The sequence below is a fragment of the Bordetella sp. genome, assembly GCF_051960075.1.
GTDB lineage: Bacteria > Pseudomonadota > Gammaproteobacteria > Burkholderiales > Burkholderiaceae_B > Bordetella.
In genome coordinates, this window is record NZ_JBQCER010000059.1 from 1 (window position 1) to 52,812 (window position 52,812).

The window sequence follows — 52,812 nt, forward strand, 5'->3', positions numbered from 1 at the left end:
CACCGGTACACCGGCTTCACCTTCCTTCAGCGCGGCAACGATCTGGCTTTCTGTAAATCTGGTTTTCTTCAAGGGAGACTCCTAACGGGGGAGGCTCCGAATATTCTACTGACGACTGTCTACCGCACGGGGAAGCTTACGCATGCATCAGACGTTCGACCGTACAGCGGGCCACCACAACACCCTCGCGGTTCAGCTGCCGCCAGACCTTGTCCGCGCCGTACACCCGCAGGTTCTCCTGCCAAACCCGATGGACCTGGGGCTTGAGATGGTCATCGCGTTGGGCGCGAGCGCTGCGCAGCGACGGATCACGCTGGCGGGCAGCATGGCGCCGGTAAGCGGACGGGGCAACCTGCAACACCTTGCAGATCGGCTCGACCCCGTAAGCATCGCGGTGCCGGTCGATATAGGCGTTTACAGTTTGAACTTGCGGTCGAGCTCCGCCTGCGCGAAAAAAGCGCTGGCCGTGCGCAGGATATCGTTGGCCCGGCGCAGCTCTTTGTTCTCTCGCTGCAACCGTTTGAGTTCGTCGCGTTCGCTGGTCGTCAGCCCTTCGCGCTTGCCACTGTCGATCTCTTGGCGCTTGACCCAGGTCAGCAGGGTCTGCGATGAACAACCAATCTTCGGCGCGATTGACTCGACCGCCAGCCACAGCGATGGGTAGTCCGTACGGTGCTCCTGCACCAGGCGCACCGCTCGTTCACGCACTTCCGGGGAAAACTTGTTCGCATTGTTCTTGCTCATGGCTCCATTCTCTCAAGAGTTGGAGCCTCCGCAAAACCCGGGGCGGTTCACCGCATTAGCAAGGATGACATGCCGGCCTGAAGAACTCAGAACATCCGATCCCCTTGGAAGTAGATCTCGCCTTGGAACCGAAGCACTTCGATTGAACTGGTTGAACTTGATCGAGGAAGCACTTCGTCGAACGCCTTGATGATCGCGAACGAAGCACGCTCGAGCGATTCTGCTGAGGAGTCATAAAGCCTGGGCGTCCATGCAGCCGTTACGATCGCAATGCGTTCGAAAGTGCCTTGCTGCCAAGAAAGCGACGTCTTGATCGAACCTTCTGATATTGCGTTCAACTCTTGGCTAAGTCTTTCGAGACGTTCTGCATGATCAATCTGAGCATTGCCATTCACGTGAAGCCGCTGCACGATAACTCGGCGGTCGCTCAGGTCAAGCGGTAGTCCCGTTCTTGCATCGGGGCCCGATATAAGCCATTGGCTCGGTGCTTCTTGAAAAGCGTCCATCAGCTCGCCTTCCAAACGCTTTCCAATGACGGGATCGCCATGCTTACCCGGTAGCCGCTCAATCAGATCGGACTCTGCCAACCTTGTTTGCACACTACCGTGTTCAAGTTCGCGCCAATTTCGGGCTTGAGAGAATAGGCCAATACTCGGCTCGAATAGCGTAGTGCAGATTGCACCCGAAACCCAGCCGTTCTCACTCTCGTCGGACTTCTCGAGTGGACGAAACGCCAGGTCTAATGCGCTCAACAGACTCTGTAGCACATCGATATCCGAAGTCATACACCGCCACGGCATGAACTGCGCTCGGGCGTGCTCTCGCAGGGTCTGTGGATTCGCAGCATCTGCAGGACTCGAACAGGTCCCTGCTATTAGTTGAACGGCGATGTCACTCTCGAGAGAAACGTAGAAATACCCATCCCAACTGCGAGCCCGTCGACCAATTTGGCGCATGTATGCGTCAGGCGCTCGGAATGCGTAATCATGATCATGAACTAAACGACCACCAACGTATGCATAGCTCTGCCACCCAGTGAGATTACGCTGCAAGATGGAGGAATTTCTTGACTCTGCTTCCACACTATAATGAAGCGGCCCGCACACGAACGATAACCACTCTGAATCTTCTAGTTGGGCATCCTCGAATGAGTTCTCAACCGCCATCACCATACGCTCTGTGAAGGTTCCAAGTTCGGTATGGGGTGCTCGAAACTCCAATCCGTGCAACACACGTGAATCGAGTGATCGAAGACTCGCTGTCCAAGAGGGCATGTCGTCACGATGAAACACTCTAGGCTCGACTGTCATTGAAGATCCGATGACAACTGGCGTATAACCGACGGAATCCCGATAAGAGAGATTTCGATACCGGGGCATCAGTAGCGGAAGGACGGTTCGTTCCAGCTTTTCGGACTGAATCCGGAACAGCTTTGTATAAAAGCCAGATAGTTGAGCCGCGATAGCATCCCTGCCGTCAACAAGGCAGTTCTTGACTGGCACGCTAAGTGTCAGCGACTTCCTGGCTAAACCGCTCAGTCGCGCTCTGACAGCGTCCGTAGCGTTCACCCAGTACGCTATTCCATCGGTATCATCATAGACAACCAAGAGTACCGGGAAGTACGCAAGCAGCCATTCTCGACAAAGAGAGTCGGCGATGCTAACGCTAAAATCTCCCGATGATTTCCTGCGGACATGTTTGGCGGCGTCCGCAGAGGACTTTACCTGGCACCGGAAATAGATCGGTGTCCGCTGGTGATCTGCGAATACATGGCACTCCAGATCCTCACCGTAGTCGCTTTGGCAGATGTTCGCAGTCCACCCCCACTTTTTGAAGGCAAGAGCCACCGTCGCCTGCCCTATATCACCAATAACGTGGCTTTGTGGGCGCATTCTATTTTCCTGAACTCGAGTCCAGCCGTCGACGCAGCGGAGAAGCATCTTCCGATGGAATTATGGTTGAGCTGAAAGCGCTTCTGAACGTTCTTCGGTTCATGGTGCTTCTTCTAGGTTGAAAACGTAGCAATCCATAGAATAGAAGCATGCCCGCCTATCAGATACTCAACATTACTGTAGACCAGCCGCTTTGAGTTCTCGAGCAAAGTCCTCGAATCTGCAGTGTCGATATGCAGAGACCAGTCGTTCAACAGCAGCTCGCGCCAAGCGAGCCAATTCTCGCCGATTTCTGCGCAACAGCGTTACCAAAGCTCGATCGTCCAATTGACGATGTGCTCCAATCGTGTCAGTTATGGCGTTGACCGCATTAGCAGCATAATTGGCGATCTCGCTCGCACGTCTGCGTTCAACTCCGGAAAGAGTGTCGAGCTTACACGTTTCGATCACAGCTTTGCCTCTCGCGTGCTGTTTATTATTCCCTATTGCTTCAAACAGCATTCCCTCGCGTATTCGGATGTGTTGGGAGTATTTGTGCAGATATGGGTGTACCCATAGGTAATCGTCGATACCCTGTGGATACGAATCTTCTGCTGTCAGCGCAGAGAGAAGAAGGTTGTGGTCGCCCTTATTTCGATTGCAACGCTTGCAAGTGGCCACAAGGTTCAGACGCTCGTATGTGAATCGAGCATAGTCCGACAAACCTTTGGCCAAGATGTGATCTATTTCGTGGTGCCCAAGCTCCACTGAAATGATACGTCGACAATAAGCACATGCGTTTCGCTGGGTCCTAAGCAACCGCGCTCGCAACCGGGTACGCACCTCAGCTAATGTTGGTTTCACCCAGTCGGTACTCTTCTTTTTCTTGGTGTACTTGACAACGGCGACGGCATCTAATCCGGTCCATACACATACAGGAAGCTTGTCGTAGCCTATAGTCACTCTGCAACCCTGCTCACGCGGCAAATTGAACTTATTACCTGTCGCGCCACATCGTCTTCCGGAAGCGAATTGAGCAGTGGCATCAACCGCTTCGCAACCCTTCGCAACGACAAAATGTTCTGGTCAACCCCCTCAGTGATCAACTTCATCGCCGTCTCGATCTCTGAAACGACTCCGGGGGAACGCGTACTGGGGAGGTCGAAAATATCTTCCAGGACATCGGTCACCTGCCATCCCGTGGGAACTTCAAGAGGTGCGGCGGCCACACTACCATCATCAGCAAATTGAAGGCCAACCAAATCGGCCTTCTTGACGTCGAGGCTGCTGACAATTAGCGGCGAATGCGTAGCGATAACTACATGACACCCTTTACAGTGAGAAATCGCTCGATGAAGTTCGGTAAGGTACTCTCGCTGCCAGGCAGGATGTAGTGCATTCTCTGGCTCATCGATCAAGAGCAACGTGCGGTCTCTCACCGCTAGAGCGGCAGTAGTCAACGATGAAAACAAGCCCCACTGACCCGCGCTAAAGGCGTCGGGTTGAATTGGAGGCAAACCTGAAGCCAGAAATTCAACGCCTTCTAACCCAACAAATCCAACAGTCAATCCAAAATGAATTGCCCGAGGATCAATCCCAGATATCCCTAAAAGTTCAGATGATCTCAGATCGATTTCAATTTCGACTCCACGACTACTCTTTTGGGTGACGAGTAGATCGAAAAGTCGTTTTGATTCACTCATGAGAAATCGATCTTTCTGGGCTTCCTCAATAAATTTAGACCAGCGCAACGATCGACTCATCGAATATAAGTTAGTACCTGCGGCCGTCATGAGCGTATCAAATGACAAAGTCCGTGCCGGCCGAGCAGGACCGGGATCTCGAGGTCGGCCTTGTAGCCGCATCTTTATTGCAGATGGAACCGATGTTTTTTTCGACAGTTTGTCGATAAATTTTCCGACTGATGCCGGAGTAGAAACCGCCTGTAGATATTCTGATAGCAATGACTGAATGCTTTGAGAACGACTGACGATGTTCCGACCAGTTCGAGGGCCAACATAAGCGTATTGGAATGTATCGTACTTCGTAACGATACGGCCTCCACCAAAACCCGACTTGGAAGGAAACCGATCAGTCGCTGCAGAAGAAATCGCAACAACCCGGTCTGGCACCACATACCATTTCGCATCACAGCTCAAACTCTGATTCTTAGTAGATCTCACTTCCGAATTGGATTGCGAAAATAAGACGTCCTCAAGAAGCCCTCGCAGAATTGAACTCTTTTGAGTTCCGTTTATACCTAGAAGGACAGAGACACGGTTCTTTTGGCGTCCGCGAGCAAGTTGAATCGGTTGAGATGAATAAAATGGAAGCGAGAACGAACGCAGAAGTGCCATTTAAAAATCCTCTATCTGCTAGCCAGACCAACCGGACTGTTGACCTTAAACCAGAATTAGCCCGAATTCGTAATAGAGATCACTATGCTTCCTAGAGTTCAAGACATCTATCTTCACGAACTTCACAAAAATCAATAGTTTGTCAAAGATTATCCTTATTTTTCCAATATTAATAATCTCCGAAATGTCTATCGCAGCATCTATCACACGACTGCCCACACGCTCAGTCTCGCCCCAAACATGCATTCCCAGCCCCAACGAATAATCGAACTCTATCTCTGTAACCTGCAGCGAATCTAACCCTAATTCGCTATCTCTCTTGCGGGAGAGCAACTCAAATCCAAGGGGTGGCAGCGTCCAGAACAGCATCAATCACCTCAGCCACACCAGCAGCGGCACGCCCCTCCAACACGACACCCATCTCCATCGAGTGCTCGAGGGAGGCTTCCGTTACGTTCGATGATCCGAGGTAGGCCGCACTACGATCGCACAGTACTGCCTTAGCATGAAAGGTCTCCCGCCCACCACTCATGCGTGGAATCGAGTAATTGAATACCCGAATGCCCTGTGTCTTTAACCATGTCGAAATAACATCGAACCCGAACGGATAGTCCTTCCGCGTGTTGTCTTCCAGACTGCGAAGAATCAAGATGCACTCGACCCTCGGAGACACATATGACAACAGCTCCTGTAGCCAGGCCGCACCAACACTGTCAAAAAAAGGCGTCATAACGACCACACGGCGCTGGGCCGCTCGAACCATACCGTGGAAGGCGTGCTCAGTGGGCTCCAGATCGGCAATTCGCCAACCCAGTGCCGATAGCTTTTGCTCCAGCACACTAGGCCGCGGTGGCTTGGTGAGCACAACTTGCACCACAGTCGCATCGCGGTGTACGGACGATCGATAATGCTCGACGGCATGAAGGGCAAAGGCTATGCGTTGGAAACGCGCATGCGCCCCGCTGCGCGGTTTGAACCCGACCAGCGTCGGTTCAATGAGCCCTAGTCCGACTGACCGCTCGAGCAAACTTTGTGTTGCGCTTTCTTCGGTCACACCCAATTGAGCCGCATCGACGAGCGAACGAGCGGACTGCACGGAGTCGGTGGGCAAGCCCGCCCAAGCCTCCAGCAACGCCGCCGCAAGGCCCGCCTTCTCAGCCAGACCCGCCAAGATTTTTTGTTCGAACGCGGTTAGTTTTTGGGTAGACATTGCTCACTGACTTACGGTTTAACCATATCAAGGTAGCCGCGAATCGGCACACCTCGTTTGTCGAGACGAGGCCGACCACCGATAGACCGCAGAACTGACCGCGAAAGGAGTTTGTTGCCAGCAATGCAAGTTGTCTCCGGCATCATCACGCAGTCAGGGCATGCACCACCACGCTCCGTGCACAGAGAGCCCGTGCCGCACTGCGTTGCCTTGGAGCCAAGCATCGCTGTCAACATCGCCGTACCAGCATTGCGCCAAAGCGCAGACAGATTGCCCAGATCCATAGTCGTGCCGTTGCGGTATACGACAAAGGCTAGGTCAGCAGGGAAGATGTACTCACCCAGTGACCCCGGATCCAGCCCGGAGTACTCCGACACATGCTTCATCAGCACATGTGAAAAGCTGTGCAACAGGGTATACAGGTAAAAGTAAACTGGAGGTGTCGTCGTCTCGGGCAAGCTATCCAAGAACGGACTCATTGGCTGCGCCGCGCCTAGCAAGCCAGCGCCAATCTTCTCACCCACATTCAGAGTGAACATGTCCGGGCACTTCAAGCTGCACAGCCATTTAAGAACGAGTTCTTCTTTGAGCCTCACATATAGGGCCTCATTCCCCTGCTGCACGACGTAGACGGGGTACCGTGTACTGTCGTTTTGCTTCACTGGCGGAAACAGATTAAGGCGAACCGGCATGTCCATACCCCGCTTTTCTCGCAGGATGGGGGTCGATTCCATGCGTGAGTAGCCGAAGCTGAAGCGACACAGGTCGAACTCTCGGATAATACCCATGTCCTCAATACCAAGTTTGTCTAGCAACGCGCCCGTTGCATCCTGCACCTGGTCTGTTTTGTCCTTATTCTCTGGCGCCAGATCTTCATCCAACCGAGTGAAAGACACGTACGGTTTCTTCCCATTAGTCCGCGTCTCCACATCCAGGCGCGTACTCTTGAGCGCTGCGTGCTCGACAGCCAAGCGGAAAGGGTCGAACTTGGATGCGAACATCGATTGTCTGTTCTGAAGATTCGAGACAACAGACACTGGAACGTCCACCTTGGGCAGCAGAATCTCTCGCCGACGGAGATCATCTAGAATCCGTTGCCGACTGTTGTATGCCATCTCAACGGTTCCCTTGAGCATCGTTCGCATCGGCTCATCGAGTCCCTCAAGCTTATTAATCTGCTCCACAGCGGTTAGGTAGTCCGCCAGATCTTTGGCGCACTCCGACTTGCCCTCACATGCCTTCTGTACGTCCTCGACCGTAATGGACTGAGCGGAAAACCCATATTGTTTGGCAACGAAGTCCTTAAGTTCTGCCTCCCGCCCGGGCCGTAGTCTGGTTAGTAGCTGCTGGCTGCCATCCTTGAAATCGATGAATAGATCCGACTTGACGTAGTACGCGCTCGACGCGCGATAGGGTGTCGCCTGCATCCGCACTTCTGTCAGCCGGTCTGGGCCCATGGCCGGTCCAAGAATGCGCAAAGTGTCCCTGTCGTTCTGCAACCACTTAGGCGACAACGGTTTGTCACAGGCAGCGCACTCGAAGAACCAATCGCCGATGCTAGACGAGCGCCGATTAAGTTTGAATTGAGAGCTTCCACAGACACAGTTGTCATAGCGTTTGACAACCTTGGCATCGTGATCGCTCCAGTGCCATTGTCCCGGAAAGGCAGCTTCCCAGCGACCGGACCAGTGCACAAAGATGACATCGAGTTGCTCCCAATCGCACTGGCCCTTCTTCTTTAGATTGGGACAGTTGTCGGGGGTCAAATTCTCGATGTTTCTGTCCAACTCAGCGAGGGTTTCATAGTCCTCGAACATTCCACAAGTACGGCAAACGAACGTTAGAGGTGCCGGGGTGTACTCCATGTGTGAAGGCCGACACAGATAGAAGCGGTCCTGGCCCGGTAGCTGGAACCCCATCCTGGTTGGATCTAGCAAGGCCTGGTCGACGCACTGGGCCGGCAGAATCCGCGGTTTTGTCGCATCACCGTCACGCGCGGACGAAGCGGTGTTGAACCAGGCGCGCCCGAGTTCGTTCATCCGCTCGAACACCAAGTCCATGGTCGACTCCGACAGCGGGATCGGCTCACCAGCCGAAGAGCGAGCGATGCATGCTCCCATCCCACCCTCGAAGGTGAAGAAGCTCTCTGGAGCGTAGGCCGTCGAAAGTTGGTTGCGAGAGCGGTTCATTGTTTTTGCTTTTGCCATCTTATTTCTCCCTCAGCTCCGTGCTTCCGTAGCGTTATCCGTCGAATCGATGTCAGCGCCGGATCCTCGTCGGATGAAGGTCATTGCTCGAGCGGTCATTCCATCAGCCACACGTCTGTAAGACGCATCAACGCTCGACTCATGGATAAGACCGGGCTGATCCACATCACGTAGCGACGTCATTGGCCGCAGCAGACTATTGCGCGTCGCGAAAAACTGGACCAAGTGCGTATGATTCACCAACCGATCGACGCCCAAGACCTGCTGGTAGTGGGTGAGCTGCCCTTTAAGCAGTGAGCGGTAGTAGCTCCTCCCTTCGGGGGACGGAGAGAAGGACAGACCGAGTGCCTTTTCCATGAATGTCTCGGTGGTCCTCATATTCGCCGGTACTCCAAGAAAGTCGCGCACATCGGACGCCATAGAAAATGTAGGGCTATTGCGTTTTTTATCGTCATCCGATGCGCACAGACGTTCGATGGCGTTCATGCCACAGACGTACTCCTGGAAAAAGCTCGGCATCACCCGAACCAGCGCCTTTTCGGCCCACCTGTCAACAGCCGCCGGCAAAATCATCCGCTCCAGGAACCGATGGAAAATGTCGTGCACCTCCAGCACGAACCGGTCTCGATAGCGTTGTGGAACGGGCACCAGCAACGAGAAGCCAACGTGCGTACGTCCCACGCGCGACGATGCCTGGATGTACTCTGCAATGTCCGATGGGATGCCCGCAAAGAACATCGAATTGAACTCTTCCACGTCAACACCGTGCGAGATAGCGGAAGTGGCAATTACCGAGCGCAGAGTTTCGTTAAGCTCTGGGAATGGTTTGTTGACGCCAACACGGGTTTCGGCCCGCCGGACGATGTCCTGGATGTCGGCAGCGGATACCGCCCCAGAAATTAGCTCTGAGTTTAGGGACTGATTGACGTATCCTTCGGCCTGGTGAAGTTTCTCGAACTGAACCTTTTCAGTATCGATAACCTGGTCTCCCCCCTTTTTGTTGGTAACGTAGGTCAGAGCGATGCGGTGAAGATCCACTAGTGTTAGCAATGTCGCAGCATCTGCCTCCGTCAGGAGCCGGACGAACTGCGTTTGCAAAGGCCCAGGCGACGTCCATCGAATTAGCTCGCTACGGGCCGCTTCCTCGTTGGTCGGGTCCTCGCTGCGTAAGCGCTCATATAAACCGGTGAGCATGAGATGGTAGTGCCCGAGCACCGAAGCCATCGCCACGGTGTGGCGATGGCCGTTAGTCAGGATCGAGGCATAGACACGCGCCCAGTGGCTGCGCAGTTCCACGTCGCCTACGGGGATGGCAGCACGTTCGATATCACTTGGCGAGGCATCTGGTTGAAGGGGCGTCGCGTAGAACGAATCGTAGAGGGTCGGCCCCGGATACGGAAACTGGACCGTGTTGTCACGCTGATAGATGTTGCGCATCTGGCGCTGTGGCTCGCTAACCGTGGCCGACGCGGCAATTACCTTGATTTTTCGACGGACGGTTGACTCGGGCTCATACGAGAGGTGGCCCTTCAGCAACGGCGAGAGTTCGTCGAGAGCTGCTTCCAGCGCAGATTCGAACAGGCCCGAGAACGTCCCCAGTGACTCGTCCAACAAGTGGGCCTCGTCCTGAATTAGCAGTGAAGGGAACGGGTCGAAGAATCTCTTTTCACCTGAAACGAACGAGGGAAACAGCGCACGAGTGCCCGCGCCTGGATGACCATCCCAGTCCTTGGGCTTCATCGGCACGTACAGGCGCTCACTATCGTTCTCGACCAATGGTGCAAATCCGAACATGCCAAAGAACTTGCGAATGGTCCCCTGCGACTGACCAATGGCGGCGAGCTTGTCCACGGTGCCCAGCAGAACGGACGGGGCCAGGCCGTAAATGTCTTCATCTACGATGTAGAAGGGCAAAGGTGTCGGCTTAGCGAATCGGGCGTTCCAGGAACACTTTTCCTTCGATGCGCTGCAGTAATGCCCCATCGCGTTGGCACCGGCGCCCGAGTGGCGACGAAGTGCCAGCAGACTGCCGTCCTTGTTGCCACAGAACGGGCACGACGACAGCTTCAACCAGCGCTCACGAGCACTCTTGTAAGGCTGGATATCCTTGTGCTTGGATTCTGCACTCAGGGCGACTTCGTTATCAGTAGGTACTTCTGTGTAGCCATCCTCAGAATGCCAGTTTGGTGTATTACTGCCACCCACCCAGAACCCAAGCGAGAACGGTTCGCCTGAATGTCCGCGCGTGTGTCGAACCTCCTCAGCCGCACCCATCGTCGCGAAAGTGCGGCGCGCTTGCTGTAGGGTAAGAAGACGCAACGGATAACGCATTAGCGCCGACACGCCCCTGTTCTTGCCCCGGAGGCGGTCGAAGAAGAGCACGAATGCAAGCAAACCCAGGAAAGCCTCAGACTTCCCACCGCCAGTCGAGAAGTACAGCAGCGTCACGGCATTGGCGTGCTTGGCAACGTCGGGCGTGTAGAAACTGTGGAACTCTGGGATGCGCGTCGCGAAAGCTGGAATAGACGCTAGGATGAAGGCTAGCTGGAATAGCCGCCACTCATCATAGCCTTTCGACTTGGCCACCTTGGCCATGGCTGTGTTCATCGACACCCAGGCTTCGAACGGGATGCCAAGCGGCGACTTCTGCACGCCAGGACCGCTCCAATTCGCGCGGGACGTCTCGAGAATGTCCAAGCCGCAGCGGATAGCACCCAGTTCACTGCGCCAGGCCGCGAGATCCAAGTGAAGTTTTTCCTTCTCAACCGCCAGTTTCTCTGCTGCACTCGGGCCGTCGATGCCTTGGTCCACGGGATGCTTTTCAACCCTGGTCAACCATGCCTCATAGGCCACAATGAGGGGTTCCAGGCCAGCCAGGCAATCAGGCTGGGACAACTTCTCGATGTTGCGCTCAACGGCGCCGTCGGTCGGGATGATTCGGGGCAGCACGTAGCGTGGAGCCCAAGTGGTAGTCAGCCGGTGCTGCGCTCCGTCGACAGTCAGAATAATGCCCCCGTTGAACCCTAGCGCTGGGTACTTGAGGTACTGGTTGTACCGGTAGGACGGCTTGACGCGGTCCAAGCACAGGAACTGGTGGTCAGCTGCAGGAACAGCCACAGTTACCGAAACCTGGAAAAATGAGGGTTCCAATTCCTTGAAGTTAGACTTCGTGAGCGGATCGGTCCAATTTTCCAAAGCCACATGAATCGTCATGCGGGTTGCGTCAACAGGGTCAGGCACTGCCTGAATCACCCAGCGTAGGTCAAGTTTGGGGAGGATGACGGCAAGGTTCGAAGCACGTACCCGTTCCAGGTAACCCTTCCAGTCTCGCACGTCGGACGGCCGAACTCGTGTGCGCCTATACCCCCAGAGCTTTCCACCGATTTCAGGATCCGTATTAGCCGCCCAGTCGACGAGCTGCTTAGTGACGGCTTCGTTCAGCACATCTGTCGCCTTCTTGGCGTCTACCTCGGCTGTGACCGGGGTGAACTCCAGGGAAGGTAGGGTGAGTTCGAGCCGAAGCCACTTCGGCGGAGGAGGAACATCTTCAGCCAGGCCATCAGGTGTAGCCCCTCTAACGGTGACCTCTTGGACTGGACGAATCTCTCCCTCCTCGCCGCCTTCGCCGCTCTCATCTTCGGCATTCTCGTCACCGGCCTCCTCCTCTGTTGGAGCACGGTCTAACTTGTTGTCAAACGGCAAGCCCATCGACTCGTATGCGCCCTTGCGGGCCTCATAGCTTTTCGCGGCCCACTCTGGATGCGTCTTACCACCGGGCAGCTCGGCAACAAGCTTCGCTAGCGCATCCTTGACCTTACTGCGAATGTTGGCACGAGCCTCACGCGTCAAGGGAAATGTAGCTTCCAGCCTCCCCCCAGGCTTCACCTCATCCTCAGTCGGCAGAATGCGGACGTATACCGCTCCTGTCAGGGACACGCTCAGTTTAGTATCTGTGACATCTGAGCGAATCTGAAAATCCATACCGTGCGCACTAATGCGGATGGGGTCTGCCTCCTCGTCGCCACCACGTTCGTCGACCGGCATCGGCACGATGAACTCCGACATCAACACTCCACTGGGCTTAGCCCCGTAAATGACTTTATAGAAGTCACCTCGACCAGCGAGTCGTGCCGACAGCCCGTTAAGCAGACTATCTACCACGGCTTCCTTATAAACCGGATGAATGTCACGGGGATTCTTACTGCGAATAGGCATTTTTCTCTCCCTTCTTGCTTGTGGTCACGCGCACCTGTGGTGGCACAATGTGCTCGACGCGATAGACGCAGCGTAGCGCCTCCTGCTGCAGTTCCCGGATAACGTTCTCGGGAACCTTGCGATAGGTCGCAGCACTCTCGGGTTGAAAGAGAATTTCGGCATATCGGGCAACCAACTCCCGCCCGAGATACTGATTCAGACGCCGCGCGTTGCGCACAAAACACCAGTTCTGCTCGGCTGTCTCATCACTCATACCTAAGGCCTTGCAGAAGACCTTAAAGTACTTGGCATATTTTGATGCATGAGGTCGCGTGTCATCTTTTGCCTGCAGAGCCAACCAGTAATACACACGACCCGGCCGGCAATCTGTGGCCTTAGGATCCAGCTCAACCATCTTGGCATGAATTTCTCGCGCCAGCGCCGATCGCTTCCTTGACTTGAACATCAATAAGCAACGCCGTTGAACATCGTCGTGGTACAGCTTGAGTAATATCCGCCCAGAATCCACTACCGAACTGATACCGTCGCCATTCAGCTGCAATGACGACTCCAACTTGGCGCGCAGCTCGTCGCTCATATCAAAAATAAATTCACCGGGCTGGAATTCACTAGCGGCAGCACGACGGAACGGAGGATCTTCATCGGGTACGTAACGATAGACCCAACCAGAGGCATATACCCGGCCACCACCCTCCAGTTCGAATTTGTAGTACGCCTGCTCGCCATTCTGACCATTGTCATCGAACTTGAAAGTCAGAGGCATCTCACGGAGTTTGTTGATGACCAGCGGGTTCGGAACCTCTGCGAGGCGCCGCTCTATCTCCTGAGCCAGTAGACCGATACGTCCGCGGTAGGCCTTAAACGCATCGACCTCCTTCATGCTAATGAGAGTCGTCAGCGCGGATTCGGCCTGACGATAGGCAACTAGCACCGCAGTACCGTGCGGGACTTCCGGATGCGTCATAAGGATACGTAGCACGTCGGAGGTAATACCAACGAAGGTGAAATGCCTTCCTTTCCGGTCGCCAGCGAGCGTCTTAGCGACTGCTGAGAGCGTGTGCCATTCAATACGCTCTTCGGCAGCGACCCAATCTTCTCCCAGCTTTCGCTGCAAAAAGCGATGCGCCAACCGCACATATCGATTGCTCGGCAGCACTAGCGAAATATCCTGCCTACCGACGACGGCGTGTTTGCGAACTTCAGCTAGCATGCGTGACGCCATCGGCGTGGCATCGTTCCAGTCATCGATAAGCTGTTCCGCTCGTGAGATCGAACCGTCAACAGCATCGCGCACTTGGTTCAACGCGCCTGAGTCAAGCGCTGCGGTGAGTTTGAGTTTTACAGGAGTCCAGGCATTCTTCTGGTTGCCGTAATCGCTTTCACCGGTTTCCGCTGTCGCCGCGGTTAAGTCAGCATATCCCGCTGGCATATTCGACAGCCGTAAGACGTACATGCAGGCCTCGAGCAGAGCCTGGTAAGCAGAACTCTCTTCGCCACCTGCCGCCGCAGTCAGACGCTGGAATGCCAACGCAAGCTGGGACGCATCCCGGTCGACGATGCCCACACTAAAGTTCGAGTTGCTGCGTTGAGCGGGCTGCCAATCCGTCGCTACCGGGTGAGCCGAAAGTAGCGCCTCTTCGGATTCAGCGGCCCATACCCTCGTTGAGAGCGCACTCACAGAATTACGAAGTTGCGACCGCAAGATGAAAAAGGTCTTTGGGTCGTCAGTCACGATGACGGCCCCCGTTTCGGAAAAGCCATTTTCTCGTGCAAATGACAGGAAGTCGGGGATTCGTTTGACCGCGGCGTAGTTTGTACTCATCGCGGTATCCGTTGCATCCAGCAGCACAACCTCCGGATGACCATTACCCTTCAATGCTTGAGTGGCCAAGGCTGTCCGCCACGACTCCCTCTTCGCCGTGTGGTGCAGCACCATGAGAGCACCCGGCGCCTTGTCGGGGATGTCCCACTCGAGACTGACCTTCTTGCGCAAGTCGCGTCGATGCGCCAAACGTTCAACCTTCGCGAGGGTGCGTTCTAGCGGGCTAGACGCCGTCGTGGTCCACACTCGCTTGGCAGAATCAAAAATAAATGTCGGAACGAGTTCCGCTAGAGAGGGACTCGGGCTTTCCGGCGTGTGTTGCGTGAGGTCATTCAATGCCGACAAAGCAGCGAGGAACGCCGGTGATTCTGTACACGATTCCGGTTCAGTGATGCCGTTCGCCTGCTGCACCCACAGCGTCCGATAGAAATCGCTAAGTGTCTTGCGATTAGCGAGCACGCCATACAGCGACGCACGGCAGGAATAGGTACCTGGATAGAGCAAAGTGCGAAGACCACGCAGATCCCTGGCGAAAACACGCTCGAAGTTGGCCAGCGCGTGCAACAGCGGCAGTGTCGTTATCTTCGCCGGCCAGACCAGGCACAGCGTCACGCCTCCCTGGTCGGCGGCCGCGAGTACTGTGCTCACGAGATCCTTTGTCCACGGCTGCATGACCACTTTCTCGTTCGCGGTCCGTGATTGGTAAGTTATGTGAGCATCGCCGGCACGAGCTTGCGCCCACGGCCGCAGCGGACGCACTGGAGCCGGCGGCTGGGGAGAGGATGACGGCACTGCACGTGATTTGGCCGTTGGCAGCTTCCCTCCTACAGGCTTAGCGGCATACTTACGAGCCCGTTCGGCTTGTTTTTCGCGCGCCTTCGCTTGATCTGTTAGGCGGTCTTCCAGTGATTTGAATTGAGGCATTAGAAAGTCCGAACAGTTGCTTGCCTTGTCTATTCATCTCTTGGAAACGAACCCGAATGCTTGGTTTACTGCTTCATCCATCGATTTCCCCTTAGCAAGGCTTTCTCGAAGTTTCTTTGGATCAGGCAGTGCAAGCTGATTGAGTTCAAACGCCGAAACGTTGGTAGCCCCAGAAATGCACCGGAAGTATCGGTCGATTGCGTGCTGGCCTAGAAGCTTCGCCAGCTTAGTGGGAGGCAAGATCGGTTTATCACTGACAGCCTCAATAATGACAACATGGTTTTCGCCAATGAACCCGCCATATGTCTCAAAGACGCCAGGCGACACAGCGGCCACCACAAGGCGTCGAGGCTGGTCGTTGGACGTCACCCGCTGCACGACCACGCATGGCGACATAACTACAGATGTGTGCTTCTTGTCGCCGAGGTCGACGAAGCGATGCTCGCCATCGTAGGAGGATGTGTCCTCCAATCTAACGATGCCACCCGGGGTAATATCCCGCGACCACATGAGTGGCATCGCTGTGTGCGCCTTGACCTTTCTGGCATCCTGAAGCGACTCGAACTTGGGCCGCTTATCGCGATTCCAAACGTATGACCCGATACGAACCCGGTAGCCATAGTCGGACAGCCGGAATCGTGACAAGGCGGCAGTCTTAAGTAGATCGATGTCCTCGACAGACCGCGGAATAGGCCACACGAAGCCGGCGTTCGGCAAGGTGCATTCACCGACGCTTGTGTATTTTCCTGTTCCCGAAACGACAGAGACATTGGCCTGTACCTGAGTACGCTCCTCTTCAGCACGGCGACACAGTACCGTCAAAGCCGTCTCTTGCTCGACGTCAATGAACACACCCTGACGTTCGCTGACCATACCAATATGTTCAATGTCGGTGTTGCGGATGAGAAACTTGCGCAGCCGTCCGAAGTACTGCCCAGACAAGAAACTGGTCGGGGTAACCAGTGCGGCTCGTCCTCCAACCCGAAGCAAGCGAACACAGAGAGTGATAAAAAGACAGTAGAGATTCGGCTGCGCCTCAATGACATCAACGTAAGTGTCGCGCAACGGCTCCAGCTCCACGGCAGTCATCTTGCGGTACGGCGGATTGCAGACGACGACATCTACCGTACCGAGTCGAGCGGGCGGATTGGTGAGAGAGTTGGCCATGTGGATGCTGAATGATGGAACGTAGCCCGTCTTCTGGATTTCCACGTGCAGGGCCATGCACAGGAAGTGCTTAGACAACTCGCATAGTGTCTTATCCAGGTCGCAACCGTAGAGATGTTTCTCAATGTGCTTAAGAGTCTTAAGCGCTGTGAATCCACTATCCGCTAGCACCGTTCGCATGCGTAGCGCAATTGGGGCCAAGAAGGCTGCGCCGCCACAGGCCGGGTCCACAAAGGACTGACTACCGAAGTCGACACCCTGCTCAGCAAGGTCGGCAAGCAGTCCCTCAGTAAGCGACGCCGGCGTAAAGAACATCGCCAGCTTCTTCCGATAGCCCTCATCGGCCAGAATGGCATAGGAGGAACTCAGCCAGTACGTCGCATCGAGAAAGCTCAGTTGGCCCAGAATCACCACGAAGGCCGATAACTGTGGCTCGTTGGCGAGGATCTTTGAATAAGGGAGGGACGGCTTCGGCAGCGCAGGGAATGCTGCCTTACACCAAAGACGAAGCACCGTCCCGACGAGCGCCGACGCGTCACACCCGCACTTCTCGGCGACTTGGCCGAGGGCCCGAATGTGTCGCGTAATGGACAGTTTTGACAACGACGCCATCAAACTTAGTTCCTACTCCCATTTACTACTGTATTCGTCTCATCAATTGACAACCTTGCCGTCATGCCTCCCTCCCGAGCCGCGGCTTTGTAGGCTCTTTCGTGAGAAAGCAAAATTGTTTATCACCGAATTATGCCGAGTTTATGGTCGATCTTGTTGCATAAAAACTCATCAACCTAGAATTACTTAGCTAAAGCGAGAGAATATTTTTACTCCTAACACCAAATCAACTTCGTACTGAATCCCGGGGCATATCATCTCGATTGAAGATTTGCTCATACACGTACTCCCGGTACTCGGCGTCACACATACCAAGCCACGTCTCAAATCTCCGTTCTTCTTCAAGCGCTTCTTCAATGAGCTCCGGTTCAAACCCCTCCAAGTTTGAACCTGCAATGAGTTCCTTATTGCAAGTTGGGCATGGAGTTACCAGGATTTAGTGGACAGGGGTAGCATCCAACCAGTGACTGAGGATGGCGGCCATGTCTCAAACCAAGGCTCCCAGCAAAATAAGACAGGCATACAAGTTCATTGAATCGCATAGCGACGAATTCAATGTGACGACCATGTGCCGAGTTCTCGGTGTTCAGCGAACAGGCTACTACGCATGGCTTAATCATCCAGTATCTGACCGGGCACAGGAAGATGCTCGGCTTCTAAAGCTGATCCGGGCATCCTTCACCGCCAGTCATGGCATCTATGGTGCCCCGAGAATCCTGCAAGACTTGCGTGAATGTGGAGAGACATGCAGCAAGCACCGGGTTGCACGTCTGATGCGAGAGAACGGTTTACGTGCACTGCACGGATACCGCATACGCCATATCCCGGTCTCCAAGCCGCCGGCGCTGATTCCTAACCTACTGCAACGGCAATTCACGGTGTCGAGACCGAACGAAGCCTGGGTAACAGACATCACCTACATCCGGACTTGGCAAGGCTGGCTTTATCTGGTCGTAGTAATGGATTTATTTTCAAGAAAGATCGTTGGCTGGGCTGTCCGGCCAACCATTCACCGCGAACTGGTGCTTGATGCTATTGCCAAAGCAGTATGAAGCCGCCGCCCTCGAAATACCTTGATCCACTCAGATCAGGGCACGCAGTACGGTAGCGATGCTTGGCGGCGTTTCTGCAAGGCCAATCATCTAGAGCCGAGCATGAGCAGGCGAGGGAATTGTTGGGATAACGCAGTGGCGGAGTCTTTTTTTAGCAGTTTGAAGAAGGAGCGCATCAAGAAGCGCATCTATGCCGACCGTGAAACCGCCACGCTTGACCTGGTCGAATACATTGATAATTTCTACAATCCTGTACGGTGACACAGCCATCTTGGCGGTGTCAGTCCGAACGAATTTGAAGCCGCTCATCGCAAGCGGAAATCAGGTGTCCACTAAATCCTGGTAACTCCACACCTGAAGATTCAATATGTCACCAGTTTCAATTGAGCTGACCAAAATTCCAACTAGGCTGACTTTCGACAACTCGGGGATTTCGACTAGGCTGACTTTCGATAACAATCCAATTTGTAACAGTCCAGCATTCCCCCTCTTGAACCTCCCCGCCCCGCCCCTATAATTAGCACTCGTCACCGGTGAGTGCTAACACCTCCTTCCGCCTCCTGGCTCCAGGAACCTCGGCCTCCCGTGTCACCAACACCCAATCCATTGGTTTTTTACTGAGTTAGGAGTTCCAAATGGCCCTGCGTCCCCTGCACGATCGCGTGATCGTGAAACGCCTGGACAACGAGCGCAAGACTGCCTCGGGCATCGTCATTCCCGATAGCGCCGCTGAAAAACCCGACCAAGGCGAAGTGCTGGCCGTCGGCCCCGGCAAGAGAACCGAAGACGGCAAGGTCCTGCCGGTCGACCTGAAGGTTGGCGACAAGGTGCTGTTCGGCAAGTATGCCGGCCAGAGCGTCAAGGTCGATGGCGACGAAGTGCTCGTCATCCGCGAGGACGAAATCCTCGCCGTGATCCAGTAATTCCGCTTTAACCCGAATTCAAGAAGGAAGCTGAAAAATGGCTGCCAAGCAAGTTCTGTTCGGCGATGACGCCCGCGTGCGCATCGTCCGCGGCGTGAATGTCCTCGCCAACGCCGTCAAGACCACCCTCGGCCCCAAGGGCCGCAACGTCGTGCTCGAGCGCTCGTTCGGCGCCCCGACCGTCACCAAGGACGGCGTGTCCGTCGCCAAGGAAATCGAACTGAAAGACAAGTTCGAGAACATCGGCGCCCAGCTGGTCAAGGACGTTGCGTCCAAGACCTCCGACAACGCCGGTGACGGCACCACCACCGCCACCGTGCTGGCCCAGGCCATCGTTCAGGAAGGCCTGAAGTACGTTGCCGCCGGTTTCAACCCCATCGATCTGAAGCGCGGCATCGACAAGGCGGTCACCGCCGCTGTCGCCGAACTGCAAAAGATCTCCAAGCCGGTCACCACCAGCAAGGAAATCGCCCAGGTCGGCTCGATCTCGGCCAACAGCGACAGCTCGATCGGCCAGATCATCGCTGACGCGATGGACAAGGTCGGCAAGGAAGGCGTCATCACCGTCGAAGACGGCAAGTCGCTGGAAAACGAGCTGGACGTCGTCGAAGGCATGCAATTCGACCGCGGCTACCTGTCGCCCTACTTCATCAACAACCCCGACAAGCAAGTCGCCACGCTGGACAGCCCCTATGTCCTGATCTACGACAAGAAGATCAGCAACATCCGCGACCTGCTGCCCGTGCTGGAGCAAGTGGCCAAGTCGAGCCGTCCGGTGCTGATCATCGCCGAAGACGTCGAAGGCGAAGCCCTGGCGACCCTGGTGGTGAACAACATCCGCGGCATCCTCAAGACCACCGCCGTCAAGGCGCCTGGCTTCGGCGATCGCCGCAAGGCCATGCTCGAAGACATCGCCATCCTGACCGGCGGCACCGTGATCTCGGAAGAGACCGGCCTGTCGCTCGAGAAGGCGACCCTGGCTGAACTGGGCCAGGCCAAGACCATCGAAGTGGCCAAGGAAAACACCACGATCATCGACGGTGCCGGCGACAGCCGCAACATCGAAGCACGCGTCAAGCAGATCCGCGTGCAGATCGAGGAAGCCACCTCCGACTACGACCGCGAAAAGCTGCAAGAACGCGTGGCCAAGCTGGCCGGCGGTGTTGCCGTGATCCGCGTCGGTGCTGCCACCGAAGTCGAAATGAAGGAAAAGAAGGCCCGCGTCGAAGACGCCCTGCACGCCACGCGCGCTGCGGTGGAAGAAGGCGTGGTGGCTGGCGGCGGTGTTGCGCTGCTGCGCGCCAAGCAAGCCATCACCGGCCTGCAAGGCGACACCCCCGACCAGAACGCCGGCATCAAGCTGATCCTGCGCGCTGTCGAAGAGCCCCTGCGCACCATCGTCGCCAACGCTGGCGAAGAAGCCAGCGTTGTGGTGAACAACGTGCTCAACGGCAAGGGCAACTACGGCTACAACGCCGCGACCGGCCAGTACGTCGATATGGTCGAGCAAGGCGTGCTGGACCCGACCAAGGTCACCCGCACCGCCCTGCAAAACGCCGCCTCCGTCGCCAGCCTGCTGCTGACGGCCGAAGCTGCCGTGGTCGAGCTGGTCGAAGACAAGCCCGCTGCCCCCGCCATGCCCGGCGGCGGCATGGGCGGCATGGGCGGCATGGACTTCTAATCGAGTCCAACCGCCGTGCCGGGGCAGGCGTGCAGCCTGCCCCGTCCAAACAAAACCCTCGGGTTGTGAACCTCACGACCGAGGGTTTTTTCATGGGCGCGCGATTTGCGTTCGACCTCGATGCGTCGCAGCGCAAGCCCCTACAATAGGCACAACGTCAGACTTCCGGAACCGTCCATGTCCGTCACGTCGCACTTTCGCCTCCCCCGCCCTTCCGAACTCGGCGGAATGATGGCCGACTGCGCGCGCGAATGGGTGCGCCACCGCGCCGCCAGCAAAGGGGCAGCGCTGGCGCTGTACATGGTGTTTTCGCTGGCCCCCATGCTGATTCTGGTGATCGCGGTGGCCGGCTTCTTTTTAGGCGAGGCGGCGGTGCGGTCCGAGCTGTTCGAGCAGGTGCGCGGCATCATGGGGCAGCGCGGCGCGGACGTCATTCAAACCGTGCTGGCCAGCGCCCACGAATCCAACAACGGCTGGATCGCCGCCCTGCTGTCGATCTGCGTGCTGCTGTTTTCCGCCACCACGGCCTTCACCGAGCTCAAGGCCAGCCTGGATGAGCTGTGGGAGGTGAAATACAAGGCCAAGAGCGCCCTGCACGGCATGGTGCAAAGCCGGATGGCTTCGTTCGGCCTGGTGCTGGTGCTGGCGATATTCCTGCTGCTGTCCCTGGCGCTGAACGGGGCGCTGGGCGCGGCGCAGCGCTATTACGGCCATGTATGGAGCCAGGAAACCCTGGTGCTGATCGCCCGCTGGCTGTCCAATATTTTCTCGTTCGGCCTGGTCACGGCGCTTTTTGCCGTGGTGTTCAAGCTGCTGCCCAGCCTGCAGATCGCCTGGGTGGACGTGATTCCCGGCGCCGTCGTCACCGCCGCGCTGTTTCTGGTGGGCAAGTGGGGCATCGGCTTCTACCTGAGCCAGGGCGGCGCCGTATCGGCCTACGGCGCGGCGGGCTCGCTGATCGCGCTCATGCTGTGGATCTACTACTCGGCGCAGATCTTTTTCTTCGGTGCGGTGTTTACGCGCCAATTCGCTTTGCGCTTCAGCCGGCCCTTCCGCGAGCAATACGGCCCGCAGGCTGCCGCGCAACCCTGACCCTTCCATCCCCGCGTGGGCAGGCGCCGCGCACCGAATGATTCGAGGAAAGCACATGGATTCCCCCACCTCATCCGGCACGCCCCGCATTGTGATCGTGGGCGGCGGCGCGGGCGGACTGGAACTGGCCGCGCGGCTCGGCCAGACGCTGGGCCAGAGCAAGGTCACGCTGGTCGACAGCCGCCCCTTCCATATCTGGAAGCCGTCGCTGCACGAGGTGGCCGCCGGCACGCTGGACATCCACCAGGAAGGCCTGTCTTATCTGATGCTGGCGCATATGCGCGGCTTTACCTTCGCGCGCGGCGAGCTCCTGGCCGTGGACCGCGAGCGGCGCATGATCCGCATCGGCAAGGTCGTCGATGCCGCGGGGCAGACCATCTTGCCCGAGCGCGAGCTGCATTACGACACCCTGGTGCTGGCACTGGGCAGCATCTCCAACTTCTTCAACACGCCTGGCGCGGCGGAATATGCCGTCACGCTGGACTCCACCGACGCGGCCGAGGCCTTTCGCCTGACCATGCTCAAGAACATGGCCCAGGTCGACCAGGCCCGAGCCAGCGACCCGCAGGCGCATCTGAGGCTGGTCATCGTGGGCGGCGGCGCCACCGGGGTGGAGCTTGCCGTGGAGCTGCGCGAGGCCAGCCATGTGATCAGCGCCTATGGGCTCAGGAACTTCGAACCCGAGCGGGACCTGGCGATCACGCTGGTCGAAGGCGCGCCGCGCATTCTGTCGCCCCTGTCGGAGAAGATCTCGCGCGCCGCCCATGCCCGTCTGGCCAGACTGGGCATTCAGGTCGAGACGCAATGCCGGGTGGCGCAGATCACGCCCAGCGAAGTGCATACGGCCGACGGGCGCACTTTTCCCGCCGATCTGTGCGTATGGGCCGCCGGCATCCAGGGGCCGCCCGTGCTGGCAAGCCTCGGCCTGCCGCTGAACCGCCTGGGCCAGCTCGAGGTCAACGCGCGGCTGGAAACCCCCGACCCGCACATCCTGGCCCTGGGCGACTGCTGCGCGGCGCCGTGGGCAGAAGGCAAGAACGTGCCCGCCCGCGCGCAGGCCGCGCACCAGCAGGCCGACTACCTGGCCGGCAAGATCCTGGCGCGCGTTCAGGGCGAGGACGAGGGCGAGAGCGAAGACAGCGGCGAGCCTTATGTGTACCGCGACAATGGCTCCCTGGTGTCGCTGGGCCGGGAGGCCGGCGTGGGCAGCCTGATGGGCAAGCTCAGCGGACGGGGGCTTTTCGTAAGCGGTACACTGGCGCGCTGGATGTACATGAGCCTGCACCTGATGCACCACCGTGCCGTGCTCGGTTTCTGGCGCACGGCCGCCCTGGCGCTGGCGCGCCTACTGATGCGGCGCACGCAGCCCCGCGTCAAGCTGCACTAAGCCTTTCCCGATGACCTTCCTGAAAAAACTCCAAAACGCCTGGGCCGCCAGCGACTCGCTGCTGCAAGTGGGCCTGGATCCCGATCCGCAGCGCTTTCCCGCCGAACTGCGGGGCAGGTCCGATGCGATTTTCGAATTCTGCCGCGGCATTGTCGACGCCACGGCGCCCTATGCCAGCAGCTTCAAGCCGCAGATCGCCTACTTTGCCGCGCACCGCGGCGAAGAACAGCTCGAAGCGCTGTGCGACCACATCCGCACCGCCTACCCCCACATACCGCTGGTGCTCGACGCCAAGCGCGGCGACATCGGCTCCACCGCCGAGAACTATGCGCGTGAGGCCTACGAACGCTATGGCGCCGACGCGGTGACGGTCAACCCGTACATGGGCCTGGATTCGGTCGAACCCTATCTGGCCTGGAAAGACCGCGGCATCGTCGTGCTGTGCCGCACGTCCAACCCCGGCGGCTCGGACCTGCAGTTTCTGAAGATGGCCGACGGCCAGCCGCTGTACCTGCACGTGGCCGGCCTTGTGGCCGACACGTGGAATAAAGCGGGGCAATGCGGCCTGGTGGTGGGCGCCACCTTCCCCAACGAACTGGCGGCGGTGCGCGAGCGGGTCGGCGACGCGGTGCCCCTGCTGGTGCCCGGCATCGGCGCGCAGGGCGGCGACGTCGCCGCCACGGTGCGTTCCGGCCGCGACAGTGCGGGCACGGGCATGATGATCAACTCGTCGCGCGCCATCATCTATGCCAGCCAGGGCGACGATTGGCGCGACGCGGCGGCGGCGGCGGCGAAAGGCCGGCGCGACGCGATCAACGCGGTACGCTGACCGGGCCGCGGCCCGGCATCAGCTGCGCCGCGTCGGCGCACCCAGCATATCGAGCACGCCGCGCAACGCGAACTCCACCGCGCCGTGACGCACCTGCGCGCGGTCGCCCGGAAAAATATGCGTGGCGCCGCGCGTGACGATGCCGCCGTGCGTACGCAGCGCAAAACCGAAGCACACCATGCCCACCGGCTTGCCCGGCGTGGCGCCACCCGGACCGGCGATGCCGGTGGTGGAAACCGCCACCTGGGCGCGCGCGACGGCCAGCAGCACGCCGCCGGCCATCTCCAGGGCCACCGGTTCGCTCACCGCGCCGTAGTGCGCCAATACGTCCTCGGACACGTCCAGCTCCTGCGACTTGGCCTCGTTGCTGTAGGTGACGTAGCCGCGCTCGAACCAGTCGCTGGACCCGGCCACCGACGTGACGGCGCCGGCCAGCAGGCCGCCGGTGCAGGATTCGGCCGTGCCCAGCATCAGCTTCTGCTCCAGCAGGACGGCGCCCAGGCGCTCGGCCAGGCCTTGTATGGTGGGCAGAACCAGCGTGGCGGGGGTACTCATGAACGACTCTCCTGTGGCTGCGGGGCGTCCTGCTGCGGGCAGGATGCTCAAGCAATGAAGCCAAAACGCACGGCCAGCGCCATCACCAGCAGGGTGTAGGCCGCGGCCAGGATGTCGTCCCACATCACACCCAGGCCGCCTTTCAGGCGCGCGTCGAAATAGCGGATGGGCGGCGGCTTGACCGTATCGAAGATGCGGAACAGCACAAAGGCCAAGGCCTGCGCGCCCAGCGTGGGCGGCACCAGCCACAGCACGATCCAGAAGGCCACCATTTCGTCCCAGACCATGCCCACATGGTCGGGCTCGTCCAGTTCGTCGCCGGCGCGCGAGCAGGCCCAGCAGCCGTAGGCAAAGAACAGCAGCAGCAATATGCCCATGGCGCGGTCGGACACGATGTGCGGCGCGAACAGCCGCCACAGGGGCCAGGCCAGCAGCGTGCCCCAGGTGCCCGATCCGGGCCGCAGCAGGCCGCTGCCGAAACCGAAGGCCACCAGGCGGTAAAGCCGGGAACACGTCCAGCGCCATGTCGGAAAGGCGACCTTGGCGCGATCGCGCATCGAGGGGGAAACAGGAACGGGTGTCAGAGGGTCGGGGCGCTGTTCGGGCATGTGAGGAGAAGTCGCTGCGTATGAGCCCGACCCGAAGGCCGCGCGGTGGCGTGGCCTTAAGCGAAGTGATCGAACCCTTGGGGCAAGTCTGGCAAAGGCCGCCCGGTATCGTCAAGCACGATCACCCCGGAACGATCCGTGATGCGGCCCACGCAACTGACGCGAACGCCGGCTTTTGCAGCGGCCTGCACCACGTGGGCGTGATCCGCCGGGGCGGCGGTAAAGCACAGTTCATAGACGTCGCCGCCGCCCAGCACGGCGCGGCGACGCGTGGCGTCGTCCAGGCCGTCGAGTCCCGCCGCCACGGGCAGGGCACTGTAGCGCAGCTCGGCGCCGACCCGGCTCAAATCGAGAATGTGACCCAGATCCTGCAGCAGTCCGTCGGAGATATCGATGGCCGCGTGCGCCAAGCCGGCCAGGGCGCGCCCCAGCGCCAGTCGGGGCGTGGGCCATTCGAGCGCGCGGCGCACGGCGGACAGACGCAGCGGGTCGGCCGGCAACTGGCCGTCCAGGATGCGATACGCCACGTCGGCGGCGCCCAGCTCTCCCGACACCCAGATTTCGTCGTCCACGCACGCCGCATCGCGGCGCAGGGCCTCGCGCGGCCTGACGGCGCCGAACACCGTCACGCTGAGCGTCAGCGATGCGGGACTGCGCGTAGTGTCGCCGCCGATCAGAGGGCAGTTCGCCTCGTCGGCCAGGTCATGGAAACCGCGTGCGAAGGCCGCCAGCCAGGCGTCGTCGGCGCGCGGCAGCGCCAGCCCCAGCAGGCAGCCCACGGGGCGCGCGCCCATGGCGGCCAGATCCGACAAATTGACCGCCAGCGCTTTGTGGCCCAGGGCACGCGGATCGACATTGGGGAAGAAGTGCCGACCTTCGACCAGCAAGTCGGTGCTGACGGCGACCTGGTGCCCAGGGGGAACGTCGAACAACGCGCAATCGTCGCCCACACCCAACTGCCCGGGAGCCGCGGGGCGCGTGAAATGCCTTGCGATGAGATCGAACTCGGATGCCATAGCAGTTAGAGCGCCAACGACGCCTTGAGTTCTCGGAACCTGGGCGGATCGTCTCCACCCGGATCGGCTTGATGCCGCGGACTCGCCGAGCCCGCGGATTCACGAAGGCATCAACGCCGCTGCGCCGCCTGCACTTCCACGGCGCGCACGTCAGCGGCGAGTTTGTCCAGCACGCCGTTGACGAACTTGAAGCCGTCGGTGCCGCCGAACGACTTGGCCAATTCGACCGCTTCGTTGATGGCGACCTTGTACGGCACTTCGACGTGATACACGAGCTCGTAGCTGCCGATCAGCAAGATGCCGTGCTCCACCGGTGACAGCTCGGCCAGCGGGCGATCGACGTAAGGCGTGAAACGCTCACGCAAACCGGGGGCTTCTTGCAGCACGCCGTGCAGCAAGGTCTTGAACCACTGCGCGTCGGCCTCGGAGAAATCTTCGGCGTCGCGCAGATGCGCGTCGATCTCGCCGGCATCCTGCGTGCCTTCGCCGCCGCGCAGCAGCCACGCGTATACGCCCTGCAGCGCGAACTCGCGCGCACGGCGGCGCGCGCTGCGGGCGTTGCCGCGGCCTTGGGCGGGCGGCTCAGCGCTCGTCTTCTTCGTCGTCAAAATCTTCGTCCTCGTCGTCGTCTTCTTCGGGTTCGAGCGCGGCGACCAGATTGGCCATTTCCACGGCCACCTGGGCGCAGTCGCGGCCCTTGCCCGCAGCGCGCGCCTGAGCCTGCTCGTCGGTATCGACGGTCAGCACGCCGTTGGCCACCGGAATGCCGGTTTCCAGCGAAATGCGGTTGATGGCGGTGGCCATTTCATTGCTGACCACCTCGAAATGGTAGGTTTCGCCGCGGATGACCGCGCCCAGCGCGATCAGGGCGTCGAACTCGAACGTCTCGGCCATGTGCGAGAGGGCCACGCCCAGCTCGAGCGCGCCGGGAACGCTGGCGATCATGACGTCGCGCTCGTCGACGCCCAGCTTGGCCAGTTCTTCGAGGCAGGCTTCCAGCTCGGCCTGGCCGATTTCTTCGTTGAAGCGGGCGCGGACGATGCCGATATGCAGGCCTTCGCCGTTGAGATCCGGTGTGAGAACGTAGGGGTTCATGGGGTTGGGCCTTGTTTCAGGGGTTGGCGGAAGGAGGGCAATCGTAACCCGTAATGGTGAGCGAGAAGCCGGCCATGCTGGGCATCTTGCGTTCGCGCGCCAAGAGGCGCATGCGGCCGACGTTCAGATCGCGCAGGATCTGCGCGCCGATACCGTAGGTGCGCAGGCCGAAGCGTTCGCCGTCGGAGGGCGGCGGCACCGCGGCGGGATCGGCCCAGCCGCCGATCTGGCTGAAAAGGTGTTCGGTGGAGGCTTGGCAGTTCATCAGCACCATCACGCCGGCCGGCGAGGCGGCAATGGTGCGCAGGGCCTGGGCGACCGTCCAGCTGTGCGCGCCCTGCCCCGCGTCGAGCACGTCGAGCAGGGTGGCCGGTTCATGCACGCGCACCAGGGTTTCGCGCTGCGGATCGATGGCGCCGTGCACCAGGGCCAGGTGCGGCGAACCGGAGGCATCGTCGCGGTAGGCTACGGCACGGAACTCGCCCCAGGGCGTCTGCATGACGCGCTCGCCCGCGCGCTGCACGATGGATTCGTGCTCGCTGCGATACTGGATGAGCGAGGCGATGGTGCCGATTTTCAGGCCATGCTCGCGCGCGAAGACCATGAGGTCGGGCAGGCGCGCCATGGTGCCGTCGGGCTTGAGGATCTCGCAGATGACCGCGGCCGGCGTCAGGCCCGCCATGCGGGTCAGGTCGCAACCGGCCTCGGTGTGGCCGGCGCGCACCAGCACGCCGCCGGACACCGCGCGCAGCGGAAAGCCGTGGCCGGGCTGCACCAGATCGGAGGGCTTGGCGTTGCGCGCCACGGCCACCTGGATGGTGCGGGCGCGGTCGGCGGCGGAGATGCCCGTTTCGACGCCTTCGGCCGCTTCGATGGACTGCGTGAAGTTGGTGCCGTAGCGCGTGCCGTTGCGGCTGGTCATCATGGGCAGGTCGAGCTGGCGCACGCGCTCTTCGGTGAGCGTCAGGCACACCAGGCCGCGCCCGTGCGTGACCATGAAGTTGATGGCCTCGGGCGTGACGAATTCGGCGGCCATGACCAGGTCGCCTTCGTTTTCGCGATCTTCTTCGTCGACCAGGATGACGATGCGGCCGGCGCGCAGCTCGGCAATGATCTCGGGAACCGGCGCGATCTGAAAATCGCCAGCGGCCGGACTGGAGGGGTTGAGGGGGTGAACGGACATGGATGTAGCCTGCGAAAAGCGGCAAACCCCCATTTTACCGCCCCCCGGCCCGTCTTCAGGGGCTGGCCCGCCCGGGTCCGTGGAACAGTGCATTCCGCCGGCCCGGCGGCAAATACGAACAATTTATGACTCGTCATCAAAATTCACGAGCCTCGCTCGTAAGATGATTGGTTATTCCGGACTGCGAATCGCCTCGGTACATGTCAGAACAAGAATTGAAACTTCACGTGCCGATGGCCCACGCCGCCGCGGTCGCGCGTGAACTCCTCGCTCATGGCGCCACCCGCGTGAGGCTGCGCGCCCTCTACTTCGACACCCCCGAGCGCGAACTGGCGCGTGCCCGCGTGGCGCTGCGCCTGCGTCTGGAAGGCCGCCGCTGGATGCAGACGCTCAAAACGCCCGGCGCCGACGCCATCACGCGGGTGGAGCTCAACCACCCTCGCCCGGGCCCGACGCTCGATCTCTCGGTCTATGCCGGCACCCCGGTCGAGGCCGTGCTGTCCGGGCTGCGCGGCCCGCTGGCCCCGCGCTACGAAACCGACGTCAAGCGTCTGCTGCGCACCGTGCGCAGCCGCCAAGGCGCCGTCGAACTGGCCTTCGATACCGGCGTGCTGCGCGCCGGCGCGCTGGAGCTGCCGATCTGCGAGCTGGAATTCGAACTGATGTCGGGCCGGCCTGCCGCCATCTTCACCGTGGCCCGCGGCTGGCGGCAGCGCCATTCGCTGCTGCTCGACACCCGCAGCAAGTCCGAACGCGGCGACGCACTGGCGACCCTGGCGCAGCAACTGGAATCGGCCGACGCCGACCACACCCGCGCCAAGCGCATCGCCGGCTTCTGGGCGCCGCGCGGCACGGCAGGCGTCTCGCTCACCCCCGACATGCAGGCTCCTGCCGCCATGGCCGCGATCGCGGCCGAATGCATCGAGCAGATCGCCCGCAACGCCGCCGTGCTGGCCGAGGTCGACACGCAGGGCATTCGTGCGGCGGGCCATTCCGAACACGTGCATCAACTGCGCGTGGGCATGCGCCGGCTGCGCTCGGCCTGGCGCCTGTTCGACGGCTGGATCGAGCCGCCCCCGGCCGCCCTGGTCGACGGCGCGCGCGCGCATTTCGCCGCCTTCGGCGCCAATCGCGACAAGGACGTGCTGGAAGAAACCGTCGCCCCCATGCTGCTGAAAGCGGGCATGCCCGTCATTGCGAGCCAGCCCCGCAGCGGCGAGCACGACAACTCCCAGGCCATCGCCGCCAGCCGGTCGTTCCAGGGATGGCTGGTGGATCTGCTGGAATGGAGCTTGAACGTGAAGCCGCCGGTGCCCGCACCGGCAGCGGCGTTCATGGCCGAAGCCGCGGCGACGGCCGCGCCCGTGGTCGACGCCGCGGCCAAAACCGCCCCGGCGCAACCCAGACGTCTGGCCAAGCGCCTGGCCAATCGCCTGCATCGCTGGCATGGCAAGGTCGTCGAGCAAGGTCTGCGCTTCAGCGAACTACCGCTGGAAGAGCGCCACGCCCTGCGCAAGCGCGGCAAGCGCCTGCGCTACAGCCTGGCTTTCGCGGAAACCCTGTTGCCCGCGTCGCGACTGCAGAACTATCGCAAGCAGCTATCGCTGGTGCAGGACATCCTCGGCGAAATCAACGATCTGGCCGTGGCCCGGGACTATTACCGAGCACAGTGCGAAACCCACCCCCAGGCCTGGTTCGCCCTGGGCTGGATCGAAGCCAGGCTGGATGCCTTGTCCGTGCAGGCGCAGCGGGCTTTCAACGACCTGGCCCATACCAAGCCGTTCTGGAAGTAGCCCGACCTCGGTCGGCTCGCCGCGGCTGAAGGCGCAGGGCCGTTGGCCCGCAGATCAATCCGCCAGCAGCGCCGCGGCGAATTCCGACGCCACGAAGGGCTGCAGGTCTTCCATGCCTTCGCCCACGCCGATCCAGTAAACCGGAATGGGCCGTACGCCCTGGCTGCCTGCCGCCACGGCGGCCAGCGTTCCGCCCTTGGCCGTGCCGTCGAGCTTGGTCACCACCAGGCCGGTAAGCCCGATGGCCGCATCGAAAGCGCGGATCTGCGCCAGCGCGTTCTGCCCGGTGTTGCCGTCCACCACCAGCAGCACCTCGTGGGGCGCGGCCGCATCGGCCTTGCCGATCACGCGGCGGATCTTCTTGAGTTCTTCCATGAGGTGCAGCTGCGTGGGCAGGCGGCCCGCCGTGTCCACCATCACCACGCCCGTGCCGCGCGCGCGGCCGGCATTGACCGCGTCGAAAGCCACCGCCGCCGGATCGCCGCCGTCCTGCGCAATCACCGCCACATTGTTGCGGCTGCCCCACTCCACCAACTGCTCGCGCGCCGCGGCGCGAAACGTATCGCCCGCCGCCAGCAGCACGCTGGCTCCCTGGCGCTGAAAATCGTGCGCCAGCTTGCCGATGGAAGTCGTCTTGCCCGCGCCGTTCACGCCAGCGATCATCACCACCAGAGGCTGCGCCTGCTTCAGATCGAAGGCCTTTTCCAACGGCCGCAGATGCTGCGTCAACAACTCGCGCAGCGCCGCCTTGACCTGCGCGGCGTCTTCGAGGCGTTCTTGCTTGACGCGCGCGCGCAGCGCATCGAGCAGCTGCTGCGTCGCTTCAACGCCCGCATCGGCCATGATGAGCGCCGACTCCAGCTCTTCGAACAGCGTCTCGTCGACCTTGACGCCCACGAAGAGCCCGCCCAGGCTTTGCCCGGTGCGAGACAGGCCCTTCTTGAGCCGGCTGAACCACGACGCCTTGGGCGCCTCGGCAACAGCCTGCGTCTCGACAACCGGCGCAGGGGCAGATTCGACAAAAGGCGCAGCGACCGCCCCAGACTGGACATCGGAATTCCCGGCAGGCGCCGTTGCGTCGGTCGCTGCCTCGCCGAGCGCCGGCTTTTTCTTGAAGAAACTAAGCATCCCAAAAGTATATTCGGAACCTCACACCCCCAAGGCGCGCCGACGCTTAGTTCGCCGTGCTTCGCCACGAGACATCGCGAGCCGAGGACCCCGGAGCAATCCGAAGCGGAGGCGCGGAAGCGGCGAGCATCGGAATTGCGCAGGGCAGCCTCGGCGCCTAAAGAACTCGATTAATGCCTTAGAGAACTCAATAGACGCGCCTAAAATCCCCCTCATGGCAGTCTCCACCCTCCGCATCGTCGCCGGCCAATACCGCCGCACGCCCATTCCCGTCCCCGACGTGCCGGGCCTGCGCCCCACCCCCGATCGCGTGCGCGAAACCCTCTTCAACTGGCTCGCCCATCTCTGGGACAACGAATTCGCCGACAAGCGCGTGCTGGATCTGTTCGCCGGCAGCGGCGCCCTGGGCTTCGAGGCCGCCTCGCGCGGTGTCGCCCAGGTGCAGATGGTCGAGCGCGACAAATCCGCCGCGGCCGCCCTGCGCGCCCTGCGCGACAAGCTTCACGCCGACGCCATCCGCATCCACGTGGGCGATGCGCTCGACGCCCTGGCGCGCATGGACGCCTCCCGCTTCGATCTCGTCCTGCTCGACCCGCCCTTCAACCAGGACTGGCTGCCCCGGCTCTGGCCCCTGCTGCCCGGCGTGCTGTCCGAGAACGGCCTGGTCTACGTCGAGGCCGAAACCGCCTGCACGGCCCCGGAAGGCTTTACATTGTCAAGAGAAGGTAAAGCCGGCGCGGTGTATTACCATCTGTTCCAGGTTGCCGCAGCGCAACAACCATAATTGCTGCATTGCAAAAATAGGTCAATAATCCCGGGTTCGTAAAAAGATGGTGCAAACCATCGCGAAAAGCGAGGAGCCGCCCAAATGATCACCGCCGTCTATCCAGGCACGTTCGACCCGCTGACCCGCGGCCACGAGGACCTGGTGCGCCGCGCCGCCGGCCTGTTCGACCGGGTCGTCGTGGGCGTTGCGCACAGCCGCAACAAGAAGCCCTTCTTCACCATCGAAGAGCGGCTCGAAATCGCCAAGGAAGTCCTGGGCCATTACCCCAACGTCGAAGTGCAGAGCTTCGACGGCCTGCTCAAGGATTTCGTGCGCGAGCAGGGCGCCGCCGTCATCGTGCGCGGCCTGCGCGCCGTATCCGACTTCGAGTATGAATTCCAGATGGCCGGCATGAACCGCCATCTGTTGCCCGATGTCGAAACGCTGTTCATGACGCCTTCGGATCAGTATCAGTTCATCTCGGGCACCATCGTGCGCGAGATCGCCCAGTTGGGCGGCGACGTCAGCAAGTTCGTCTTTCCCTCGGTGGAACGCTGGCTCCAGACCAAGGCCAAAGCCTACCGCGAGCAGCAGCAGGACTGACCTCGCGCGCCCGCGCGGCGCGGCCCGTGCAAGCCGGGCCTCAGGCCTGGCGATCCGGCCAGCGCACCTCGCCCATATCGGGGTGCACCTTCAGCAGACGGCACGGTATGCCGATGAAATTCGACAGCCAGGCCGCCGCCAGCTGGCCCTCGTCCACCACATCCAGCTCCTGGCCGCCCAGCGCAATGCGATGGCGCACGCTGTCGTCGTCTTCGATCACGTCCAGCGGAATGTCCATGCGCAGCATGCCCGGCGCCTTGAGCACCAGATAGCCCATGCGCAATTGCACCGTGATCTCGGCCAGCTTGGGAAAGCGCTCGCGATCGAGCCACTGCCCCGCGTCGTTGGTCACCAGCCAACGCCTGTCGTAAGCCGCCGCTTCGGGTTGCGGGGTCAGGCCGCACGCGGCCACCGGCTGGAATTCACTCATCTTCGCTCCACGGTTTCGGGGACATCGCAGCCCGCATGGTAGCAAAGCCCAAGAAGGGAAATAGGCGCCGCGCCGCACCGGTTCCCGACGGATGCGTATTCGTCGCCGGGAGCGGCCCGGCCGCAAAAACGCCTCGGGTACACTGCCTCGACAAGCACAGCATAGACTGCATCGAGGGTAGAGACATGACACAGAATGTAGGCATCGTCGGCTTGGGCGCGATGGGCATGGGCGTGGCTCGCTCGCTGCTGCGCAACGGCCTGAAGACTTACGCTTTCGACTTGCGCAAGGGCGCGCGGGACCAGATCGCCGCCGAAGGCGGCATTGTCTGCGCCGACCTGGCCGAACTGGGCCGCCAGTGCAGCGCCGTCGTGATCCTGGTGGTCAATGCCGAGCAGACCGAGGCCGTGCTGTTCGGCTCCGACGGCAAGCCCGGCCTGGCCGACACGCTTGCGCCCGGTGCGGTCGTGCTGGCCTGCGCCACGGTGGCGCCCGCCTTTGCCAAGAGCCTGGGGCAGCGCCTGGGCGAACGCGGTCTGCTCATGCTCGATGCGCCGGTCTCCGGCGGCGCGCTCAAGGCCTCCGCCGGCACCATGACCATGATGACCTCCGGCCCCGCGCCGGCCTATGCCGCCTGCGAGCCCGTGCTGGCCGCCATCGCCGGCAAGGTCTATCGCCTGGGCGAGGAGCACGGCATCGGCTCCAAGGTAAAGATCATCAATCAACTGCTGGCCGGGGTGCACATCGCCGCATCGGCAGAAGCCATGGCGCTGGGCCTGCGCGAAGGCGTGGATCCGGACGCGCTTTTTGACGTCATCACGCACAGCGCCGGCAACTCGTGGATGTTCGAGAACCGCGTGCCGCACATCCTCAAGGGCGACTACACCCCGCTGTCGGCCGTGGATATCTTCGTGAAAGACCTGGGCCTGGTACTGGACACGGCCCGCGCCAGCAAATTCCCGCTGCCGCTGTCGGCCACGGCGCATCAGATGTTCATGCAGGCCTCGACCGGCGGCCACGGCGGCGAGGACGACAGCGCGGTCATCAAGATCTTCCCCGGCATCACGCTGCCCGCCAGCCAAGACTGAAGGCCCTCATGGCACACGACACGCCTCGCGGCGCCCCGCTCCTGGGCTGCATCGCCGACGATTTCACCGGCGCCACCGACCTGGCCAACATGCTGGTGCGCGAAGGCATGCGCACCATTCAGACCATCGGCGTTCCGGAAGCGCCGGTGCGCGAGGCCGACGCCGTCGTGGTCGCGCTCAAATCGCGCACCATCCCCGCGGGCGAGGCCGTGGCGCAATCGCTGGCCGCGCTGCGCTGGCTGCAGAGCCAGGGCTGCAGGCAATTCTTCTTCAAGTACTGCTCGACCTTCGATTCGACCGACGCCGGCAATATCGGCCCTGTGGCCGAAGCGCTGCAAAAAGCGCTGGGCGCGAACCTGGCCATTGCCTGCCCGGCATTTCCGGAAAACGGCCGCACCGTCTATCGCGGCCATCTGTTCGTGCACGACGCGCTGCTCAACGAATCGGGCATGCAGAACCATCCGCTCACGCCCATGCGCGACGCCAACCTGGTGCGCGTGCTGCAGCGGCAAAGCGCGGGCAAGGTGGGCCTGATCGGTGCGGCCGACGTCGGCCGCGGCCCGATCGCGGTGCGCGAGCGCATGGCGGCGCTGCGCAAAGAAGGCGTCACCCTGGCCATCGCCGATGCCATCGCCGACAACGACCTCTACACCCTGGGCGAGGCCTGCGCCGGCATGCCGCTGGTCACGGGCGGATCGGGCGTGGCGCTGGGCCTGCCGGGCAATTTCCGGCGCGCCCGCCTGCTGATCGACGAGGGCGCAGCCACGCGCGCGCTCGAAGGCCTGGACGCGCTGCCGCCGCGCGGCGCGGTACTGGCCGGCAGCGCCTCGCAGGCCACGCAGGGCCAGGTCGCACACTGGCTCGCCCGACGCCCCGCCCTGCGCATCGATCCCTTGGCCCTGGCGCGCGGCGACGACCTCGTGCGGCAGGCGCTGGATTTCGCCCAGGCGCACGCCGATCAGGCCGTGCTGATCTACGCCACGGCCGCCCCCGACGAGGTGAAGACCGTTCAAACGCAGTTGGGTGTCGAACATGCCGGTCATCTGGTGGAAGAGGCGCTGTCCGCCGTGGCTAGGGGGCTGCGCGAGCAAGGCGTGGCCAGGCTGGTGATCGCAGGCGGCGAGACCTCGGGCGCCGTCGTGCAGGCTCTGGATGTGCGGGCCTTGCGCATCGGCCCGCAGATCGACCCGGGTGTGCCGGCCACGCTGGCCATCGATGCCGGCGGCCGGCCGCATTGCGCGCTGGCCCTGAAATCGGGCAACTTCGGCACGGTGGATTTTTTCGAGAAAGCCCTGCGCGCCCTGGGCGCCGCGCACTGATCCGACGGAGCGCATCGCATGAGCCACATCACGGATAGCCAGACCGCCGACGAAAACCGCCTGCGCGAAGAAATCTGCCGCGTCGGCGCCTCGCTCTTCAACCGCGGCTACACCGTGGGTTCGTCGGGCAACATCAGCGCCCGCCTGCCCGACGGCTGGCTCATCACGCCCACCGATGCCTGCCTGGGCTGGCTCGATCCGGCCCGACTGGCCAAGGTGGCCGGCGACGGCAGGCAAATATCGGGCGACCGCGCCTCCAAGACCCTGGCCCTGCATCGCGGCATCTATGCCGGCAATGCGGCGGCCTGTGCCGTGGTGCATACGCACTCGACCCATTTGGTCGCCTTGAGCCTGGCGGGCGTCTGGAAGCCCGAGGACGTGGTGCCGCCCATCACGCCTTATTACGTGATGAAGGTCGGCCACGTGCCGCTCATACCCTATGACCGCCCCGGCGCGCCCGCCGTGGCCGAGCAGGTCGCCGCCCTGGCCGGCCAGGTGCGCGGCGTGCTGCTCGAACGACTGGGCCCGGTGGTATGGCACGAATCGGTTTCCAGCGCGGCCTTCGCGCTGGAAGAGCTGGAAGAAACCGCCAAGCTGTGGCTGATGTTGCGCGACAAGACCTCGCCTCTGAACGCCGCGGCCATCGACGATTTGCGGCAGGCCTTCCAGGCCCGCTGGTAGATCGGCAATCACGATCACCCATCGGCGCTGACCCCGCCATCGACTTCCCGGAGCCGCGCATGAGCTTGAAATTCGCCGCCAATCTGAGCTTTCTTTACCAGGACCTGCCCTTTCTGGATCGCATCGCCGCCGCCGCGCGCGACGGTTTCGAAGGCGTCGAATATCTCTTTCCCTACGACTTCCCCGCGCGCGACATCAAACAGCGTTTGAACGACGCGGGCATCGCGCAAGCCCTCTTCAACGCCCCCGCGGGCGATTGGGCCAAGGGCGAACGCGGCACGTCCTCGCTGCCCGGCCGCACCGACGAATTCCGCGCCGGCGTCCTGAAAGCGCTGGACTACGCCGGCGAGCTGGGCAATACGCGCGTGCACGTCATGGCCGGTCTGCTGCCGGTCGATGTCGACCGCGCCCAACGCCGGGACCTCTACCAGGCCAACGTCGCCTGGGCCGCCGAGCAGGCCGCCGGGCGCGGCATCATCATCGTGCTCGAACCCATCAACCAGCGCGACATGCCGGGCTATCTGCTCAGCTATCAGCAGGACGCCCTGGCCGTGATCGACGCCATCGGCGCGACCAATCTGCTGGTGCAGTTCGACTGCTACCACTGCCAGATCATGGAGGGCGACATCGCCATGAAGCTGCGCGCCATGTTCGAGCTCATCGGCCACGTGTAGATCGCCAGCGTGCCCAGCCGCAACGAACCCGATGGCCAGGAGCTGAACTATCCCTTTGTGTTCCAGCTACTGGACGAACTGGGCTACGTCGGCTGGGTCGGCTGCGAGTACAAGCCGCGCGCCGCCACCAGCGCGGGACTGGGCTGGCTGCGGGCGTACCGGCAATCCGTGGGCCGCTGAAGCGGCGCCGCAATATCGCCGCGGCGCCGATGCAAAGACAATACCGATAGATTGGAGACAGGCATGACCCACAAGGTGCTGATCACCGGCGGCGCCGGCTTTCTCGGCAAAAAACTGGCCAGGAAACTGCTGGAGCGCGGCGAACTCGACGGCCGCCCCATCGACAGGCTGGTGCTGCTTGACATGGCGGCCCCCGCCGATCTGAACGACCCGAGAATCGAAACGCTCGTCGGCGACATCGCCGATCCCGCCCTGCTGGAGCGCGCCATCGACGACGATACGCAGTCGATCTTCCATCTGGCCGCCGTGGTCAGCGGCGCCGCCGAGGCCGATTTCGACCTGGGCATGCGCATCAACCTGGACGCCTCGCGCCGCCTGCTGGAACGCTGCCGCGCGCTCGGCCATGTGCCGCGCGTCATCTTCACGAGCTCGGTCGCCGCCTTCGGCGGCAAGCTGCCGGCCGTGATTCCCGACGATTTCGCGCCCATGCCCATGAGCTCCTACGGCGCCCAGAAGGTCATGGGCGAACTCCTGGTCAGCGACTACAGCCGCAAGGGTTACATCGACGGCCGCACCCTGCGCATGCCTACCATCAGCGTGCGGCCCGGCAAGCCCAACGCCGCGGCATCGAGCTTTGCCAGCGGCATGATCCGCGAACCCTTGAACGGCGAGGCCGCCGTTGCGCCGGTCTTGCCCGAGACGCGCATGTGGCTCATGTCGCCGCGCCTGGCGATCGAGAACCTGATCCACGGCCACGACATCGACGCCGCCGCGATCGGTTTTCCGCGCAGCATCAGCCTGCCGGGCCTATCGGTATCGGTGCACGATATGCTGGCCGCGCTGCGCGCCGTGGCCGGCGACAAGGCGGCCGATCTGGTGCGCTGGGAACCCGACGACGCGATCAGGCGCATCGTCGAATCCTGGCCCGGCGAGTTCGCAGCCACGCGGGCCAAGGCCTTGGGGTTCAAGGCGGATGCGAACTTTGCGGATGTGATCCGGGCTTATCTGGCGGATGAGTTGGGGCGTTGAAGTCTTAGACGCCGATCAACTTACCGCAACTCAAACCCCAAATTCGCCAGCGCCTCGCGCAAACGATCGCGCCCGCTCAACGACTCCGGCCCGCGCACGCGCCAGGTCGCCAACTGCGACCAGGATCGCGACTTGCGGTGCTGGCTTTCGTTGAAGGCATCCATGCGCGCGTCGTAGTCCTTGATTTGCTCGGCTTCGTTGCTCGCGTCGTAGCGCTCGAAATGCAGCACTGACGCTTGCGACAGGCGCGGCTTGATGCCGGTCTGCTCCGAGGGATCGGGATAGCCCACGCACATGCCGAACAGAACCGTGCAGCCCTTGGGCAGGCCCAGCAACTCGGCCACGGCTTCGGGATGGTTGCGCATACCGCCGATGTAGACCAGGCCCAGGCCGTAGGACTCCAGCGCCACCGCGGCGTTCTGCGCGGCCAGGGCCGCATCCACCACGCCCACGGTATGCATCTCCAGATAATCCGTGGCCAACGCGGGGGTATTGAGCGCGTCGCCCAGACGGCGCAGGCGCGACAGGTCCACGATCCAGGCCAGGAACAGCGGCGCGTCCGTCACATGCTGCTGGCCGCCCGCCAGTTCGCCCAGTTTGGCCAGCGTGGCGCGATCGCGCACGGCAATCACGCTCCAAGCCTGCAGGTTGGAAGAGGTCGAAGCCGATTGCGCGGCAGCCACCGCCACGCGCAGGATCTCGTCGCTCACCGGCTTGTCGGCATAAGCGCGCACCGAGCGATGCTCCAGCAATTGAGCCGACACATCGTTGAGCGGACCGGGCAGCGCATCGCTGCCGTAACGCGCCCGCAGGGCTTGCGCCGCGGGGGACTGAAAAGACGTCATCGAATCACCTTGAGTGCAGGGACCGCAGGCGCGAATGCGCGCCGGATCCTCTCTGAAAAATTGCAAACCTTGACATTAAAAGCGCCGAACAAGGTTTGCATACTACCGTCAACGAAGTACAGGCTTCCCAAAAACCCCTCTCATGAGAGATGATACTAATTCGAAAAAAGTGTTAATAAACACGAATAGAATGGGAACAATGACACCGAAACGATCGTCGTTGCCCCGGGAGATTTTGCATGACGTATACCGATGATGCATTGATCCCGTTTGCCGACGACGAGTTGGCCGACTCGGGTCAGGCCTCGTCAGCCGCCGTTTGGCAGGTGCTGATCGTCGACGACGAGCCCGACGTGCACGCCGCGTCCAAGCTCGCACTCAAGGGCATCCAGGTAGAGGGGCGCGGCATCGCCTTCAGCCATGCACACACCGCGGCGCAAGCCATGGAGCTGCTGGCGCAGCCCAACGATTTTGCCGTGGCCTTCATCGACGTGGTCATGGAAAGCGACGATGCCGGCCTGCAGCTGGTGCGCCAGATCCGCGAAACGCTGGACAACCAGGCGCTGCGCATCATCCTGCGCACGGGTCAGCCGGGCTACGCCCCGGAAATCGACACCATCCGGCAATACGACATCAACGACTACCGCACCAAATCCGAACTGACGCAGGTGCGGCTGTTTACCTGTCTGACGATGGCGGTGCGTTCGTATGCGCAGATCCGCCAATTGGAAGCCGGCCGCCGTGGCCTGGAGCAGATCCTCGCGGCATCGGCCGAACTGGGCAAGCCGGTCGGCCTGAAGAAATTCGCCGCGGGCGTGGTCACCCAGCTCTGCGCCCTGCTCAACGTGGAGGCCCAGTGCCTGGTGTGCGCCGCCATGAACCCGGCCGACCAGACCCCCTACGTGCTGGCCGCGGCCGGCGACTACGGCGCCTGGATCGGCCTGCCGCTGGACGAGATCCCCGAGCCGCGGGTCAGGCACAATCTGCACCAGACGCTGCGCGAGCGCCAGCATTTCCTGAAAGACGGCGCCAGCCTGTACTTCCAGGGCTACAACGAGCAGGCCCTGGCCGCCTTCGTCGATGTGCAAAGACCGCTGCAGGCGCTGGAAAAAGAGCTGCTCGAAGTCTTCTGCAGCAATATCTCCGTGGCGTTCGAGAATCTGCAGCTTTATCTGAACATCAACGACCTGGCCTATAACGACACGCTGGTGCATCTGCCCAACCGCAACGCGCTGGTGGAAGCCATCGATGCACGCCTGGCCCGGGAGGGCGCGGTCGCGCTGCTCGACCTGGACAGCTTTGCCGACATCAACAGCATTCTGGACGACAGCTTCGGCGACGCCGTGCTGCAATCGGTCGCGCACAAGCTGCGCGCGGCCTTTCCCGCCGAAACCCTGGTGGCGCGGCTGGGCAGCGACCTGTTCGGCCTGTACGGCCCGGCGCAGCAGGTCACGCCGGAGAAAATCGCGGCCGTGTTCGACGAGCCCTTTGCGATAGACGCGAACGAACCGCTGCGTCTGTCGGCCACGGCGGGCCTGGTGAGCCTGCAATCGAGCATGCAGACCGGGCTCATCGTTCTCAAGAACGCGAGCGCCGCGCTCAAAGAGGCCAAGCGCTTCCAGCGCGGCAAATCGCTGTATTTCGAAGCCAACCAGGCCGACGCAGCGCGCGATCGCATCCGCATGCTCAACCGCCTGCGCACGTCGTTCTCGGAAGAGCGGCTGTTCCTGCACTACCAGCCCTTCATCAATCTGCAGGACGGGCGCGTCGTGGGCGCCGAGAGCCTGCTGCGCTGGAAGAGCACCGAGGGGCAATTCATCTCTCCGGAACTGTTCATTCCCATCGCCGAGCAATCGGGCCTGATGATCCCCATGGGCGAGTGGGTGGCGCGCACGGCGATGAAATGGCGCGCCGGCCTGAGCGGGCAGGTGGACGAAGACTTCCGCGTGGCGATCAACGTATCTCGCACGCAGTTCGCCGAGCCCGATTTCGCGCAGAAATTCCTCGATGTGCTCGACGAAGTGGGTTTGCAAGGCTCGCAGGTCGAAATCGAACTGACCGAATCGGTCGCCATCGAAAATCTCGAAGACCTGGCGGTAAAGCTCGCGATTCTGCGCGGGCGCGGCATCCGGGTGGCGATGGACGACTTCGGCACGGGCTATTCGTCGCTGAGCGTGATTCAGCGCCTGCAGCTCGATCACCTGAAGATCGACCGCAGCTTCGTCAGCGGCAGCGGCGTGGAGTCTTTCGAAATCGCGCGCACCATCATCACCATGGCCGATCATCTCGCCATGACGACCATCGCCGAGGGCATCGAAACGCAGGCGCAATGCGATGCACTGCTGGCCGCGGGCTGCGAACAAGGACAAGGGTATCTGTTCTCTCGGCCCATGGATGAAGCGCAATTTCTCTCGTGGCTGCAGGACCGGAGAAATTTCCGCTGACCCGAATCCGCCTTGCCTGAACACTCGGAGGAATCGCCATGAAGAATCGGATCGGGGCCTTGACGTTTCTTCTGGCGAGCTGCCTGCTTTCCTGCACAGCGGGCTCGCAGCCGCAAAAAGTGTGGCACGTCGGCGTGCTTTACTGGTCCAGCACCATCCCCGGTCAGGTGGCCATGCGCCAGGGCCTGGAACAGGAAATCGATCGCATCAACCAGGCCGCGCGCCGGTCCGGCGCGCCAACGGTGCAGTTGTGGACCGAGGTCGCGGGCGACGGCCCGCAGAGCGTGGACAGACAGATCGCCCAGATGCACAAGATGGTCCAGGCCAGGCCCGATCTCATCATCGTCCAGCCCACCGACAACGCGGCTTTGACGCAGCCCCTACTGGAAGCCGACAGAGCGGGCATACCGGTGGTCGCCTATGACCAATACATCTCCGGCGGCAGGCTGGCGGCCTACGTCGCGTCGGACAACTATCAGGCCGGCTATCTGGACGGCGAATACCTGGTCTCGCTGTTTCAGAAGAAAACGCCGCTGCGTCTGGTGCTCGTGGAATACCCAGAGATTTCTTCGGCGGCAGATCGCGTGAGCGGCTTTCTGGATGCCCTGCAGAACTATGGCCGGGCCTATACCATCCTGAAGGCCTACCGCGCCTTCGATGCCCTTGAGGGCGCGAAAGTCGGCGCCGCCCTGCTGCGCGACTTTCCGCAACAAGGCAGCATCGACGCCGTCTTCACCGTCAACGACGGCGCGGGGCTGCCCGTCGTCGATGCGCTGGCCCGGGCGGGCCGCGACGAAATCGACGTGGCCACGGTGGGCGGCAACCCGGCATCGGTGCAGAACATTCGCGACAAGCGGCTGACGCGTATCGATTCGGCCCAGTTCTGCGGCCCGCTGGGCGCCCGGACGGCACAGACCGCCTACGCCATCTTGAGCGGCAAGGACGTGCCGGCGCGCATTCTGGTTCCCACGTTTCCCGTCACGGCCGAGACGCTGGACAAATACCCGGGCTGGAGCGGCCCCATCCCGGCGCCGTTTCAAAAACCCTGGCCCGCCCAGCATGCCATGTGGCAAAACAAAGCAATGGGGCCGCTATGACGCAGCCGATTCACGCGGGGAGAGCGGTCGATGCAAAGCGCTTTTCCAATATCGACCGCCGCATGGCGCTGGCGTTCGGCCTGGTCATCTTCTGCCTGATGTTGGCCGTGCTTCTGGCGGGCGGATGGTATGTGCGCGGCATCATGCAGCAGGATCAGAACCGGCTATCCGCGATCACGACGCAGATTTTGTCCGATGCCGTGGGCCGCATCAGCTTTTCCGGCAAATATCACGTGCGCCTGTTTCTGCAGCAAGTCAGAAAAGAGCGGCCCGACATCGCCTATCTGCGCCTGCTGGACCAGCAGGGCAACGTGGTGGCCGACAGTTACGCCAACGACAAAGAGCGTCTGCTGAACAACGACACGCAGACCTCGCTCGAGCCGCTGCTCGCAGGCAGGACGTCGCTGCTTGCGCGCGATCTGCAGGAACCCGACGGCACGCTCGTGCATGAGGTCAGCGCACAATACCGCGGCGGTTTCAACAACGAAGACCAGGGCGTCATTCAGATCGGCATTCTGGAAACCGCCATGCAAGACGCATGGCACAAAGCCGTGTTAGCCACGATCTCGATGCTGTTCGTTCTGCTGCTGATCGGCATCGCGGTCACCTACCGGATCAGCGCCTATTTCGGCCGTCCCGTGCGCAGACTGGCCGCGGACATGGATCGCGAACGGCAACGCCTGGCGAACATATTGGCATCCATGCAGGCCGGCACATGGGAATGGAACATGCAGACCGGCGAGGTGACGCTCAATGAACGCTGGGCCGCGATCGCCGGCTACACCCTGGCCGAACTGCAGCCGATCGACATCCAGACCTTCATCAAGCTGTGCCACCCGGCCGACCTGGCGGTCAACAACGAAAGACTCAAGGCGCATCTTTCGGGCAAGGAAGATTTCTACGTATCCGAAATCAGAATGCGTCACAAGAACGGGCATTGGGTCTGGGTTCTGGACAGCGGATGCGTATTCCAGCGCGACGCGAGCGGCGCTCCCTTGATCATGATGGGCGCCCGCCAGGACATCACCGAACGCAAGCACGCGGAAGAGTCCCTGCGCAGCGAAAGCGCGAGATTCATGGAACTGGCCCGAGTCTCCAACACGGGAGTGTGGGAGTGGGACAAGGCCAATTCGTGCCTGTGGAGCAGCCCGGAATATTTCAGCATGCTGGGCCTGAACCCCCAAGACTATGCCGCGCCGGGCAGCATCACCCTGCAGAACGCGTGGATCGACCTGCTGCATCCGGACGACATCGAACAGGCGCGCCAGAGCTTCGCGCAGTACCTCGCCGACGAACCCTCGCACATGTACGAAACCGAATTTCGCATGCGCCACGCCAACGGGAGCTGGGTCTGGATCCTGTCGCGCGGCAGCATCCTGCGCGATGCCAACGGCAAATCCACCGGCAAGATGCTGGGCACCCACATCGATGCGACGTCGCTCAAAAACGCCTTGGCGCAGTTGCGCGACAGTCAGGAGCAATTGCGGCGGATCAGCGACAACCTCCCCGACAGCACGGTCTACCAGATCGATTGCGGCGGACCGCACGGGCCGCGCCGGTTCACCTATTTGAGCGAGGGCATCCAACGCGTACACGGCCTGGCGGTCGAAGACGTGATGCGCGATCCGTCCTTGCTCTATGACCAGATGAATCCCGAAGACCTGGTTTTGATGCGGGCGCTCGAGAGCGAATGCATCGCCAATATGACGGACTTCAAGGCGGAAACCCGCTGCACGCTGCCCGACGGCCGCCAGTGCTGGATTTTGATCACGTCTTCGCCGCGCAAGATGAGCAACGGCCACGTCGTGTTCGACGGCCTGAGCATCGACATCACCGAACAGAAGCAGCAGGAAGAAAGAATCCACGAACTCAACACCCAGCTGGAGCAGCGCGTGCAAGAGCGCACGCTCAAGCTCAGCTCGGCGCTGGACGGCCTGCGCCGCACGCAGAAAGAACTGCTGCAAAGCGAAAAGCTGGCGTCCCTGGGGGCCCTGGTCGCAGGCGTGGCGCACGAACTGAACACGCCCATCGGCACCGCCGTCACGGTGGCCTCGACCCTGGTGCAGACGCACAAGCGCTTCAAGGCGCTGACCGAAACCGGCCTGACCCGCAGCGCCCTGGCGGAATACTTGAACGACGTGCAGGAGGGCGGCCTCATCATCGAGCGCAACCTCGAGCGCGCGGCCGAACTGCTCGGCGGATTCAAACAGCTCGCTGTGGACCAGACCAGCTATCAGCGCCGCTCGTTCTCGGTGCACGAAGTGGTGCAAGAGATCATGCTGTCCATGCGGCCGACGCTGCGCAAAACCAAGTTCGAACTGGTGACCGACATTCCGCGGGACCTGGTCATGGACAGCCTGCCCGGCCCGCTCGGGCAGGTGTTGATCAACCTGATCAACAACGCCCTCGTCCATGCCTTCGGCGATCGGGATACCGGCACCATCTCGCTCGGCGCGCGCGCCACCGATCCGGGCTGGCTGTCGGTGACGGTCCGCGACGACGGTCGCGGCATACCGCAGGAACACCAAAGCAAGATCTTCGATCCCTTCTTCACCACCAAGATGGGCCAGGGCGGGTCGGGACTGGGCCTGCACATCACCTATACCCTGGTGACGGGACCGCTGGGCGGACGCATCGAGCTGCACAGCGCGCCGGGGCAAGGCACGAGTTTCGTGCTGCACCTGCCGCTGGCGGCGCCGACCTTTGCGACGGAGTCGGTCGACGAGGCGCAGGCTTGACGGCAAACCGGCCTCAACCGCCGGGCGCGCCCCTGATCATGGCCGCGCAAGCCGCCGGTTCACGGCAGCCATGTCCGCAGGCTTGACCCTGCCCAGCAGCACATTGTGCAGCTCGGACATCAAGGGAGACCATATGGCTTCCCGGCGGCTGAGCAGCACGATTTGACGCCATAGCGGCTTGTCCATGACGACAGGCAACGTGACCAGATCGCTGCGCGGCTCCAGCGCCAGCACCATGCTCGGCAACGCGGCCAGCAGGGTCGAGTTGACGATCAGGCGCAGCGTTCCGGCCGAGAAATGCGCAACCTCCAGCGCCGCCGCGGGCAATGCGATGCGATGCGCATCGAACCGCGCGTCGAGCACCTTGCGTGCAACAGAGCGCGAATCCGGCAGAACCCAGCGATAGCCGGCCAGGTCCGCCAGCTTCAGCTTCCTGCGCGCCGCAAGCGGATGCCGGCGGCTCGCCACGATGCACAGGTCGTCAACCTTGATCGTCTCCTGCGCCAGCGTACTCGGCGTCTCGACATATATCGGCGCAATCGCCATATCCAGAGACCCCTTCTCGACGCGATCGCGCAAGTCGTCGGACAGGGCAACCTGCAGATCGACGCGCAGCGCAGGGCGTTTGGGCAGCAGCTCGGCCAGCGCCGGCAGCACCACCGTGTCGAGCGTGGCGCCCGTGGCGCCGATGCGCAGCAGCCCGGCCTGCCCGACGCGCAGCTCGCCGGCATGGCGCACGGCATCGCGGTATTCGGCCCAGAGCTTTCTCGCATGCTGCAGAAAGACCAGGCCCGCCGAAGTCAGCTGAATGCTGCGCCCGCTGGCGCGATCGAACAGGACCAGCCCGGTGTCGGCCTCCAGCCGCTTGAGCGATTTGGACAAGGCCGGCTGCGACACGGCGCAGCTTGCCGCCGCGCGGGCCAGGTTGCCGTGATCAACGGCAGCCAGAAAATATTCGACGTCCCGCAGCGACAGATTCATAACATTTATTCATGTTTTATATAAAGAATGGGAATTTTTTACGCAAGGCTAATCCCTAGAATTTTTTCCAGGCACTGTTGATAACCCGCAATCGAGACTGGAAATGCCCCAATCGCCCCACATCGTTCTCATCGTCGCCGACAACCTGGGTTGGGGCGAACTGGGCTGCTACGGCGGCGGCGCCCTGCGCGGCGCGCCCACGCCCAACATCGACAAGCTCGCCACCGAAGGCCTGCTGCTGCACAACTTCAATGTGGAAAGCGATTGCGTGCCGACCCGCTCGGCGCTGATGAGCGGCCGGCATCCCATACGCACCGGTTGCCTGCAATCGGTGCCCGCGGGCCTGCCCCAGGGCCTGAACCGCAACGAGATCACGCTGGCCCAGCAATTGTCGGGGCAGGGCTATGCGACCGCCCACTACGGCAAATGGCATCTGGGCGACGTTCCGGGCCGCTATCCCAGCGACCGGGGTTTCGACGATTGGTACGGCATTCCCCGCACCACCGACGAGAGCCAGTTCACCTCGACACTGGGCTTCGATCCGTCGGTGGTGGACCTGCCCTACATCATGGAAGGCAAAGCCGGCGCAGTCTCGCGACAGGTCAAGGTCTACGACCTGGACACCCGGCGCGGCATCGACGCCGAACTGGTCGAGCGCGCCACCCGCTTCATGACGGAAAACGTTCGGCAAGACCGGCCTTTCTTCCTGTATCTGCCGCTGGTGCATCTGCACTTTCCCACGCTGCCGCATCCGGATTTCGCCGGCCGCACCGGCGCGGGAGATTTCGCCGACGCCATGGTCGAGCTGGATCACCGCGTCGGCCAGATCGTCCAGGCGGTCGACGAACTGGGCATCCGCGACGATACGGTCTTTATCTTCTGCAGCGACAACGGCCCGGAATTTCGCCGGCCTTACCGCGGCACGGCGGGCCCCTGGCGCGGCACGTATCACACAGCCATGGAAGGCAGCCTGCGCGTGCCCTTCATCCTGCGCTGGCCCGGCAAGGTGGCGCCCAATCGCATCTCGAACGAGATCGTGCACGTCACGGATCTGTTCACCACGCTCTCGCTCATCGGCGGCGCGTCGATTCCGGACGACCGGCCCATCGACGGTATCGACCAGCGCGACTTCTTCACCGGCGCATCGGAAAAATCCCTGCGCGAAGGCTTTCCGTTCTACATCAAGAACGAGCTGCGCGCCGTCAAATGGCGCCACTGGAAGCTGCACTTTTATTGGGAGCCCGAAGTCAACGAAGGCAAGGGCAAGCTGGAGTCGCCCTTGCTGTTCAACCTGATCCAGGATCCCAAGGAGGAGACCGATGTGCTGATTTTCAACACCTGGGTGATGAACCCGATACTCAAGATGGTGCGCCAGTTCAATCTGTCCTGCGCGGCGCATCCCAATACCGAGCCCGGCGCGCCGGACAAAGACTAAGGCCCGGAACCCGCGAGGAAATCACATGAAACACCGCTACTGGATCGCCGCGCTGGCGGCCTGCGCCGTCCTGCCCCTGGCAGCGGCCGGGGCAACACTGGACTGGCCCAGCGACCGCATCGACTGGATCGTCGGCTTCGCGCCCGGCGGCACGTCCGACGTGCTCACGCGGATCGCCGCCAAGGAACTCTCCAGGCGCACCGGCAAAGCCGTCATTGTCGAGAACAAGACGGGCGCTTCGGGCGCCATCGCCCTGCAGTACGTGGCGCATGCCGCCCCCAGCGCCGGATTGCTGCTCACCGTGCCGGGCCCACTGATCTATCCGGCCCCCGAGCCCGAGCTGGGCAAGGATCTGCAGCCCGTGGCCCTGCTGGCCGACGGCCCCATGGTGATCGTCGGTCCCGCCAGTTCGGCCAAACCGTCCATTCAGGCGATCGTCGACGACGCGCGCGCCCATCCCGGTGCGTGGAGTTTTGCCAGTTCGGGCATCGGCACCTCGCAGCATCTGGCGGGCGAGCTCCTAAACCAGATGGCTGGCACGCATATCGTGCACGTGCCGTACAAAGGCGGCGGCCAGGCCGTGACGGACGTGATCGGCGGACAGATTCCCCTGGCCATCCTGGGGCCGACGCCCGTCATGGCGGGCATCCGCTCGCATCGGCTCAAGGCCTATGCGGTCACCACGACCTACAGGCTGCCCAGCCTGCCCGACGTGCCCACCATGCAACAGGCCGGGTTCCCCGGCTACGACGCCAGCCAGTGGATGTCGGTCGCGGCAACGCCGGGCATTCCCGCGAAAGACCTGGACGAACTCAACGGCCTCCTGCAAGACATCATCAAGACGCCCGAGTTTCAAGCGGCGCTGGAGAATGCAGGCATGATCGCGCAGCCCGGCAACAGGCAGGCGCTGCTGGATTTCGTCACGCAAGACAGCGCCAAATGGAAGACGCTGATCCAGCAGGCGGGAATCAAACTGACGCAGTAGTGCCGGCCGCCTATCGGCGCGGCTCGGCCTCCAGCGCGACCGACTGCAGCCAGCCGCGAAACGCCTGCAGCGCAGGCAGGCTGGCCTTCTGCTGCGGATAGCACAGGTAGTAGCCCTGGCGCGCAAAAATGGGCAGCTGCACGGGCACGATCAAGCGGCCGTCGCGCAGCTCTTCTTCGATCAGGCAGCGCGGAATGAGCGCGACGCCGAAACCTGCCGCGGCCGCCTGCGACAGCAGCGCATACTGATCGAACCGGGCGCCCTCCAGGGCGCGGCGCGTATCGCAGCCGGCCTGCGCGAGCCAGTCCGGCCAACCGTCCGGCGCCGAGGTGTGGTGCAGCAGCGGGTATGTCAGCAGTTGCGCCGCATCCACCTGCCCCGGCGGCATCAAACGCGGGCTGCACACCGGCACGACGTCCCGCCCCACGATGTAGTCCGCGCCGCTGCCCGGCCACGCTCCCTCGCCGAAGCGCACCGCCGCGTCGAGCTCGGGCATGGAAAAGTCATAGCCCTGCCGGTGCGGCAAGAATTCCAGGTGTATGTCCGGCCGCAGCCGCATGAATCCCGCAAGGCGCGGAATCAGCCACCGGGCCCCGAACGTCGGCATGCTGGTCAACTGCAGCGTGCCGCCCTGCCCCCTGTGGGCGATGAGTTCGACGCTGGCCGCCTCGATCTGCCCCAGTCCCGCCCGCACCTTGTCCAGGTAGCCGCGCCCGGCCTCGGTGAGCACCAGGCCTTGCTTGCTGCGCACAAACAGCACGACTCCCAGGAATGCCTCCAGGTGCTTGACCTGCTTGCTGACCGCCCCCTGGGTAATGCACAGCTCCTGGGCCGCTCGCGTGAAATTGCAGTGTCTGGCGGCCACTTCGAAGGCCTGCAGATCGGCCAAAGACGGACAGAATCGGCGCATGCGTTGAGGTCGACCCGAGGCCAACCATGACCAAATGGAATAGTTTATGGAGAATCTTTCGTTTGTGTAAAGCGACCGGGCAAGGCCAGAATCGCCACGCGGTCGCCGGTGCGCCGGCGCCGCCACCACAAATCAAAACCTCCAAGGGGAATTTTTCCATGCACCGCCGCCATCTCGTTCTGGGCCTGTCGCTGACCGCCGCCCTCGCCTGCGCTCCGCTGTCCGCCGTCCACGCCCAAGACACCTATCCCAACAAGCCCATTCACCTCATCGTGCCCTTTCCGCCCGGCGGCACCACCGACATCGTCGCCCGCCTGTTCGCCGAAAAACTCGGCCGCGAGCTGAACGGCGCGATCATCGTCGAGAACCGCGGCGGCGCCGGCGGCTCGATCGGCAGTTCCGTGGTCGCGCAGTCCAACCCCGACGGCTACACGCTGGGCATGGCCACCGTGAGCACGCACGGCATCAACCCTGCCGTTTATCCCAAGCTGCCCTTCGACGTGGAGAAGGACTTCACGCCCATCTCGAATCTGGCCGCCGTGCCCAACATCATGACGGTCAACCCCGACCAGGTGCCCGCCCGCAACATGGCCGATTTCATCAAGCTGGCCAAGAGCGAGCCCGGCCGGCTCACCTACGCGTCGGCGGGCAACGGCTCGCTGGCGAACATGATGGGCGAGCTCTTCAAAATGACGGCGGGTGTGAACCTGGTGCACGTGCCCTATCGCGGCGTGGGTCCGGCGCTCAACGACACGCTGTCCGGCCAGGTCGACGTGCTGTTCGACAACCTGCCCTCGTCGCTGCCGCATGTGCAGGCGGGCCGGCTGGTGGCCCTGGCCGTGGCCTCGCCCACGCGCGTGGCGGCCCTGCCCAATGTGCCGACCTTCGCCGAGGCCGGCCTGGCGCCGCTGAACGACATGTCCTGGTTCGGCCTGGTGGGTCCCGCCAAGCTGCCGCTGGCCGTGGTCGACAAGCTCCATCAGGCCATCGTCAAGGTCAGCGCCCAGCCCGAGGTGATCAAGTCGCTTGCAAACCTGGGCGCCGCGCCCGTGGCCAATACGCCGGCCGAGTTCGCCAAGCAGATCGCCGACGAGGTGACCAAGAACCGCCGGGTCGCCAAAGAGGCCCACATCAAGGTAGAGTAAGGGCATGCCTGTCATCCACCCGCTTTCCTACCGCCTGGACCACATGCCGGCGGCGAGCCTCTCGCCGCTGGTGCTGGATTCGCCGCACAGCGGCACCGCCTACCCGCCGGATTTCGCCAGCATCGCCCACATCGGCGTGCTGCGCACCGCGGAAGACACCTGGGTCGACGACCTGTGGAGCGGCGCCGTGAACCAGGGCGTGCCGCTGCTGGGCGCAACCTGCCCGCGCGCCTATATCGACGTCAATCGCGGGGTGCAAGACATCGACCCCACGATGCTGGATGCGCCCTGGCCCGGCCCGCTCTCGGACTCGCCCAAGGTGGGCCTGGGCAAGGGCCTGATCTGGCGCATGCTCGACGACGGCACGCCGCTGTACGACCGCAAGCTTTCAGTGGCCGAAGTGCAGGCGCGCATCGACCAGTGCTGGCGGCCCTATCACGACGCGCTGCGCGCGCTGCTGGACGACACGCACGCGCAGCTGGGCAAGGTCTGGCACATCAACTGCCACTCCATGCCCAGCGTGGCCGGCGCCTACGCCACCGGCAAGCCCGGCACCGCCCACCCCGATTTCGTGCTGGGCGACCGCGACGGCACCACGGCCGACCCGGCCTTTGCCGCCTTCGTGGCCGACTGGCTGGGCCGACGCGGCTACGACGTGGCGATCAACGACCCGTACAAGGGCGTGGAGCTGGTGCGCGTACATGGCCGGCCTTCCGAAGGTCGCCACAGCCTGCAGATCGAGATCAACCGCAAGCTGTATATGGACGAGGTCACGCTGCGGCCCAATGCCGGGTATGACAGGCTCAAGAACGAACTGGGCGAGCTGACGTCGGCCATGCTGGCGTGGATGCGCGCGCAGGTGGCCGGCATCTGACTGCTTCGAAGCGCCATACCGTCACGGTTGGCGCCTGCGCAGCAAAGCGTTTTTGCCAAACGGGCTCTCCACCAGGTATGCGCGCATTGCGCACAAACATTTCTCGTGCGATGCGTGTGGCGACTACGCTAGCCCGACGTTTCCCTCTTCTCTTTTCAGACCATGCATACGCAATCGACATCGCTTATCTCGCCGGCAATCGGAACGAGCCGCGAGATCACCAGCTTTCACTTCGGTCCCGCGGACGCCAGCAACGCGAAGCAGAAAATCTACATCCAGTCGGCGCTCCACGCCGACGAGACGCCGGCCATGCTGGTAAGCGTGATGCTCAGGCGCCGACTGGCGCAGCTCGATGCCGCCGGAGAGATCGGCGACCAGATCGTGCTGGTGCCGGTTGCCAATCCGGTGGGCCTCGCGCAGCACGTGCTCGGTCATTTCATCGGCCGCTTCGACCTGGCCAGCGGGCGCAACTACAACCGCCATTTTCCTGCCTTGGGCGGCTTCGACGAGCCGCTCGAAACCCTTCTGGGCGCGAACGCGCAGAACAATGTTGCCGCCGTGCGCAAGATGATGCGCGCAGCGCTCGCGCAGCAGCAGCCCCGCACCGAGTTCGAATCATTGCAGCATGCATTGCTGGATTTATCGCTTGACGCAGATGTGGTGCTCGATCTGCACTGTTCGCTCGAAGCGACGATGCACCTGTTCACGAGCGATGCGGCATGGCCGCAGTTCGAGCCCTTGGCTCGCTATCTCGGGTCGCAAGCGTCGCTGATCGCGACGGACTCGGGCGGACAATCTTTTGACGAAGCGCACAGCCTGCCCTGGTGGACGCTACAGGAACGGGTCGACAACGCAACGCCGCTGCCGCCGGGCACGATCGCGGCGACGATCGAATGCCGCGGCCAGAGCGACGTGAGTTACGAAACGGCAGCGCGCGACGCTGACGCGATCATCGATTTCCTGCGATTTCGCAGCGCCATCCGCGGTGCCGCGCGGCCGCTCCCGCCCTTGGCGCACCAAGCCACGCCGCACGCGGGGAACCAACAAATAAAAACCCCCCCGAGCAGCAAAAATGTGAAAAAGTAAGCAATAGGGGTCCATATAAACATAAGCGATA

The 52,812-nt window shown here is 62.0% G+C and carries 38 protein-coding genes, 4 pseudogenes and 1 other annotated feature; of the genes and pseudogenes, 22 read left to right on the forward strand and 20 right to left on the reverse strand.

What is annotated here, in order from left to right:
• Nucleotides 1-142: 142 nt before the first annotated feature.
• The 9 genes and pseudogenes from ACTHJ1_RS09905 to ACTHJ1_RS09945 all read right to left on the reverse strand — a co-directional run.
• Nucleotides 143-744, reverse strand: a pseudogene (locus ACTHJ1_RS09905) (IS3 family transposase); the annotation flags it as partial.
• Nucleotides 344-460 (reverse strand) — a sequence feature (AL1L pseudoknot). (Overlaps the previous pseudogene by 117 nt.)
• An 86-nt stretch (nucleotides 745-830) precedes the next feature.
• Nucleotides 831-2,636, reverse strand: coding sequence for a DUF4365 domain-containing protein (locus tag ACTHJ1_RS09910; RefSeq protein WP_440191388.1), 1,806 nt, complete (start codon nucleotides 2,634-2,636; stop codon nucleotides 831-833).
• A 174-nt stretch (nucleotides 2,637-2,810) separates the two neighbouring features.
• Entirely contained in the window at nucleotides 2,811-3,578 is a 768-nt protein-coding gene (locus ACTHJ1_RS09915; RefSeq protein ID WP_440191391.1) for an HNH endonuclease, read from the reverse strand.
• Nucleotides 3,575-4,972 (reverse strand): AAA family ATPase, encoded by a 1,398-nt coding sequence (locus ACTHJ1_RS09920; protein WP_440191394.1) that lies wholly within the window; start codon nucleotides 4,970-4,972, stop codon nucleotides 3,575-3,577. The genes ACTHJ1_RS09915 and ACTHJ1_RS09920 overlap by 4 nt, the downstream gene beginning before the upstream one ends.
• 334 nt (nucleotides 4,973-5,306) lie before the next feature.
• The gene (locus ACTHJ1_RS09925; protein ID WP_440191397.1) at nucleotides 5,307-6,182 is read right to left on the reverse strand and encodes a phospholipase D-like domain-containing protein; all 876 of its coding nucleotides are present in this window, start codon (nucleotides 6,180-6,182) and stop codon (nucleotides 5,307-5,309) included.
• A gap of 11 nt (nucleotides 6,183-6,193) precedes the next feature.
• Complete coding sequence (locus ACTHJ1_RS09930; protein ID WP_440191400.1) at nucleotides 6,194-8,389, reverse strand: hypothetical protein; 2,196 nt, start codon at nucleotides 8,387-8,389, stop codon at nucleotides 6,194-6,196.
• 12 nt (nucleotides 8,390-8,401) lie between these two features.
• Entirely contained in the window at nucleotides 8,402-12,604 is a 4,203-nt protein-coding gene (locus ACTHJ1_RS09935) for a DEAD/DEAH box helicase (RefSeq protein WP_440191403.1), read from the reverse strand.
• Nucleotides 12,588-15,350, reverse strand: coding sequence for a hypothetical protein (locus tag ACTHJ1_RS09940; protein WP_440191406.1), 2,763 nt, complete (start codon nucleotides 15,348-15,350; stop codon nucleotides 12,588-12,590). The genes ACTHJ1_RS09935 and ACTHJ1_RS09940 overlap by 17 nt, the downstream gene beginning before the upstream one ends.
• A 33-nt stretch (nucleotides 15,351-15,383) precedes the next feature.
• Nucleotides 15,384-17,129 carry an HsdM family class I SAM-dependent methyltransferase gene (locus tag ACTHJ1_RS09945; RefSeq protein WP_440191409.1) on the reverse strand — a complete coding sequence of 582 codons (1,746 nt, stop codon included), beginning with the start codon at nucleotides 17,127-17,129 and terminating at the stop codon, nucleotides 15,384-15,386.
• A gap of 482 nt (nucleotides 17,130-17,611) precedes the next feature.
• On the opposite strand from ACTHJ1_RS09945, the pseudogene ACTHJ1_RS09950 reads away from it, so the two are divergent.
• The 6 genes and pseudogenes from ACTHJ1_RS09950 to pyrF all read left to right on the forward strand — a co-directional run bounded on the left by ACTHJ1_RS09950 (nucleotide 17,612) and on the right by pyrF (nucleotide 24,093).
• Nucleotides 17,612-18,442 (forward strand): annotated as a pseudogene (locus ACTHJ1_RS09950) (IS3 family transposase).
• Nucleotides 18,443-18,816: 374 nt separating this feature from the next.
• Nucleotides 18,817-19,104: a co-chaperone GroES gene (locus ACTHJ1_RS09955; RefSeq protein ID WP_330916390.1), complete on the forward strand. Its 288-nt coding sequence runs from the start codon at nucleotides 18,817-18,819 to the stop codon at nucleotides 19,102-19,104.
• Between the two features lie 37 nt (nucleotides 19,105-19,141).
• Nucleotides 19,142-20,785, forward strand: a complete 1,644-nt coding sequence (gene groL / locus ACTHJ1_RS09960; RefSeq protein WP_440191413.1) for a chaperonin GroEL — start codon at nucleotides 19,142-19,144, stop codon at nucleotides 20,783-20,785.
• A gap of 177 nt (nucleotides 20,786-20,962) precedes the next feature.
• Nucleotides 20,963-21,877 carry a YihY/virulence factor BrkB family protein gene (locus tag ACTHJ1_RS09965; protein WP_440191416.1) on the forward strand — a complete coding sequence of 305 codons (915 nt, stop codon included), beginning with the start codon at nucleotides 20,963-20,965 and terminating at the stop codon, nucleotides 21,875-21,877.
• A gap of 55 nt (nucleotides 21,878-21,932) precedes the next feature.
• The gene (locus ACTHJ1_RS09970; protein WP_440191419.1) at nucleotides 21,933-23,264 is read left to right on the forward strand and encodes an NAD(P)/FAD-dependent oxidoreductase; all 1,332 of its coding nucleotides are present in this window, start codon (nucleotides 21,933-21,935) and stop codon (nucleotides 23,262-23,264) included.
• 10 nt (nucleotides 23,265-23,274) lie between these two features.
• The gene (gene pyrF / locus ACTHJ1_RS09975; RefSeq protein ID WP_440191422.1) at nucleotides 23,275-24,093 is read left to right on the forward strand and encodes an orotidine-5'-phosphate decarboxylase; all 819 of its coding nucleotides are present in this window, start codon (nucleotides 23,275-23,277) and stop codon (nucleotides 24,091-24,093) included.
• A gap of 18 nt (nucleotides 24,094-24,111) precedes the next feature.
• Here pyrF and ACTHJ1_RS09980 read toward each other — a convergent pair whose 3' ends face one another.
• The 6 genes from ACTHJ1_RS09980 to ribBA form a co-directional block, all read right to left on the reverse strand.
• Nucleotides 24,112-24,648 (reverse strand): CinA family protein, encoded by a 537-nt coding sequence (locus ACTHJ1_RS09980; RefSeq protein WP_440191425.1) that lies wholly within the window; start codon nucleotides 24,646-24,648, stop codon nucleotides 24,112-24,114.
• 47 nt (nucleotides 24,649-24,695) lie between these two features.
• Entirely contained in the window at nucleotides 24,696-25,205 is a 510-nt protein-coding gene (locus ACTHJ1_RS09985) for a phosphatidylglycerophosphatase A family protein (RefSeq protein WP_440191496.1), read from the reverse strand.
• Between the two features lie 107 nt (nucleotides 25,206-25,312).
• A complete protein-coding gene (gene thiL, locus ACTHJ1_RS09990) occupies nucleotides 25,313-26,272 on the reverse strand; it encodes a thiamine-phosphate kinase (RefSeq protein ID WP_440191428.1) in 960 nt (319 codons plus the stop codon).
• A gap of 110 nt (nucleotides 26,273-26,382) precedes the next feature.
• Complete coding sequence (gene nusB / locus ACTHJ1_RS09995) at nucleotides 26,383-26,880, reverse strand: transcription antitermination factor NusB (protein WP_440191431.1); 498 nt, start codon at nucleotides 26,878-26,880, stop codon at nucleotides 26,383-26,385.
• Complete coding sequence (gene ribH, locus ACTHJ1_RS10000; protein WP_440191434.1) at nucleotides 26,855-27,367, reverse strand: 6,7-dimethyl-8-ribityllumazine synthase; 513 nt, start codon at nucleotides 27,365-27,367, stop codon at nucleotides 26,855-26,857. Before ribH ends, nusB begins: the two co-directional genes overlap by 26 nt.
• Nucleotides 27,368-27,383: 16 nt before the next feature.
• Complete coding sequence (gene ribBA / locus ACTHJ1_RS10005) at nucleotides 27,384-28,550, reverse strand: bifunctional 3,4-dihydroxy-2-butanone-4-phosphate synthase/GTP cyclohydrolase II (RefSeq protein ID WP_440191437.1); 1,167 nt, start codon at nucleotides 28,548-28,550, stop codon at nucleotides 27,384-27,386.
• A gap of 200 nt (nucleotides 28,551-28,750) precedes the next feature.
• Between ribBA and ACTHJ1_RS10010 the strand changes: the two genes are divergently transcribed.
• A complete protein-coding gene (locus ACTHJ1_RS10010; protein WP_440191440.1) occupies nucleotides 28,751-30,343 on the forward strand; it encodes a CYTH and CHAD domain-containing protein in 1,593 nt (530 codons plus the stop codon).
• Between the two features lie 54 nt (nucleotides 30,344-30,397).
• On the opposite strand, the gene ftsY is transcribed toward ACTHJ1_RS10010, so the two are convergent.
• A complete protein-coding gene (gene ftsY / locus ACTHJ1_RS10015; protein ID WP_440191443.1) occupies nucleotides 30,398-31,471 on the reverse strand; it encodes a signal recognition particle-docking protein FtsY in 1,074 nt (357 codons plus the stop codon).
• A gap of 214 nt (nucleotides 31,472-31,685) precedes the next feature.
• Here ftsY and rsmD point away from each other — a divergent pair, with 214 nt between their 5' ends.
• Both rsmD and coaD read left to right on the forward strand, forming a co-directional pair.
• Nucleotides 31,686-32,255, forward strand: a complete 570-nt coding sequence (gene rsmD / locus ACTHJ1_RS10020) for a 16S rRNA (guanine(966)-N(2))-methyltransferase RsmD (RefSeq protein WP_440191446.1) — start codon at nucleotides 31,686-31,688, stop codon at nucleotides 32,253-32,255.
• An 84-nt stretch (nucleotides 32,256-32,339) separates the two neighbouring features.
• Nucleotides 32,340-32,840: a pantetheine-phosphate adenylyltransferase gene (gene coaD, locus ACTHJ1_RS10025; RefSeq protein WP_440191449.1), complete on the forward strand. Its 501-nt coding sequence runs from the start codon at nucleotides 32,340-32,342 to the stop codon at nucleotides 32,838-32,840.
• Between the two features lie 40 nt (nucleotides 32,841-32,880).
• Here the strand turns inward: coaD and ACTHJ1_RS10030 are convergent, their stop codons facing one another.
• Nucleotides 32,881-33,270: an MOSC N-terminal beta barrel domain-containing protein gene (locus ACTHJ1_RS10030; protein ID WP_440191452.1), complete on the reverse strand. Its 390-nt coding sequence runs from the start codon at nucleotides 33,268-33,270 to the stop codon at nucleotides 32,881-32,883.
• 185 nt (nucleotides 33,271-33,455) lie between these two features.
• Here ACTHJ1_RS10030 and ltnD point away from each other — a divergent pair, with 185 nt between their 5' ends.
• From ltnD to denD, 5 genes and pseudogenes are all read left to right on the forward strand, one after another.
• The gene (gene ltnD, locus ACTHJ1_RS10035; RefSeq protein WP_440191455.1) at nucleotides 33,456-34,358 is read left to right on the forward strand and encodes an L-threonate dehydrogenase; all 903 of its coding nucleotides are present in this window, start codon (nucleotides 33,456-33,458) and stop codon (nucleotides 34,356-34,358) included.
• An 8-nt stretch (nucleotides 34,359-34,366) separates the two neighbouring features.
• Nucleotides 34,367-35,677, forward strand: coding sequence for a 3-oxo-tetronate kinase (gene otnK / locus ACTHJ1_RS10040; RefSeq protein WP_440191458.1), 1,311 nt, complete (start codon nucleotides 34,367-34,369; stop codon nucleotides 35,675-35,677).
• A gap of 18 nt (nucleotides 35,678-35,695) precedes the next feature.
• Complete coding sequence (otnC, locus tag ACTHJ1_RS10045; protein ID WP_440191461.1) at nucleotides 35,696-36,358, forward strand: 3-oxo-tetronate 4-phosphate decarboxylase; 663 nt, start codon at nucleotides 35,696-35,698, stop codon at nucleotides 36,356-36,358.
• Between the two features lie 59 nt (nucleotides 36,359-36,417).
• Nucleotides 36,418-37,212, forward strand: a pseudogene (gene otnI / locus ACTHJ1_RS10050) (2-oxo-tetronate isomerase).
• A 63-nt stretch (nucleotides 37,213-37,275) separates the two neighbouring features.
• Nucleotides 37,276-38,241 (forward strand): D-erythronate dehydrogenase, encoded by a 966-nt coding sequence (gene denD, locus ACTHJ1_RS10055; protein ID WP_440191464.1) that lies wholly within the window; start codon nucleotides 37,276-37,278, stop codon nucleotides 38,239-38,241.
• Nucleotides 38,242-38,261: 20 nt separating this feature from the next.
• Here denD and ACTHJ1_RS10060 read toward each other — a convergent pair whose 3' ends face one another.
• Nucleotides 38,262-39,086, reverse strand: a complete 825-nt coding sequence (locus ACTHJ1_RS10060; protein ID WP_440191467.1) for a nitroreductase family protein — start codon at nucleotides 39,084-39,086, stop codon at nucleotides 38,262-38,264.
• A 239-nt stretch (nucleotides 39,087-39,325) separates the two neighbouring features.
• On the opposite strand from ACTHJ1_RS10060, the gene ACTHJ1_RS10065 reads away from it, so the two are divergent.
• The 3 genes from ACTHJ1_RS10065 to ACTHJ1_RS10075 are packed head-to-tail and all read left to right on the forward strand — an operon-like array spanning nucleotide 39,326 to nucleotide 45,365.
• A complete protein-coding gene (locus ACTHJ1_RS10065) occupies nucleotides 39,326-41,530 on the forward strand; it encodes a putative bifunctional diguanylate cyclase/phosphodiesterase (RefSeq protein WP_440191470.1) in 2,205 nt (734 codons plus the stop codon).
• Nucleotides 41,531-41,568: 38 nt separating this feature from the next.
• A complete protein-coding gene (locus ACTHJ1_RS10070; protein WP_440191473.1) occupies nucleotides 41,569-42,627 on the forward strand; it encodes a sugar ABC transporter substrate-binding protein in 1,059 nt (352 codons plus the stop codon).
• Nucleotides 42,624-45,365 (forward strand): PAS domain-containing protein, encoded by a 2,742-nt coding sequence (locus ACTHJ1_RS10075; RefSeq protein WP_440191476.1) that lies wholly within the window; start codon nucleotides 42,624-42,626, stop codon nucleotides 45,363-45,365. The genes ACTHJ1_RS10070 and ACTHJ1_RS10075 overlap by 4 nt, the downstream gene beginning before the upstream one ends.
• Before the next feature lie 36 nt (nucleotides 45,366-45,401).
• Here the strand turns inward: ACTHJ1_RS10075 and ACTHJ1_RS10080 are convergent, their stop codons facing one another.
• Nucleotides 45,402-46,346 carry a LysR family transcriptional regulator gene (locus ACTHJ1_RS10080; protein ID WP_440191479.1) on the reverse strand — a complete coding sequence of 315 codons (945 nt, stop codon included), beginning with the start codon at nucleotides 46,344-46,346 and terminating at the stop codon, nucleotides 45,402-45,404.
• Between the two features lie 103 nt (nucleotides 46,347-46,449).
• On the opposite strand from ACTHJ1_RS10080, the gene ACTHJ1_RS10085 reads away from it, so the two are divergent.
• Nucleotides 46,450-47,781, forward strand: coding sequence for an arylsulfatase (locus ACTHJ1_RS10085; protein WP_440191481.1), 1,332 nt, complete (start codon nucleotides 46,450-46,452; stop codon nucleotides 47,779-47,781).
• Between the two features lie 25 nt (nucleotides 47,782-47,806).
• A complete protein-coding gene (locus ACTHJ1_RS10090; RefSeq protein ID WP_440191484.1) occupies nucleotides 47,807-48,766 on the forward strand; it encodes a Bug family tripartite tricarboxylate transporter substrate binding protein in 960 nt (319 codons plus the stop codon).
• A 10-nt stretch (nucleotides 48,767-48,776) separates the two neighbouring features.
• Here the strand turns inward: ACTHJ1_RS10090 and ACTHJ1_RS10095 are convergent, their stop codons facing one another.
• Nucleotides 48,777-49,676: a LysR substrate-binding domain-containing protein gene (locus tag ACTHJ1_RS10095; RefSeq protein ID WP_440191487.1), complete on the reverse strand. Its 900-nt coding sequence runs from the start codon at nucleotides 49,674-49,676 to the stop codon at nucleotides 48,777-48,779.
• Nucleotides 49,677-49,834: 158 nt separating this feature from the next.
• On the opposite strand from ACTHJ1_RS10095, the gene ACTHJ1_RS10100 reads away from it, so the two are divergent.
• The 3 genes and pseudogenes from ACTHJ1_RS10100 to ACTHJ1_RS10110 form a co-directional block, all read left to right on the forward strand.
• On the forward strand, nucleotides 49,835-50,821 hold the full coding sequence (locus ACTHJ1_RS10100) for a Bug family tripartite tricarboxylate transporter substrate binding protein (RefSeq protein ID WP_440191490.1): 987 nt from the start codon (nucleotides 49,835-49,837) through the stop codon (nucleotides 50,819-50,821).
• A gap of 4 nt (nucleotides 50,822-50,825) precedes the next feature.
• Nucleotides 50,826-51,695: an N-formylglutamate amidohydrolase gene (locus tag ACTHJ1_RS10105; RefSeq protein ID WP_440191493.1), complete on the forward strand. Its 870-nt coding sequence runs from the start codon at nucleotides 50,826-50,828 to the stop codon at nucleotides 51,693-51,695.
• A gap of 162 nt (nucleotides 51,696-51,857) precedes the next feature.
• Nucleotides 51,858-52,760, forward strand: a pseudogene (locus ACTHJ1_RS10110) (succinylglutamate desuccinylase/aspartoacylase family protein); the annotation flags it as partial.
• Between the last annotated feature and the right edge of the window lie 52 nt (nucleotides 52,761-52,812).

Excerpts from the sequence above, each read along its gene's own strand:
- ACTHJ1_RS10070 (WP_440191473.1), top strand. The coding sequence starts at position 41,569 with ATGAAGAATCGGATCGGGGCCTTGACGTTTCTTCTGGCGAGCTGCCTG.
- ACTHJ1_RS10080 (WP_440191479.1), bottom strand. The coding sequence starts at position 46,346 with ATGAATCTGTCGCTGCGGGACGTCGAATATTTTCTGGCTGCCGTTGAT.
- ACTHJ1_RS10100 (WP_440191490.1), top strand. The coding sequence starts at position 49,835 with ATGCACCGCCGCCATCTCGTTCTGGGCCTGTCGCTGACCGCCGCCCTC.
- otnK (WP_440191458.1), top strand. The coding sequence starts at position 34,367 with ATGGCACACGACACGCCTCGCGGCGCCCCGCTCCTGGGCTGCATCGCC.
- coaD (WP_440191449.1), top strand. The coding sequence starts at position 32,340 with ATGATCACCGCCGTCTATCCAGGCACGTTCGACCCGCTGACCCGCGGC.
- ACTHJ1_RS09970 (WP_440191419.1), top strand. The coding sequence starts at position 21,933 with ATGGATTCCCCCACCTCATCCGGCACGCCCCGCATTGTGATCGTGGGC.
- thiL (WP_440191428.1), bottom strand. The coding sequence starts at position 26,272 with ATGGCATCCGAGTTCGATCTCATCGCAAGGCATTTCACGCGCCCCGCG.
- ribBA (WP_440191437.1), bottom strand. The coding sequence starts at position 28,550 with ATGTCCGTTCACCCCCTCAACCCCTCCAGTCCGGCCGCTGGCGATTTT.
- ACTHJ1_RS10030 (WP_440191452.1), bottom strand. The coding sequence starts at position 33,270 with ATGAGTGAATTCCAGCCGGTGGCCGCGTGCGGCCTGACCCCGCAACCC.
- ACTHJ1_RS09980 (WP_440191425.1), bottom strand. The coding sequence starts at position 24,648 with ATGAGTACCCCCGCCACGCTGGTTCTGCCCACCATACAAGGCCTGGCC.
- ACTHJ1_RS10090 (WP_440191484.1), top strand. The coding sequence starts at position 47,807 with ATGAAACACCGCTACTGGATCGCCGCGCTGGCGGCCTGCGCCGTCCTG.
- ACTHJ1_RS09910 (WP_440191388.1), bottom strand. The coding sequence starts at position 2,636 with ATGCGCCCACAAAGCCACGTTATTGGTGATATAGGGCAGGCGACGGTG.
- ACTHJ1_RS09935 (WP_440191403.1), bottom strand. The coding sequence starts at position 12,604 with ATGCCTATTCGCAGTAAGAATCCCCGTGACATTCATCCGGTTTATAAG.
- ltnD (WP_440191455.1), top strand. The coding sequence starts at position 33,456 with ATGACACAGAATGTAGGCATCGTCGGCTTGGGCGCGATGGGCATGGGC.
- denD (WP_440191464.1), top strand. The coding sequence starts at position 37,276 with ATGACCCACAAGGTGCTGATCACCGGCGGCGCCGGCTTTCTCGGCAAA.
- ACTHJ1_RS10075 (WP_440191476.1), top strand. The coding sequence starts at position 42,624 with ATGACGCAGCCGATTCACGCGGGGAGAGCGGTCGATGCAAAGCGCTTT.
- ACTHJ1_RS09925 (WP_440191397.1), bottom strand. The coding sequence starts at position 6,182 with ATGTCTACCCAAAAACTAACCGCGTTCGAACAAAAAATCTTGGCGGGT.
- ACTHJ1_RS10105 (WP_440191493.1), top strand. The coding sequence starts at position 50,826 with ATGCCTGTCATCCACCCGCTTTCCTACCGCCTGGACCACATGCCGGCG.
- ACTHJ1_RS09955 (WP_330916390.1), top strand. The coding sequence starts at position 18,817 with ATGGCCCTGCGTCCCCTGCACGATCGCGTGATCGTGAAACGCCTGGAC.
- ACTHJ1_RS09965 (WP_440191416.1), top strand. The coding sequence starts at position 20,963 with ATGTCCGTCACGTCGCACTTTCGCCTCCCCCGCCCTTCCGAACTCGGC.
- ftsY (WP_440191443.1), bottom strand. The coding sequence starts at position 31,471 with ATGCTTAGTTTCTTCAAGAAAAAGCCGGCGCTCGGCGAGGCAGCGACC.
- ACTHJ1_RS09940 (WP_440191406.1), bottom strand. The coding sequence starts at position 15,350 with ATGCCTCAATTCAAATCACTGGAAGACCGCCTAACAGATCAAGCGAAG.
- ACTHJ1_RS09985 (WP_440191496.1), bottom strand. The coding sequence starts at position 25,205 with ATGCGCGATCGCGCCAAGGTCGCCTTTCCGACATGGCGCTGGACGTGT.
- pyrF (WP_440191422.1), top strand. The coding sequence starts at position 23,275 with ATGACCTTCCTGAAAAAACTCCAAAACGCCTGGGCCGCCAGCGACTCG.
- ACTHJ1_RS10095 (WP_440191487.1), bottom strand. The coding sequence starts at position 49,676 with ATGCGCCGATTCTGTCCGTCTTTGGCCGATCTGCAGGCCTTCGAAGTG.
- rsmD (WP_440191446.1), top strand. The coding sequence starts at position 31,686 with ATGGCAGTCTCCACCCTCCGCATCGTCGCCGGCCAATACCGCCGCACG.
- ACTHJ1_RS09930 (WP_440191400.1), bottom strand. The coding sequence starts at position 8,389 with ATGGCAAAAGCAAAAACAATGAACCGCTCTCGCAACCAACTTTCGACG.
- ACTHJ1_RS09945 (WP_440191409.1), bottom strand. The coding sequence starts at position 17,129 with ATGGCGTCGTTGTCAAAACTGTCCATTACGCGACACATTCGGGCCCTC.
- ACTHJ1_RS10065 (WP_440191470.1), top strand. The coding sequence starts at position 39,326 with ATGACGTATACCGATGATGCATTGATCCCGTTTGCCGACGACGAGTTG.
- otnC (WP_440191461.1), top strand. The coding sequence starts at position 35,696 with ATGAGCCACATCACGGATAGCCAGACCGCCGACGAAAACCGCCTGCGC.
- groL (WP_440191413.1), top strand. The coding sequence starts at position 19,142 with ATGGCTGCCAAGCAAGTTCTGTTCGGCGATGACGCCCGCGTGCGCATC.
- ribH (WP_440191434.1), bottom strand. The coding sequence starts at position 27,367 with ATGAACCCCTACGTTCTCACACCGGATCTCAACGGCGAAGGCCTGCAT.
- ACTHJ1_RS10060 (WP_440191467.1), bottom strand. The coding sequence starts at position 39,086 with ATGACGTCTTTTCAGTCCCCCGCGGCGCAAGCCCTGCGGGCGCGTTAC.
- ACTHJ1_RS09920 (WP_440191394.1), bottom strand. The coding sequence starts at position 4,972 with ATGGCACTTCTGCGTTCGTTCTCGCTTCCATTTTATTCATCTCAACCG.
- ACTHJ1_RS10010 (WP_440191440.1), top strand. The coding sequence starts at position 28,751 with ATGTCAGAACAAGAATTGAAACTTCACGTGCCGATGGCCCACGCCGCC.
- ACTHJ1_RS10085 (WP_440191481.1), top strand. The coding sequence starts at position 46,450 with ATGCCCCAATCGCCCCACATCGTTCTCATCGTCGCCGACAACCTGGGT.